The following is a 57,671-nucleotide window of genomic DNA, read 5'->3' as shown; positions in this document are numbered from 1 at the left end:
TTGGTTTGCCCGGGTTTTGTAAATACAAATGTTTCTAAAAACGCGTTAACTGGTAATGGAACACCACAGCAAAAAATGGATACTGCTACTGCTAATGGAATTGCTCCAGACCGTTTTGCAAAATTAATGGCTAAAGCAATTCTAAACAAAAAAGAGGAAGTCTATATTGCGGGTGCAAAAGAGAAATTAGGCGTGTATGTAAAACGCTTTTACCCAAAGTTGTTCTCAAAAATGATTCGTAAACTTAGTGTTACTTAATCTTCAAAATAGTCTAAAGTTTCAAAATAAGAAACAATAGCGTCTTTCATTAAAATAGTTTGTTCACCACCTTTTAAGTTTGGTAATTCTGTAAGTGTTTTAAAATGTGGCCAACCATCTTCATCAAAATAATCGAATTCATAATATCCGTAAGGCTCTAATAACTTGCAGATTGCAATATGCATTAAGTTTACTTTTTCGTCTTTTTTAAATTCTCTATGACCTTGCCCCAACTCTTGCACGCCAATTAAATAGATAATTCCGTCTAAATTTAATTCCTCACCTTCAGAAAAATCGTCAGTTAGTTTGGTTACTAAATAATTCCACTTTTCTTTTAAATTACTAACTTTTGTCATAAAACTGTTTAAAGTGTAAAGATACACTGTCCATTTTTAATTTTTAAAAAAAGGATGTAGATTTACAAAAACTATTTTGAATGAATATTTTTGACATCATTATTGGTGCATTGCTGCTTTTTGCTTTTGTAAGAGGAATTATGAAAGGATTTTTTGCAGAAGTTGCATCTTTAGTGGCAATTATTGCGGGTGTGTTTGTAGCGATTCATTATGCGCATCATTTAGAAGTTTATTTATTAAATTCTAGCTATCTAAATTGGTCTGACGAAACCAACAGAATTGTAGCATTTGCAGTAACTTTTTTAACGGTAGTACTTGTGGTAATTGTAATTGGGAAAATTTTGACAAAAATTGCAGATATAACTGCGTTAGGAATGTTAAATAAATTATTAGGAGGCGTTTTTGGTGCGCTAAAAATTACCTTAATTTTAAGTGTAATTTTCACTTTTTTTGGCAGTATAAATAGCACAATACCTTTTGTAAAACAAGAAACTTTAGATGCATCTATTTTATACAACCCAGTAAAAAAGATTGCACCCGCTTTATTTCCATCTATTATAAAAGAAGGAAAAGACGGTAAAAAAGAACTAAAATTTAATTAAACTCTGTATTATCAATCCAGCTAAAATAGTTTTTATAAACCGTTTCTTTTTCTGAAGCTACATAAGCTAAAAATGCTTTTGCCACAGGCGATAAAGTTTTCTTTTTTAAATAGATTAATTTCCACACCGATTTTAAAGGCAACCCTTTTGCCGGAATTATTTTTAACTCGTTTTGTAACAATTCGTTTTTTATACTAAGCAAAGACACAATAGAGACACCAATATTTGCAACGACAGCTTGTTTTATGGCTTCGTTAGACGTTAATTCTAATTTAATTTTTGGTGCAATTTTTTCTTGTTTAAAAAATTGCTGCATCGTGTGTCTAGTGCCAGAACCTTCTTCTCTATAAATTAAGGGAATTGTTTTAAAAATTGAGGTTCCTTTTTCGCTAATAATTTTATTTTCTTTGGATGCTACTAAAACCAAATGATTGTCCATAAGTGGCAATTCTTCAATTTCTAAATGACTAGGACTTACAGTTACCAGAGAGAAGTCGACTAAATTTTGCTCTAAATCTTTTATAACAGTTGTTTTATTAGATACATCTAAAACGAGTTCTACTTTTGGATATTTTTTTAAAAATCCGCTTAAAAAATAAGGCATTACATAATTACCTGTAGACACTACAGATATTTTTAACTTACCAGAAAGTAAGCCTCTAAACGCCTCTGTTTTGTATTGTATCGTTTCTGTTTTATTTAAAATTTCTTCTGCAATTACAAAAATTTCTCTACCAAAATCGGTTACATAAAACTGTCTTCCTATTATTTCTGATAAAGGAATATCAAACTGATCTTGAAAATTTTTTAGTTGTATAGAAGCTGCAGGCTGCGTCATGTTTAATTCGTTAGCAGCTTTGGTAATGCTTTTGTTTTCTACAATTGTGGTAAAAACTTTTAGTTGATGTAAGGTAAAGTTCATTAAAAATATTTATGTTTGGTATAACGAAATTAAATAAAAATATATGAATATTTGCTTTTAGTTTTGTCAGATTTTAAAAATCAATAAATGAATATAGATGTTTTAATAAGTAATTTAACAAACCCGGTATTATTATTTTTTGTTCTTGGTATTATCGCCACCTTGGTAAAAAGCGATTTAAAAATACCCGAATCATCCTCAAAGTTTATTTCACTGTATTTACTTTTTGCTATCGGATTTAAAGGCGGTCAAGAACTTTCGCACAGCGAATTTAATGCAGAAATTTTATACTCAATTTTATTTGCTATTTTTCTTTCTGTAATTGTACCTATCTACACATTTTATATGTTAAAAAGTAAAGTTGGTATACCAAATGCAGGTGCAATAGCTGCGGCTTATGGTTCTGTAAGTGCAGTAACTTTTGTAACGTCAGTTTCTTTTTTAGAGAATCAAGGCATCACTTTTGGAGGACATATGGTTGCAATTATGGCAATTATGGAGTCGCCTGCTATAATTGTGGGTGTTATTTTAATTATGGTGAACGACTCCACACAAAAAGAAAAAAAATCAATAGGAAGTATTATAAAACACTCATTTACAAGTGGTAGTGTTTTAATGTTAGTAGGTAGTTTGGTTATAGGTTTAATTGCGGATGCAACACAAGCCCGCGGAATAGAGCCTTTTACTACAGATATCTTTAAAGGATTTTTATCCCTTTTCTTATTAGAAATGGGAATGGTTACAGCGAGTAGAATTAAAGGATTTAAGAAATATGGATTGTTCTTATTTTTCTTTGGGATTCTCGTTCCGCTTTTTAACGGAATGATTGTAGCATATTTAAGTGGCTTTATTACAGAAAGTGCAGGTAACAGATTCTTATTTGCAATTTTAGCTGCAGGTGCATCTTATATTGCAGTTCCGGCAACTATGAAGTTAGCAGAACCAAGAGCAGATGCTGGTATTTATATACCTATGGCTTTGGGTATTACGTTTCCGTTTAACATAACAATTGGGATGCCTATTTATTTTGCAATTGTCCAATTGTTTTAAGTATGTTTTTTTCTTAAAAGTAAAAAACCATCAGAAAAATTAATTCTGATGGTTTTTTTAGTTTTAAAATTGTGTTTTAGTTTAATCTAAATCTAACGTAAAAATATCATCTAAATGTGCTGCGCTATCCATAGATACTTTTAAATCTTTAATAACACCATCATTTAAACCATACACCCAACCATGAATTTCTAGACCACTATCATCTTTCCAAGATCTTTGTACAATAGACGTCTTTGCTAAATCATATACTTGCGCTATTACATTTAATTCTACCAAGCGGTCAAAACGTTTGCGTTCGTCTGTTATTTTTTTAAGTTCGGTATAATTATCCTTATAAACTTCTTTAATATTTCTAATCCATTTATTGATTAAACCTAAAGATTTATTTTGCATCGCAGCTTCAACACCACCACAACCGTAATGGCCACAAACAATAATATGTTTTACTTTTAGGTGGTTTACAGCATAATCTAATACACTTAACATGTTCATGTCTGTATGAATAACCATATTTGCAATATTTCTATGAACAAATATTTCACCAGGAAGTGTACCAGTAATTTGATTTGCAGGCACTCTACTGTCTGCGCAACCAATCCACAAAACAGGTGGTTTTTGTCCTTCGGCTAAGCTTTTAAAATAGTTTTCATCTTTTTCTAGCATTTCACTAACCCACTTTTTGTTGTTAGTTAATAGTTGATGGTAATATTTATTTTTCATACTATACTATTTTAGTGTTTGTCTTTAAACTTTGTTTTATCCAAGCTGTGCATTCATCAAAAGATTTAAAAATATGCTCTTTTGGTATAAAATCTGGAATTATATCAATTCGTTCCATCATATATCTTGGTTGTTTTAATAAATTTACAAATAAAACTTCAATATTCTTAGTTTTTAAATCTTGTAGCATATCTTCCATTGCGTATAAACCAGTTTGATCCATGTATTGCATTCTTCCTAGACGCATGATAACAGTTTTAGCTGTGTCTGGAATTTGTTCAGAAAGCGCTTGAAAATCACTCGTTGATCCAAAGAATAAAGGTCCTTTTATATGTTTGATAAAAACTTCTTCTTTTAAACTATCAGGAAAATCTATTTCATCCGACCAAGCTTCTTCTTTTAATGTTTTAACGTTGGATCGTTCTGCTGTTAAATCTCCAATCTTTTTCATAAACATTAGTGATGCAATCACAAGACCAATCCCTACGGCATATACCAAATTCCAGAAAGTTGATAAAATTAAAACCACAATCATAATTAACACTTCAGAGCTAACTTTAAAAGGACCTATTTTCATGTCTTTAGGTAAACTCGGTATTGCTTTTAATCCTTTGTAATCCATTACGCCAATACCTACTGTAATTAAAATACCTGCTAAAACTGCCGCAGGAATTTTAGATGCAACAGGTCCTAAACCTAGCATAATAATTAGTAACATTACACCAGCAATCATTCCAGAAAGTTTGGTTTTTCCACCAGCATTAATGTTTACAACAGTTCTAATAGTTGCACCCGCACCAGGAATTCCGCCAAACAAAGCAGCGATACTATTTCCTATTCCTTGCCCCACCAATTCTTTGTTAGGTTTGTGTTTTGTTTTTGTCATGTTATCTGCAACAACGCTTGTTAAGAGCGAGTCGATGGCTCCTAAAAGTGCTAATGTTAAAGCGGTAAAAATGTAAGGTGTAAGGCTTGATAATGTAAATCCAGAAAATATTTCCCATCTAATTTCCGGAATTCCACTTGGTATTTCTTGAATAGTTCTATAATCCAAACTAAAACCAACTGCAACACCAGACATTACAACTAGGGCAACGAGCGTACTTGGTATTTTGGTCGTTATCCGTTTAAATCCGTAGATAATAATAATAGTTCCTAGTGCTAGTAAAAGTTCTAATAAGTTTATATTTTGTATTGCTCTTGGAAAAGCTTTAATCGCCCCTAAAGCTCCCGAGGTTTCTTTTGCGGCTAAAGTTTGGGATTCTGTTTCTATTTCTTCAGCAGTAATTTTACCTCCTCTAATAGTCGTTTCTTCAAAGTTTTCTAAAACCAAGATTCCTTCTTTAGCTTCATCCTTTAAGATGTTTTCTAAAATAACCTCTTGTGCTTGTGGCTTAAAGGTATTTACAAATTCTGTATCTTCTTTTGGATAATAACCTACAGAAGGTAAAATTTGAGTCAGTAAAATAATTACTCCGATTGCTGTCATAAAACCAGACACAACTGGGTAGGGAATATATCTAATGTACTTTCCAAGACCTATTAAACCTAATCCAATTTGAAAAAGTCCTGCTAATAAAAACACCGTTAAAATAGCGGGTAAAGCTTTAGAAAGATCACCGTCATTGGCGGCAACAATACCAGCAACTACCACCATACTTACAGCTGTCATGGGTGCAGTTGGTCCAGAAATCTGAGTACTTGTTCCGCCAAAAAGAGCAGCAAAAAAACTGATAAAAATAGCACCATATAAACCGGCACTTGGTCCTAAACCAGACGAAACTCCAAATGCTAATGCTAAAGGTAAAGCTACAATACCAGCTGTAATACCACCAAAAGCGTCACCTTTTATATTTGAAAAAAGTTTTTTCATAAATGATTGATTGATTTTTACGCATCACTATTAAAATGATAAGCGTATAAAGTTAAAATAAAGATTGATTTTTTTTGATTGAACCAGGATTATCCTAATCGTGGAGGTTGCGATGTAAATTCTTTAGGTAAAACCTTGTGTTTTACAACAGCGATAGAATGGTATTTTTCTTTTTGTGAAAGAGTAAACGTAAAAAAGCAGTTTAATTTTTGATAAATTTTTACAGAAGAATCCAATCTATTTTCTTCTTCTTCTTCTTCTTCTTCTTCTTCTTCTTCTTCAGATTGATCAACATCTAAAAGGGCTGAAATTTCTTCGGTAGTGGCAAGCTGCGCTATATTTTGATAAACAACAAAAGAGAGCTTTAATGAGAGCGTCATTAAAAACAATATCTTAAAAATAAATCGTTTATTAAATGTCATTAAAGTTCTTTTACCTCATCGGCAATAATCCAACCAATTTTACCATCGGCCAATTTAATCTTTTTCCAGCTATCAATTGCGTCTAAAACTAAAACTTTTGTGCCTTCGTGCAAAGTAAATACTTCTTCTGAGTTAAAAGTTGGTGCATTTCTAACTTCTGTTTCTTCTGCAAAAACAATCGCTTCTTTGTTATTTTTAGAAATTGAATACTGATTAAATGTAATTACTAAAGCGGCAATTAAAAGAATAAAACTAACCGAACTGGTTACAAAATAGAACCGTTTTATAAAAGGAGTATCCGCAAAATAAAACAGTAAAAATAGTAAACTTCCCAAAACAGAAAACACAATAACTACAATTGCCCATTGATTGTAAGTGAGTTGTTGTAGGTAATTAATATTAAATTTTTGAAATACTGTTTTTGGCAATTCTTCAATTTTATCAAGTGCTAAACGTTTTGCAAAAATTAAGTTATTTTTTACATCTTCGTTTAAAGGATTCTTTTTTAAAGCCTTTTCAAAGTAATAAATAGAAGGCCCAACTTTGTTTAGTTTATAGTAAGAATTTCCTAAATTATAGTACAATTCAGATGATGCTAAACCTTTAGATTCAATTTTTTTATAGAGTTCTATTGCTTGTTCAAACTTTTCGTTTTTATACAAATCATTTGCAGACGAAAACAAACCATCAACACTTTGTGCAGAGATTGTATTGGCAATAAATAGTATTAAAAATAAGATTTTTTTCATCCGATAAAAAAATTGTTACTCTTTTAGTGTTTACTCATTTACTTAGTAGGTAAATAATGTTTTAACTTACAATTGTTTGTCTAATTGAACTATTACTTGTTTTGCTCTTTCAAATTCTTCCTTCATTTCTGTATTTGTTATTGGTGTATAACGCGCAAAATCCGAAGCTTTTAAAACATCAATAAATTGATGAATAGTTGGCGCATCAACTTTTTTCTGTTCTAAAATTTGAGCTATATTTTCTTTGCTAATATCCGCAATTTCTATACTTAATTTTGCTTTTAAATAATTGTGTAAAGCACGTTCTAAAGCTTCATAAAAAGCTTCTTTTTTACCTAATTGTTTTTGTGCTTCGGATAAATATTTTTTAGCTAATCGTTCTGCTTTTCTTTGTTTTCTACCAATAACATCACTATTTCTTTTTTCATTATTTTTTGCAATAATAATTCCGACAGGAATAGCAAATAAAGGCAATAATAACAATAAATAAAATAAGTTAGATTTGTAAAAATCGCTACTTTCTTTGGTCTCAAAGTTACTGTTGGTAGCTATATATCTAAAGTTATTACCTGTAGAAACTACGTCTTGTTTTTGTATATAATTTCCGTTATTATTTGAGTTGGATGCCAATTCTTTTCCTTCTAAAACTTCAACATACAAATCATTGGTAGCAATCGTTTCGTATTTCTCTTTGATAGGGTTAAAATAAGAAAAAGTAGTATTTGGTATTTTATATTTGCCTTTGTATTGTGGCACAATAGTATACGTATCTGTTACAGATCCCGATATTCCGTCGGGTTCAACATTTACATTTTCTTTTCTTTCTGGTTGATATTTTTCTAGTTCTGCAGGGGTTTCTATCACCGGTAATTCAAATAATTTTAAATTTCCTTTACCAGAAACCGTTACTTTAATTTGCGAAGATTCATTTGCTTTTAAATCATTTTTACTCAAAGAAACATCAAAAGAAAAATTACCAACGGCACCGGTGAAATTTTCTGGTTTTCCATCAAAAGGAAGACTTTTAGGATTGATGACCTTTTTAGCTGATGCAAATTCTTTTCTGATATTTCTAGTAATAACATTCCCAAAAAAGTCTGCTCGTCCTGTTGGAACACCAATTACGATGTCCATTTTCATAGGATCAATAGTAAGATTACCTGTTTTTGTAGGAATTAACAATGCTTTATGAAGTACAATATATCTGTAGTTTTCATTGTTGTACTTTCCTGGTTTTACAGAAAAGCCATCAATTTTAATCTCTTGATTCCAAAAACCGTTGTACTGTGGCGCCTCTGTTACAGATGTGTCATAAACACTAACATTTTCGCTTACATACAATCTATATTCTACATAAATTCCTTCACCTACAAAAGGTTGAGATTTAGAAACTTCTGCAACTAAATGAATATTTTGCTGCGCAATATAATCTGGGTCGTTAGGGTTTTCTGGTATATCAATAGGATCTACCACAATGATTTTCATCATTTTGGAATTTAAAATTCCGCTGTTATATTTTATACTCGCAGCCTCTATAATAAGTTCCCCTTTTCTTTTAGGCTCAATAATATAGGTGTAAGATTGAGAGAAAGTTACTTTACCGTTTATCCAAGATTGACTAACAGATTGACTAGGACCTTGTATTACTTTAAATTCTCTAAAACTTGGTGGCGTAAAATTATCTGCGCCTTGTTTGTTAATAGAAAATTCGATTCGTAAACGTTGGTTTAAGCCTAGTTTATTTTTGCTAACATCTACAGATAATTCTGCGTCTTGCGCAAAAGCTGTAAATGTTAGTAAGCTTATAAAAATACATATGTAAAGTTTCAATTGCATCGCCATCTTAAAACATCAAATTTACCAATCTTTTTCTTGTTTTACTTTTTCGCCCTTCGCTTTTTCTGCATTCATTTTCTTTTGGGTCTTTTTTTCCTCATTATTTAAGCTTTCTAGTAATTGCTTAATTTGCTGAGGAGACATTTTTCCTTTTTGAGGTTTAGGCTTTTCATTTGGATCTTTTTTGTCATCATTTTTTGGATATGGTTTTTTATTTCCTTCACCATCTTTATCATCCTTTTTATCCTTGTCGTCGTTGTCTTTTTTGTCTTTATTTTTATCTTTATTTTGATCGTCTTTATCCTTTTTATCTTGGTCTTTATTATCTTTATTGTCCTTATTTTTATCGTCTTTATTATCTTGCTTCTCCTTTTCTAACAATTCTTGAGCAACGGCTAAATTATAGCGAGTTTCATCATCAGTTGGGTTGTTTCTTAATGAGTTTTTATAAGCATCTACAGCACCTTGAAAGTTTTTAGTTTCCATCATAGAGTTGCCAAGGTTATGGTAAGCTTCTGCTTTTGTAAACTTATCTGTAGCTGTTTTTGCTGTTAATTCGTATTGGGGTGCAGCTTCTTTAAAATTTTTATTTTGATACATGGCATTACCTAAATTATAACTTGCCTTGTCATAACTAGCGCTATTTTCTAATGCTTTTTTGTAAGCAACAGAAGCGTCTGTATATTGTTTTTGTGCATATAATTGATTGCCATCTCTTACTAAGCTTCTTGCTTTACGCTGCAATGCAAGAGAATCTTTTTGGGCAAGTATTTTTGTTGATGACAAAAATAGCAAGCATAAAATAAGTATGTTTTGTAATAATTTCATGGTTTATTTTTTTGCTTTTTCTTCATTAAATAAATCTACCTTTCTTAACCATTTTGTTTTCTTATCAAATAAGAAAATATCCAAGACTAAAAATAAGATTCCGATTCCTAAAAACCACTGAAATTGATCTTTATAATCAGAAAATTGTTTGGTTTCAAACTCACTTTTTTGCGCGTTTGCAATAATATCAAAAATCTCTTTTACAGGGTTTTCGGTACTATTACCATCAATATATTGCCCGTTTGCAATTTCTGCAATATCTTCTAAAACAGTTGGTACCCGTTTTGTAATTACAGTTTCGCCACTATTATCTTTTTTGTAGCCAATCATAGAACCACTTTCGCGCAAAGGTATTGGCGCCCCTTTTTCTGTACCAACACCAACGGTATAAATCTTTATCCCTTTATTAGATAAGTCTTGTGCCATTTGTTTGGTTTCTTCTTGATGATCTTCACCATCAGAAATAATAACTAAAAAACGATTGGTTTGTTCGTCGTCATTATAGTACGTTTTTGCCAATTCTAAAGCTTCATTAATGGCGGTTCCTTGACTAGAAACGATATCTGGATTTGCATTTTGCAAAAACATATTAGCTGCTGCATGATCTGTTGTTATAGGTAAAAGCGGATACGCATTACCTGCATAAACAATAATACCAACTCTATCACTACCTAATTGATCTATGATTTTTGAAATAATTTGTTTCGCTTTTTCTAATCTGTTAGGTGCAATATCTTCTGCTAACATACTTTTAGAAACATCCAATGCAAAAACGATGTCTACACCCTCTCTTTTTATCGTCTTTAGTTTAGAACCCATTTTAGGGTTTACCAAAGAAATCACCAAAAAAGCAACTCCTAACAACAACATAATCAATTTTAAGGATGATTTAAATGTTGATGAATTTGGTGCTAATTTTTTTAATAAATCTGGATTAGAAAATTTACGTTGTGTTCTCTTTTTCCACCATAAAACCAACAGAAAAACAACAATCATTGCAGGAATAATTGCTAGCAGATAAAAATAAATTGGTTCTTCTAATTTGTACATTTCTTAATTGTTGAATCGTGTATTTGTTTAAACGTGTAATTGTGCAAACATGGTTGGATACAGTTACACCTTTTTAAGTTGTGATTTTCTTAATGCATTTTGCATGTTTGATATTTTATAAATACGTTCTCTTAATTTTAAATATTCTTCATCAGAAATAAATTCTAATTCTTTGGATATGATTTAAAACTTCTAATTTGACTTATTAATCTATATTTTTCATCACTAGAAAAACTAGCTGTTACTTTATCGCTTTCTTTTGAAAGTTCAATTGCTTCTTTTCAAACCTCTAATTTTTCAAATGAAAATACAAACATCCTATAACAATTAAACGCTTAAACATTTATACAACTCATTTATATAAAACTCTTAAATAATGTATTTTTTAATATAAATTCTAGTATCAAAAAACCAAGAGCTAAAAAGACCAGATCTCTATACATTTCTTGATGGTTGTAATATTTAAATTCTTCTATTTTTGTTTTTTCGAGTTTATCAATTTCGTCATAAATTTCTTTTAATGACGTATTGTCGGTTGCTCTAAAATATTTTCCTTGCGTTTCTTTTGCAATTTCTTTTAGCAATTTCTCATCAATTTCTACCTGTTGTTTTCTAAAGTTTAATTGACCAGTTCTAGGATCTTTGCTCCATGGAAAATCTGCCATTCCGTTTGTTCCAATTCCTATTGTGTATACTTTTATGCCTAATTCTTTTGCAAGTTCTGTTGCAGTTCTTGGGTCGATATTACCAGAGTTATTTACACCATCGGTCAATAAAATAATTACTTTAGATTTTGCCTCACTTTCTTTTAATCTATTTACGCCAGAACCTAAACCCATTCCTATTGCTGTTCCGCCATCAAGCTGTCCCCATCTTAGTTCAGAAATTGTACGTTTTACAATATTTTTATCACTTGTAATTGGTGTTTGTGTAAAGCTTTCTCCTGCATACACTACAATCCCAATTCTGTCATTTGGCCTTCTATCAACAAAATCTACAGCTACTTTTTTAAGCGCTTCTAATCTATTTGGTTTTAAATCTCGCGCCAACATACTTGCAGAAACATCAATAGCCATTACAATATCGATACCTCTGTTTGTTTTTGTTTTTTTACTTACAGAAACATTTCTTGGTCTTGCCAACGCAACAATAATTGCCGCTAAAGCTAAGATTCTTAAAAGAGATAAAACTGGTTTTAATTTCGATAAAATAGAAGTTGGTGCATTAAAACCTTTTATGCTTGGTATGGTTAAAACGGCAACATCTTTTTTGCGCATAAAGAAATACCAAATGGCTAAAACAGGAATTAAAAGTAACAGCCATAAAAACTCTGGGTTTAGAAATTCAAAATTATTCCAATTCATCATCTTTCTTAATTGGTTTAGGTTTTAAATTACTAATAATGTCTAGCGCATCTTTTCTATCTTCTTCAATTTCTAAAGACAATGGTTTCGATTTTGCGAATTTTACTAAATCTGCCTCTTGCAATAACTCTTTTAGTTTTTTAATAGTTTCTTTAGATGTATTTATAGTTTGTGCTTCATTAAAATCTCTAAGCATTTCTACAATTTCATCCGTAGTTTTTTCTAAAGCAGGTACTTTTAATTCGCGTTCAATATAACCACGCACAATTTCTGTTAACTCGCTATAATATTCTTTAACTTTATTGTTTTGCCATAATAGTTTTTCATCCAATTCATTTAACTTGTAGATAGCCTCTTCGAAAGGAGGTAAAATTCTAAAAGTAGGACTGTCTTCTTCGGTTTTTCTTTTTCTGATAACAAACCAATAAATCCAAAAACCAATAATTGCCAAAGCAGCTAGTAAAATATATATGTACATTTTAAAATCATCGAACGTGTACGGTTCTGCTTTAATGGTTTTTATTGGAAATTTCTTAACCTTTGTAGTGTCTATTTTAACGGTTGCAACGTTTACAAGCAGTGAATCTGTAAGATAAGCTTGGTTTCTAATGAATATTTGTTGCTGCGGAATGTAATAGGCACCACTATCAAAACCGGTTAAAATATACTTTTGAATAAGCATGTTGTTAAGCGTGTCTATCTTAGCCGAATCAATAACTTCTAAACCTTTTAATTCTAGTTTAGGTAAAATAACGTTGTTAATTTCATTCACAGAAATTCTTAAACTAAATTGTTCACCAATTCTAATTTGCGAAGTTTCAATTTGAGCTTTTACTTTTGGATTTTGAGCAAAAGTGATTGTTGCTATGAGTAAAAAAATATGTAAAATGTATTTTTTCATTTTTTGCTTATCTTCCTTTGTGTTTAAAATAGCCTAATAATTTTTTCACGTAACCTTCATCAACTCTTGTGTTAATGGTTCCTGCGCCACTTCTTTTAAAAGTATTTATATAATAATCTGTTAAACGTAAAGCATTTGCTTTGTAATTTCTTCGGATGGATTTTGAGGATGTATTTACCATTTGAACTGCACCAGTTTCTGCATCTAACATTTGTACCATTCCTAAATTCGGAATTTCTTCATCATGTTTATCGTAAATACGGATGCCGGTTACATCGTGTTTTTTTGCAGCAATTTTTAGTGTTTTTTCATAATCATCATCAATAAAATCTGATAACATAAAAACAATCGCTCTTTTTTTCATCACACTTGATAAAAACTTTAAAGCCACAGAAATATCCGTTTTTTTACTTTTTGGTTTAAACTCAATTAATTCTCTAATAATTCGTAAAACATGACTTTTTCCTTTTTTAGGCGGAATATATAACTCAATATCATCAGAAAACAGAATTAAACCTACTTTGTCATTATTTTGAGTGGCAGAAAAAGCGAGTGTTGCCGCAATTTCTGTAATTGTATCTTTTTTAAATTGTGTAGCTGTTCCAAAAGATTCCGAGCCAGAAATATCAACCATTAATAACATGGTTAATTCTCGTTCCTCTTCAAAAACTTTTACATAAGGCTCGTTGTAACGCGCGGTTACATTCCAATCAATTGCTCTTACATCATCGCCAAATTGATATTGTCGTACTTCAGAAAAAGTCATACCACGACCTTTGAATGACGAATGGTATTCGCCTCCAAAAATATGATCAGACAAACGTCGTGTCTTGATCTCTATTTTACGAACTTTTTTAAGTATCTCTTTGGTATCCATTTTTTTAGTAAACAGTTTTCAGTCGCAGTACTAAGCAAACTGATGAGTGTTATAATTTAGTATTCAGAACAAGTAAGCAACTGCCAACAGATACTGGATACTGCCAACTCTTTTCTATGGTACTTCAACTTCGTTAATAATTGCGTTAATAATGTCTACAGAAGTTACATTTTCTGCCTCCGCTTCATAGGTAATTCCTATTCTGTGGCGTAAAACATCAAAAACTACGGCTCTAACATCTTCTGGAATTACATAGCCTCTTCGTTTTATAAAAGCATAACATTTAGCCGCTTTTGCTAAGTTGATACTTCCACGAGGAGAAGCTCCAAAACTTATTAAATCTTTTAATTTTGGTAAATTATATTTTTCTGGATAACGCGTTGCAAAAATGATATCTAAAATATATTTTTCAATTTTTTCATCCATATAAACTTCATTAACAGCGCTTCTTGCTCTTAAAATTTGTTCTACAGATATTACAGGGTTTACAGTTGCGTAGCTACCAGATAAATTTTGACGCATAATAATTTGTTCGTCTTGCAGTTTTGGATAATCAATAACTACTTTTAGCATAAATCTATCAATTTGTGCTTCTGGTAAAGGATAGGTTCCTTCTTGCTCTACAGGGTTTTGAGTTGCCATTACTAAAAAAGGCTCATCTAATTTAAAAGTAGTGTCGCCAATTGTAATTTGACGCTCTTGCATTGCTTCTAATAATGCAGATTGTACTTTTGCAGGTGCTCTGTTTATCTCGTCTGCTAATACAAAGTTTGCAAAAATGGGTCCTTTTTTAATAGAAAAATCATTTATTTTCATGTTGTAAATCATGGTTCCAACAACATCTGCGGGTAATAAATCTGGTGTAAATTGTACTCTACTAAAGCTTGCGTCTACTGCTTTAGATAGCGTATTAATTGCTAAAGTTTTTGCCAACCCAGGAACACCTTCTAGCAAAATATGACCATTACCAAGTAAGCCAATTAACAAACTTTCAATCATCTGTTTTTGACCAATAATTACTTTATTCATTTCTAAAGTAAGAATGTCTATAAAGGCACTTTCTCTTTCGATTTTTTCATTAATCGCTCTTACATCTACATCCATAATATAATTTTATTAAGTATTAACTTTCTTGACCAACAAAGCTACAATATTAGCAATATTAACAAAATTAATGTTGTTAAAAGAAGGTTAAAGATGATATGTTATTTTTTAGTACTTTTAAGGATTATTGACGATTACAATTTTACATGGAAAAATTAACAGATAAGTTTTTATGGAAAGCATTAAAAGAAGGAGATTTAAATGCTTTTTCTGTACTTTTTGAAAGTTACTATCCGCAGTTACACAGTTATGGTTTAAAAATATCGAAAAGCAATGTAGTTACAGAAGATACGCTGCAAGACTTTTTTCTTTACATTTATGAGCGTCGAGAAAATTTAAGTGATTTAGATACCATTGCTCCCTACCTTTTTACATCTTACAAACGCTTTTTATTAAAGGTGATGAAGAAAAATGAAATGTTGAAACATACAGATTTTTCTAATGAAATTTTTATTGACATACAATTTACTGCAGAAGAGGTTATCACAAACCAAGAAACAGCTATTTTTAAAAACAGAAATCTATCACTTTTACTAAATAAGTTACCAAGTAGACAAAAAGAGGCTATTTACTTAAAATATTACAGCGGATTAAAAGCCTCAGAAATATCCGAAGTAATGGGTATAAATTACCAGAGTGTTGTAAACACTTTGCACAAGGCGATAAAGAGTTTAAAAGAAGAAATTTCAATATTAAAGTTATTTAGTTAATCTTTAACATAGTATTAAGAGTATAAAAAGTAAAAAAAATACTTATATAAATACAACCGAACATAGAATTGCAATGATTAAAAAAAAATATAACAACCTAAATGATTTTCTAGAAGACGCTTCTTTTAATAATTGGGTTTTACAAAATAACGCTACAGATATACATTTTTGGGAATTTTGGATTGCGAACAACCTTGATAAGAAAGAATTAGTAGACAAAGCTAAAGAACTTATTTTAGGGTTTTCTTTTAAGACCGATTTTGTGAATAAAGAGAAAGTTGCTTTAGAGTGGCAAAAATTGGAGTCTAAAATTCTAGCTCAAAAAACAATTCCAAAAAGAAAAGTACGTTTTTTAAGACAATTTAGTGTTGCAGCATCTATACTTTTGCTTGTTTCTATCGGTTTTTATTTTTTGAATAGTACTTCTAAAGTTACGCACAAAACTAATTTCGGGGAAATTATAAACATCAAGTTGCAAGATGGAAGTGATGTTACTTTGAATTCAAACTCCAGTTTATCGTATTATAAAAATGAAAGCAGAAAAGTTTGGTTGTCTGGTGAAGCTTTTTTTCAGGTTGATAAAAAGGCCGCAACGAACGCGAAATTTTGGGTTTTAACGGATGATTTATCTGTAGAAGTTTATGGTACCTCTTTTAACGTAAATACTAAAAAGAACAAAACAGATGTTTTTTTAGAGGAAGGAAGTATTTGGTTAAAATTAAAGAATGGCGCAGACAAAAAAATGATTCCGGGTAATTATATTTCTTATTCGGCAGACAAAAATAAAATTTTAGAAGATAAAAATATTTTTAATCCTGCTACAAAAACTTCATGGAAAGATGGTTCTTTGTTTTTTGAAAACTTATCTTTGGAAGTAGCTATGGATAAGATTGAAGAAACGTATGGTTTTTCGATCATTTTTAAGGATGAGAATTGTAAAAACATATTAATAACAGGAGCTGTGCCTGCTACAAATATTGACATCTGTATAAAAGCTATAGAAAAATCTGTTGATGTAGCTATTATCAGACAAGGTGATAATTTAATTATCAGTAAGAAATAGGTGTAAATTTAAATCAGTAAATGGTTCAAAAATTACTATTCATAAAATTAACATTAATTGTTTTTGTATCTTTTGCTTTTCAAACTACAACGGCACAAGAGCGCGATAAAAAAACAATCCCTTTAGCTAGCCTATTAGATAAAATTAGTAATAAGCATAAAGTTTTCTTTACGTACAATGCAAATTTACTTACTAATAAATACATTCAAGAAGAAGGCTTTACAAACTTAACTTTAAAAGAAACCTTTTCTTTATTAAAAAAAATAACTCCTTTTCTATTTGATGACTTAGGTAACAATTACTATGTTATTTACACAAAAAAAGAAGTGGATGAAAGTAGGTTTCTTTCGAAAGAAAAATTTATTTTTTCGGGAAACTTTTCAATTGACACCACTTTTAACAGAAACAAAGTAATTGTTAGAGGTATTGTATTAAGTTCAGAAAACACACCACTTAGTGGGGCAACTTTACAAGAAAGTGAAACGCTATCGGGCACAACTACAAACAAAGACGGAACCTTTGAGTTTGAAATTCAAAAAGAAAACAGTGTTGATATTTGTTTTTTAGGACACACTTCACAAACATTAAAGTTAACACCAAATATATTTCATACAATCGTTTTGTTATCTGGCCAAGAATTAGAAGAAGTGCAAGTGGTAGGTTCTAGAAATAAAAAAAGAGTAGCAAACGATACCCCAGTTGCAATTGATTTTATAGATATAGAAAAAACAGCCTCTAAAAGCAGTCAAGTAGAAATAAATCAGTTTTTACAATATGCAATACCTTCATTTAACGCTACCAAACAATCTGGCGCAGATGGCGCAGATCATATAGATCCTGCAACTATTAGGGGTTTAGGACCAGATCAAACTCTGGTTTTAATAAATGGAAAAAGAAGGCATCAAGCATCATTAATAAATTTATACGGAACCAGAGGAAGAGGTAATTCTGGTACCGATTTAAATGCGATTCCTATATCCGCGATAAAAAGAATAGAATTATTAAGAGACGGTGCATCTGCACAATACGGTTCTGATGCAATCGCAGGTGTTTTAAACATTGTTTTAAATGATTCTGATAACGAATTAAATGTAAGTTCTACTTTAGGTTTTAATAATGCAGATAGTAATGCTGTTTTTCCTAATAGAGTTGATGGTTTTACCTATAAATTAGGCTTAAATTATGGTGCAAAAATTAGCAAAGGAGGTTTTGTAAATTTTTCTGCAGAAGTGCTATCTATAGATAATACGATAAGACCAGCAACAAAAGCAAGAGAAAAATTTGGGCAAGCTGGCGTAAAAAATGCAAGTATTTTTGTGAACTCTGAAATACCTATTTACAACAATACAAAATTGTACTTTAATGGTGGTTTTAATTATAAAAATACAGAGGCTTTTGCTTTTACCAGAAAGCTAGATAGCGAAAGAAATGTGCTTGATATTTATCCAACTGGATTTAACCCATTAATTACGTCTAATATTTTAGATAATTCATTTTCATTTGGAATGCTTACAAGTTTTAAAGAATGGAATGTTGATGTGAGTAATACTTTTGGAAGAAATAATTTTCAGTATTTTATTAAAAACACATTAAATGCAACTTTAGAAGAAAACTCACCAACAGAGTTTGATGCAGGTGGCCATCAGTTGATACAAAACACTACTAACATCGATTTTTCTAAATATTTTACAACCGAAACCTATGGTTTTAATATTGCGTTAGGCTTAGAATATAGACTTGATAAATACATTATATTTTCTGGGGAAGAAGGTTCTTATGCTTCTTATGATATAAATGGCATTATAGTAAATTCGCAAACTCCAGTGTCAGATTATAAAAGGTATAATGGAGAAATAAGACCCGGAGGTTCTCAAGGTTTTCCAGGTTATTCTCCAGAAAATGAAGTAGATAGAAATAGGTCTAATTCTAGTATTTATTTAGATACAGAAATTGATTTTTCTAAAAAATTTATGATTGGTACAGCTTTACGCTATGAGTTTTACAGCGATTTTGGAAGTACTTTAAATTATAAATTTGCGTCTAGATATAAAATAACCCAAAAACTTAATTTAAGAGGTTCTTTTAGTACAGGTTTTAGAGCACCTTCTTTGGCGCAAAGTTATTATAATTTAACTTTTACAAATTTTATTGGAGATACACCCTTTGAATCGCTTTTAATAGCAAACAACAGCCCAATTGCCAGAAGGCTTGATATTGATCGATTAAAAGAAGAAAAAGCTAGAAATTATAGTTTGGGTTTTACCGCTAAATTAAGTCCAACTTTTAATGTAACAGTAGATGGGTATCATGTATTTATTGAAGACAGAATTATTTTAAGCGGTAATTTTGATGCTTCTAATTTAGGTATAGGTATCGATAATGTTCAATTTTTTGCAAATGGGGTAGATACAGAAACTACAGGGTTGGATGTGGTTTTAAACTGGGAAAAGAAAATGGGAGACAGCGAATTATCAATAGATTTTTCTGGGAACATTAATTATATGCATATTACAAAAGTTAAAAATAAGTTATTAGATAGCGAAACTTTTTTTGGTGAGAGAGATCGCCAATTTTTATTAGCATCTGCTCCTAAAAGTAAATTTAACTTGGGTTTTAATTATAAATATAAAAAATTAAAAACAGCATTAAATTTTACTCGATTCAGTCAAATTAAATTAATTGACTGGCAAATAAACCAAGACGTAACTAATTTTAATAATTCGGCATCAGAAAGGTTAGCCGCAGCTACAGATATTTATCAGCCAAAAATAACAACAGACCTTCATTTTAGCTATCAACTAAACAGCATTATTAATCTACAACTAGGCGCCAACAATTTACTTAATATATATCCTACCAAACAAAATAGCTATACCGATAGTGGAGGATTGTGGGATGCTACACAAATGGGAACAAATGGTTCTTTTTACTACACAAAATTGAATTTAAAACTTTAATCGATAAGATTTCTTAGAGGCCATGTACAAATGCTTTTGTTTAAAATAGAACTTATATCGAAAACTCCCGCTAGGTAGTTGGTTAAGAGCGTAAATATTTTTCTCATAATTTTTTCAAAAAAAATAAGTAAATTTTTAAGGGCCTGTTTTTCATTTTATTGTCTATCTTGCAAATGGTTGTATGCTTTTTAATAGCTATAACTCCTAGACGTTCTGCCTCACCAGTCAAGAAAGAAATTTGAAAACAGTTGGTTTTTATCAAACTAAAAATAAAGTTTTTTTCTCCTTGACACTAATGCATCCCTATATCCCTACCTCGAGATAGTTCATTAAAGCAATGACCAACTATGCATATTAATTAACCAAAAATTTATTTATTTATGAAACAAAAATATTTATTAAAACTATGTACCGGGGCTTTTATTTTTTTATTGCCTCTTGGGTTTATAGCGCAAACAATTAAAGGTAAAATTACAGATTCGTCTGGTGGTACTCTGCCTTATATGAATGTAGTTGTAAAAGGAACTACAAATGGAACGGTTACAGATGATAACGGAGAATTCTCTATTACAGTTAAAAGTTTACCAACTACAATTACTGTTTCTTCAATGGGTTTTGCAACAAAATCGATAAAAGTAACCAATAGTGATTATTTAACAATTGTTGTTCAAGAAGACAACGCGTTAAATGAAATTGTTTTAGTTGGTAGTAGAGGGAAACCAAGAACTGCGTTCGATTCTCCAGTACCAATTGACAATATTAAAATATCTGAATTAACACAAACAGGTCAAGGAGTTTTAGATCAACAATTAATGTTTAAAGTACCTTCTTATAATTCTACGCAGCAACCTGTGTCTGATGCAGGGGCTCATTTTAGTCCTGCAGATCTTAGAGGTTTATTTCCAAGTAGAACACTTGTTTTGGTAAACGGAAAAAGAAAGAATGCAAGTGCATTAGTGTATAGTTATGTAACTCCTGGTCGTGGTGAAGTTGGTGTAGATATGAAATCTGTTCCTTCTGCAGCATTAGAGCGCGTTGAGATTTTAAGAGATGGCGCAGCTGCTCAATATGGTTCAGATGCCGTTGCTGGTGTTATCAATTTAGTCCTAAAAAAATCAATGGATCCATTTGTAAATACAAGTTATAGTGTAACTAGCGAAGGTGATGGAGAACAATATCAACTAGAAACAGGTTTTGGAGTTAATATTAGAGATAAAGGTTATGCAAATTTTACTTTTAATTATTTTGATGCAAAACGTACACAACGTGCAGGAACGGTTACGAGTGTAGAGGATGAAGCAGGATATTGGGGAGTTACAGATGCAACAGACTTTAATACAGCCGATTTAACTGCTTTTTTGGATAAAAACCCAAGTGCTGGTTTTCAAGTTGGTACGCCAGATATGACAATTACCAATTTCTCATATAATATGGGGTACACATTAGACGAAGAAACAGAAACAGAAGTATATTCTTTTGGTACATTAACAAATAGAAGCGGTTCTGCACCTCAGTTTGCAAGAGTTCCTTATTGGGTAACTGGTTTTGAACAGATATATCCTGGACAAGATTTTTTCTTAGCAGAAATGTCTCCTCAAATTTTAGATAATACCTTAGCAATAGGTATAAAAACAGTTTATAATGGCTGGAATTTTGATTTGAGTTCTACAACAGGTAAGAATAGAATCGATTATTATATAACAAATTCTTTTAATCAATCTTATGGGGCAAGTAGTCCGTCTGATTTTTATAACGGTGCACATCAGTTTAGTCATGTAGTTAATAACTTAGATGTTGTTAGAACTTTTGAAGGAGATGACGATAGATCTATTTCTGTAGCTTTTGGAGCAGAACATAGAACAGAACGTTTTGTAACTGAAGAAGGAGAATTGGCTTCTTACAATGATGCTACTCCAAATATAGCTGATAGAACAGGTTCTGAATCTTTTGGAGGTTTTAAACCAGAGAATGCATCTGATGATTATAGAAGTAATATAGGAATTTACACAGATATAAGTGCAGATCTTTCGGAGGCTTTCTTAGTTGGAGGAGCGTTGCGTTTTGAAAATTATTCAGATTTTGGATCCAACGTAAGTTGGAAACTAAATTCTAGATGGAAAACAGATAATGATAAACTAGCCGTAAGAGGATCTGTAAGTAGTGGTTTTAGAGCACCGTCTTTGCATCAAATGTTTTATACAGCAATAACAACTACTTTAACAGCAAACGGAATTCAACAAAACGGAATACTTAACAATTCGGATCCAGCGCTTAGAGCATTGGGTATTCCTGAATTAAAACCAGAAACGTCTAATAGTATTGGTGCAGGTATTTCTTATCGTATTACTAGAAAGCTTGGTTTTACACTAGATGTTTATCAGATAGATGTTAATGATAGAATTGCACTTTCTGGTCAAGTAACACCAACTGGAAATCCTTCAAGTCCTATTGATCAAACCTTAAGTGCTGTTAATGTTGGCGCAGCAGGGTTTTTCTTAAATGCAATTGATACCAGAACAAAAGGTATTGACCTTGTATTTAGTTATGATAATGTTAAACTAGGTTCTGGTATCTTAAGTGGTAGTATTGCTGCTAATTTTAATAAGACAGAAGTAACTGGGTTTAATTTCCCTAAATTTATAAAGGATAATAATTTACAAGATGCAATTTTTTCTAGAGAAGATATTTCTAGAGTAGAGTCTTGGAGACCAAGACAAAAAATTATTGCTTCTGCAAATTATAAAATTAATGAGTTAACGGCAGGGATCTCTTTTATGAACTATGGAGAGGTAACATATAGACATGCTTCCGATGCTTCTAACGATGCAACTTTTGGAGGTAAAACCTTAACTGATGTAAACGTTGCTTATAACTTAACAGACAAAGTAAATATTTCTGTAGGTGTTAATAATTTATTTAATGTGTATCCAGATACTTTTGCAGATGCATATAGTAGTACTGGTGGTGTGCCAAATGATAGAAATTTAGATTTTGTAGGTAGGTTTAAATACCCTTGGCAAACAACTCAATTTGGTATAGATGGAACAAGAATATTTACAAAATTAGCGTTCACGTTCTAAAATCTAGATTTAAAACAGCGCGAAGTTTTAAGCCGTTACAATTATAATTGGTTTATTAAGATTAATAAAAAATGCTACTCGAAAGAGTGGCATTTTTTTATGTTCTAATTTTTTGTGTACTAGAAAAATAAGAAGTTGCTATTAATTTTTATGTTGTAGGCAAACGTATCGTTCGTTTGCAAGAATCAAAGTGAAGCTTATAGGTACCAAAAATTATTTGTTAAGTGAGCAATAAAGTATTAACAAAAAGATTTTTAGTTTGATAAAATGCTATAAAACAGTATGTTTTAGATCTATAAACTTGATAAAGTAAACAACATTAGAAAGCTTAAATCGTAATATTAAAGCAGTATTATTATCGACTATATACCTATTTGTAAATTTCTTTAAAAAAAAATCAATTTTAAAGAGTATACTTTTTCTTTTTCTGTCTTATATAATAAACGGGTTATTTTGTATTGCCATATAAAAACGCAAAAGCTAATTAACATTTTTATTAACTAATTAATTTATTTATGAAACAAAAGTATTTTTTAAAAGCATTTACTATCGCTTTTATGTTTATGCTACCATTAGGTTTGCTAGCACAAACAGTAAAAGGAAAAATAACAGATTCATCTGGCGGGGCATTGCCATACATGAATATTGTTGAAAAAGGAAACACTTCTAACGGAATGGTTTCTGATGATAATGGAGAGTTCTCTATTACATTTAAAAGTTTACCAGCCTCAATAGTTATTTCTTCTATGGGTTTTAAAACAAAAACAGTAAAAGTAGCAGATAATTCTTTTTTAACAATTGTTGTTCAAGAAGATAATTCTTTAAATGAAGTAGTTATTACAGGTTCTAGAACACCACAAAGAAGTAATACTAAAAGTCCTTTGCCAATAGATATTGTATCTGCAAAAGATTTAGTTGCTACAGGTCAAACTACTTTTGACAAAGCATTACAATTTAAAATACCTTCATTTAATACGGTTCAAACACCAGTAAATGATGCAACGTCTTTATTAGATCCATATGAAATTAGAAACATGGGACCAAGTAGAACGTTGATTTTAATAAACGGAAAGCGTAAAAATTTATCTGCATTGCTATACACGCAAACTTCTCCAGGTAGAGGTGAAACAGGTTCTGATATTTCAGGAATTCCTATTGATGCAATTAAAGATATACAAGTATTAAGAGACGGTGCATCTGCACAATACGGTTCTGATGCAATTGCAGGTGTAATTAATATTATCTTAAAAGATAATGTAGATGGTGGTGCTGCAACTGTAAGAACAGGTATGACTTCTGCAGGTGATGGAGAAATGTTTGGTGTTTCTGTAAACAATGGTTCTTCTATTGGTGAAGACAAAGGTTTTATCAACTATACAGTAGATTTTTCTAAAACAAGTTTAGCGAATAGACCAGGTACAGTAAGTGCTGCTGGTGAAGCTGCAGATTTTGGAGCTCCTTTAGCTGATGTTCAAGAGTTTTTAAGCAGAAATCCAGATGCAAATAACATTAATGGTTCGCCAGAAACGGCTGCTGCTAAGTTTTTAGTGAATGGTGAGTTTGAATTAAGCGAAGAGTCTAAGTTATATTTTAACGCTGCTTTTATTAACAAAAAAGTAAACTCTTTTGCAAATTATAGAACTCCATACTGGAGATCTGTTACCGATTATCCTTATTTAGCAGATTTTTTCCCTGGAGATAACCCAAATACTGCAGGTGGTTATGATGGATATGTACCAACTTTTGAAGGAGATTTAAATGATTACAACGCTACTGTTGGTTTTAAATCTGTAATTAATGACTGGAATGTAGATGCGAGTTTTACAACGGGTGGAAATACTCAAACTTATAAAGTAAACCAATCTCATAACAGAAATAAAGTGTATTCTCCTTCTACCTGGGTAGATGCGAATGGTGATGGTAACGTGAATACAGTTGCTTACGATTTAGATGGAAATGGAACTATTGATTTAGGTGAAGGTGTTGAGGTTACTCAAGGAGCTCTATTATACAGAGAAAACTCTAAGCAATCTTTCGATCCAGGAGGAACAGGATTTTATAATAACATAGGAAATTTAGATATTTCTAAAATCTTATCAGACAATTTAAGTGTTGCCTTTGGTACAGAGTTTAGATATGAGATTTTTGAAGTAATTGAAGGAGAATTAGCGTCTTATGACGGTGGTGGTGCAGATTCATTTGCAGGAAACAGCCCAGAAAATTCTGGTAAATTTACCCGTTATAACTTTGGTGGATATGCGTCTTTAAACTGGAATCCAACTGAAAACTTAACTTTAGATGGTACTATTAGATCTGAAAACTATTCTGATTTTGGTAATGCTTTTGTTTGGAAAGCAAGTGGAGCATACACTATTAACGATAAATATACTTTAAGATCTTCTTTATCTACCGGTTTTAGAGCACCTACTTTACACCAAATTTATACACAAAAAGCACAATACAGCTTTATTCCTGGACAAGGAATTCAAGTTGGAGGTTTGGTAAATAATGTGTCTTCTCAAGCTAAATTGTTAGAAATTCCTGATTTAAAACAAGAAACTTCTACAAACTTTACATTAGGTTTAGGTGGTAAAGTAAACCAAAACTTAAGTTTTACAGTAGATTATTACAGCATTAATGTTAAAGATAGAATTGTATTGAGTACAGAAATTACACCACCAGCTTTACCAGCTTTTGCAGGTTTGTCTGATTTAAGTTTCTTTGTAAATGCATTAGATACAAAAACTTCTGGTATTGATGTTGTTATTGGATATAACAAGTTAAAAGCAGGAGAGGGTACTTTAGGCTTTAACTTATCTGGTAATTATGTAATAGAAAATGCAAGAGATGGCGCGGTTAAAAATCCTGCTTCTGTTGCCGCAACTGGTCAATCTGTTATAAATCAAACACAAGAAGCATTATTCTTTACGTCTAGACCAGAAATGAAGTGGATTTTAGGAACTACTTATGATATTGGTAAATTTGGATTGAATTTAAACAATACCTATTTCGGAAAAACTACATTTTTTCAACAAGGTTTAAGTACAGATGCAAACGGAATTTTTAATTTAAGAACTGAGTTTACACCAAAAGTGGTTACAGATTTAGGAATTAATTTTAATGCAACTGAAAAATTAACACTTGCTTTAAACATTAATAATTTATTTAATGTTTTACCAGAATGGGGCTTTAAGTCAGAAAATGCAGCTGGAGACGTTATTTTAGCAGATCCTGCGCAAGTTAAAGTTCAATCTGATTTAATTACTTTTAACCAACGTTATTCTCAAATGACATACGATGGTTCTCACTTTAGTCAATTAGGAACAATGTTTAATTTATCTTTAAACTATAGATTCTAATTAAAAATTTATTATTTGAATTATTAAAATGCTGCTTTTTTTAAAGCAGCATTTTTTTTATCTTTATTTTAAAAATATCACAGATATGCAGAGCTTGTATTCTAACGGATTTGAAAAAATCTATGATGAAATGTATCAAACATTTATAGACTATAAAGAAGAGTTTACTTTTTATAGTTCTATTTTAAAACAACATCAAAAGAACCAAGTTTTAGAAATTGGTTGTGGTTCTGGCAACTTAGCAAGTATTTTTATTGATAACAAGTATGTGTATAGCGGTTTAGATTATAGTTTAGACATGATTAAGCTTTGCAAATCTAAAAATCCTGAAAATAATTTTATTTTAGGTGATATGACAAGTTTTTTATTAAAAAATAAAACGGAAAGTATCTTAATTACTGGCAGAACTTCTAGCTATTTATTATCAAACAAAGACATTTCTGGCTGTTTAAAATCGATTCATCAAAATTTAAAACCAGACGGATTATTGTGTTTTGATTTCATAGATGCAAACCGATTTTTTAAAGAAATAAAAGGCGGAAAAGAAGTGAAACACACGGCATCCTTTCATCAGAAAAAGTACGAAAGAATTAGTTTTTTTAATACCAATACATCCGAAAATTTAATGTTTATTTGGGATGCAAAATATTATGAAATAAACGCAAATCAAACGAAACTAATTGCAGAAGATGCATCCGAAGTAAGAGCTTTTACCAAAAACGAGTGGGAATTATTTTTACACCTAAATAACTTTAAATTGGTAGCATTTATAGACAGAAAAAGTTATGCTTTTGATACGTATGTTGTAGTTGCTAAAAAAATATAATAATGATACAATACACAAAAGCGCAATCTAATAATGAGTTAGAGCAAATTTTAGAACTTCAGAAAAATAATTTATTCGAAAACTTATCCGAAGAAGAAAAAAAAGAACATGGTTTTGTAACGATCAAACATACCTTCGATATTTTAAAGGCAATGAATGATGTTTGTCCGCATACCATTGCAAAACACGAAGATAAAGTTGTAGGTTTTGCATTGTCAATGACTAAGGAATTTGCTGAAGATATTGAAGTTTTAAAACCAATGTTTCATGAAATTTCGAAACTAGTTTCTAACGAAAATTACATTGTTATGGGGCAAATTTGTATTCATAAAAAATATAGAAAGCAAGGTGTTTTTAAAGGTTTGTACGAGTTTATGAAAACAGTTATTTGTCTAAATACCTTTAATTCTATAATAACAGAGATAGATATTAAAAATGAACGCTCGCTTAATGCACACGAAGCCGTTGGTTTTGTGCGCCTAAAAGATTTTAAAGCGGGTGATAAAAATTGGAGAATTGTTTTATTAAAAACATAATAACAAAATTAATATGTTAATATTTTCATAATATTATTTGCTGTATTTAATAAATAAAGCAATCTTTGTTTAACATTAACAAATAATATATAATTTATGAAACAAAATAACATTTTAAAAACGTTTTTGTTTTCCATTTTGTTTTTGCTTCCATTAGTAATGGCAGCTCAAACTATTAAAGGAAAAGTAACAGACGCTTCAGGTGGTACTTTACCATATATGAACGTAGTTGTAAAAGGAACTACAAACGGAACCGTTACCGACGATAATGGTGAATTTACCATAACAGTAAAAAGTTTACCAGCAAAATTAGTAATTTCTTCTATGGGTTTTATGACCAAAGAAGTTACGGTTGCTAATACTAGTTATGTAACAATCGTTGTAAGTGAAGATAATGCGTTAGAAGAAGTTGTTGTTATTGGTTCTAGAAACCCAAACAGAACAGCAATAGACTCTCCTGTACCAATTGATATTGTAGATATTAAGGAATTAATTGCTACATCTCCACAAGTAAATTTAAATCAGATTTTAAATTTTGTAGCTCCTTCATTTACCTCAAATACACAAACTATTTCTGATGGTACAGATCATATTGATCCTGCTTCTTTAAGAGGTTTAGGGCCAGATCAAGTTTTGGTGTTAATAAATGGTAAGAGAAGACATACTTCTTCTTTAGTAAACGTAAATGGTACTTTTGGTAGAGGTTCTGTAGGTACAGATTTAAACTCAATACCAGCAGCAGCTATTAAAAGATTAGAAGTTTTACGTGATGGTGCAGCAGCACAATATGGTTCTGACGCTATTGCGGGTGTAATTAACATCGTTTTAAACGAAAGTGTAAATGAGCTAAATATGTCTGTTACTACAGGTGCACATTTTAGTAAAAACTCTAACAGCCAAACAGGTGGTGTAGATGGTGCAACTACAAATATTAGTGCAAGCTATGGTATTCCTTTAGGCGACAAAGGTGGTTTTATTAACTTTTCTGGAGATTTTGATGTTCGTGAAGATTATAATAGAATGAAAGAATGGGAAGGAAGTATTTTTAGCGGGTACAATGCTATCGAAAGGTTAGCGGATGCTCAAGGTTTAAATCTTGCAAACTTAACAGATGCAAATGTTAGAAGTTTATCTCAAAATTATTTTTCACCTTCGGATGTTTCTGTAATTAATGGTTTAACAGCTGCTGAATTACACACTCAAACAAAAAAAGACAGTAACGGTAATACTACATTTTACAATCCTTTATCTAATAACGTAACAGATTCTGAGTTAGCTGCAAGAGGTTTAAACAGAGCTGATTTTAATATGAGAGTAGGTCAATCTCAAGTTCGTGGTGGTCGTTTCTTTGCAAACTTTAAATTACCTTTAGATGATAAAGGTACAGAATTATACTCTTTTGCTGGTTTAAGTTCAAGAGATGGTAATTCTGCGGGTTTTTATAGATTACCAAACCAAGATAGAACCTATACGCCTGCTTATATTAACGGTTTTTTACCAGAAATTAACTCAACTATTTCTGATCAATCTCTAGCTGTTGGTATTAAAGGTAAAGTAGGAGATTGGAACATAGATTTTTCAAATACCTATGGTAAAAATGCTTTTGATTATACAATTGGTAATACTTATAATGCATCTCAAGGTAATGCATCGCCAACTGTTTTTGATGCTGGTGGTTTTTCTTTTGCACAAAACACAACAAATATTGATTTAAATCAATTTTTTGAAGACACTTTTGATGGATTTGGGGTTGCTTTTGGAGCAGAACACAGATTAGAAAATTATGAAATTATTGCAGGTGAAGAATCTTCTTATGCGCAATATACAGCAGCAGGCGAAAGAATTACATTATCTACGCAAACACCATTAAAAGACTTTTTTGGAAGATCTAGACCAGGTGGTTCTCAAGTGTTTCCAGGATTTGGGCCAAAAAATGAATTGGCAAGAAATAGAAGTAGTGTAGCGGGTTATATAGATTTAGACGCTAAGTTTTCGGAGGCATTCTCAGCAACTTTTGCAACACGTTATGAAAACTATTCAGATTTTGGTTCTACTTTAAATTTTAAATTAGCTGCTATTTATAAAGCTTCGGATGATTTTAGACTTAGAGGTTCTTTTAACACAGGTTTTAGAGCACCATCTTTACACCAATTAAACTTTAACTCAACTTCTACAATTTTCCAAGACGGTATTCCTGTTGAAGTAGGAACGTTTGCTAACGATAGTAAAGCAGCGCAATTATTAGGAATTCCTCAATTAAAAGAAGAAACGTCTAACAGTTTTAGTGCAGGTTTTACAGCTAAACTTCCAGAGTCTAACATTTCTTTTACAGTAGATGGATATGTTGTTAATATTAATGATAGAGTAGTGTATACAGGTCAGTTTACGCCTACGCTTATTGCTAGCGGTTTGCCTAACGCAGGTCAACCAATTGATGCTGCAAATGCTGAGTTACAAAACTTGTTAGTACAAGCAAATGCTTCTGCAGCAGGATTCTTTGCAAATGCAATTGATACGCAATCTAAAGGAGTAGATGTTGTAATTACACATAAAGCAGATTTTGGTGCAAATACAAGATTAAAAACAGATTTAGCAGGTACTTTTTCTCAAACTAGACAAGTAGGTGAAATTAAATCTTCACAACTTTTAAAAGATGCAGGTAAAGAATCTACTTATTTTCCTGAAGATAGTAGAATCTTTTTAGAAGAGGCTGTACCAAGAACTAAAGTAAATTTAACCAATAGTTTAACGTCAGGTAAATTTAATATTTTCTTAAGAAATGTGTATTTTGGTGAAGTATCTGAAGCTACAAATTCAGTAGCAAATCAACAAAATTTTTCATCTAAAGTAGTTACCGATTTGTCTTTTGGTTACAAGGCAACGAGCGATTTAACCTTAACAGTTGGTGCAAATAACTTATTAGATGTATATCCAGACAGAGCTATCGAAGCGAACCGTAGTGATGGTCGTTTTGACTGGTCTAGAAGATCTCAACAATTTGGTATTGGTGGTCGTTTCTTATTTGCAAGAGTAAGTTTTAACTTAAGATAAACCAATTTATTATATCATAAAAAGGCGGCAATTTGCCGCCTTTTTTATTGCCTATACTTTAGATTCATCAACATACTTTATTTTTAAAATAGTAGTAAACATTGCTAAAAAATGAAAAAGTAAAATAATTTATAAACCGAGGTGTAACTATTAATCATTTTGGTTTTGAGCTATCTCCTTTTCCTAGTTTATCTTTCTATTCTAGGATCACTAAAAAATGCACCAAGCATAATGATAGGTGCAGAAAGTATTAAGAAATTTATTGTTGATATTATGAACTAATCTTTAAATTCTCTTAAAATTAATTCACCTTTAGTAAGTTCTCCATATGTAAAATAGCGAATCCAATCGCCAAGGTTTACGTATTTGCTATTTTTTTGAAGTGCTATTTCTAGAGGTAAGTGTCTATGGCCAAACACAAAATAGTCGTAGTGTTTTTCTGTGAGTTTCTGTTTGCAATATAAAACGAGCCACTCATTTTCTTCGCCTAAAAACGTTGCATCTTCATCACCAGAAATCAGTTTGTTTTTAACAGACATATATTGCCCTAGTTTTACGCCCAAATCTGGATGAAGCCATTTAAACATCCATTTAAATAAAGGAAAAGTAAATACTTTTTTCATGCGTTTAAAGCCTTTGTCTCCAGGGCCTAAACCATCTCCATGACCAATTAAAAACTTTTTATTGTTGATTAAAAATTCTTGTGGTTTATGATATACAGGAATGTTTAGTTCTTTTTCAAAATAATCATTCATCCATAAATCGTGATTTCCAACAAAGAAATAAATAGGGATTCCGGAATCTTTAATTTCTGCTAATTTGCCTAAAACACGCACAAACCCTTTAGGAACAACTGTTTCATATTCGAACCAAAAATCAAACAAATCGCCCAATAAAAAAATGGCTTCTGCGTCTTTTTTAACTTCGTCTAACCAAGCAACAAACTTTTTTTCTCTTGGAAAACTTGCTGCTGCAGTTGGTGCTCCAAGATGTTGATCTGAAGCAAAATATACTTTTTTATTTTCTGATGTAGTTATTGAAATCATTATTGCAAAGAAAAGCTATTCCTTTTTACTTTCCAACTCTAAAACCTTTTGCAGCATTTTATCATCTTCATGTATAATTTTATAAAAGCCAATATCACCAAAAAGGGCACTTGCAATTGATGCTTTTAAATATTTTTTAATACTTTCTTTTGATTCAGTAGATAGATTTGCCCATTTTTTTATGTTTGTTAAATAGCTATTTAAAACAGTATTATCTTTATCAAAATCAGTAATAAAGCTATTTACATTCCATTTAGATAATTTTTTTCGATTATTGTCTACGTACTCAAAAGCAAAATTATTTATCGAATTAAAATAGAAATTAGATAGGTAAGCGGTGGTATCAATAGCAACAAAAATATCAGGAATAATGCCTCCGCCACCATATACTATTTTTCCTTTTGGCGTTTTATATAGCAAAGAATCTACTACTTTTATACTGTCTCTGCTTAACAATTCTCCGCTTGTAATTCTTTTTTGATAGTCTTTGTAATAGTTTCTTTTTTCGCCGTTTGTATATGGTTTTTGAATAGAACGCCCAGTAGGAGTGTAATATCTTGCCGTTGTTAAACGAACTGCAGAACCATCTCCTAGATCCATTTCTATTTGCACTAAACCTTTACCAAAAGAGCGTCTTCCAATAATGGTTCCTTTATCATTGTCTTGCAAAGCGCCTGCAACAATTTCGGATGCAGATGCAGAGTTTTCATCAATTAAAACATACAAACCACCTTTTTCAAAAGAGCCAATTTCTGTAGCAAAAAACTCTTCTATTTCGTCTTTATTATTTTTTGTAAAAACCATGAGTTTGTTGTCTTCTAAAAATTCATCAATAATTCTGTTGGCAATGTCTATGTAGCCGCCACCATTTCCTCGTAAATCTAATACCAAGGCTTTCATTCCTTGTTTAATTAACGAATTCATTGCAGATTTAAATTCTACAAATGTATTTCTTGCAAAACGATCTAGCTTAATATAGCCAATAGAATCGGTCATCATATAGGCTAAATCTACACTCTTAATATTTACTTTACCGCGAGTAACATTTACTTTAAATAAAGAATTAGTGCTTTTTCTATAAATTTGAAGTGATACTTTGGTTTCTGGTTTTCCTTTTAAATACTTGGGAATATTATCACTTTTAATATTTTTACCGTATAAAGTATCAGTATTTGCCATTAAAATTCGGTCACCCGCTTTAATACCTGCTTTAATACTTGGGCCGCCTCTTATAGTTTGAATAACAGTAATAGAATCTTTAATCATTCTAAATTGAATGCCGATTCCTACAAAATTACCTTGCATACTTTCTGTAACTTCTTGCAAATCTTCTTTAGGAATATACACAGAATGTGGATCTAATTCGCCCAGCATTTGAGTTATTGCACCGTCTAACAAGCTATCTGTATCTACTTTATCTACGTAATCTTGTTCAATAAAATTAATAAGTTTTTTAATTTTTAATTCTTTGGATGGTGTTTTAGAAAAGGAAAATAAATCATTTGAATTTCCGCCAAAAAAAACGCCAATTAAAATACCAATAACAATAGCAATTGAAAAATATATTGGCAAACTATTTTTATTCATAAGGTAAATGTTTAATTTCTACTCCAGCTTTTTCTAAAAAATCTAAACCGGCATCATCTCTATAAGCTTTTGCGTACACAACACGCTTTATTCCCGCTTGGTGTATTAATTTACTGCATTGTGTACATGGTGATAATGTAATGTATAAAGTGGCATTTTTAGCAGATTGTGTAGAAGATGCAACTTTTAAAATTGCGTTAGCTTCTGCATGTAAAACCTCCCATTTTGTTACTCCTTCTTCATCTTCACAACAATTATCAAAACCAGTGGGTGTTCCGTTGAAACCATCAGAAATAATCATTCTATCTTTTACAATTAAAGCGCCAACTTGTTTGCGTTTACAATGAGATAATTTACCCCATTCTAAAGCCATTTTTAAATACGCTTTATCGTATTTTAGTTGCTTTTTTTCTGTCATAAAACGAAAGTATAAAGATTTGTAGAATTAGGATGTTAATTAATAGACAAATATATTACCAAAAAACTCTATCCATCATCATTTGTATAGAGAAACCAATAACTATGGATGAAAAAACTAAAATCCAATCTCTTCTATTTACATTAAATACATTTAGAAAGAAGAAACCTAGACTTAAAATTGCGAGCACTATAATTATTTGTGCAGCTTCAATTCCTAAGGCAAACTCAAGCAACGGTAAAACTTTATCTTCTTCTTGACCAATCATCATTTTAAAGTAATTAGAAAAGCCTAAACCATGAATTAATCCAAAAAATAAGGCAAAAAGTAAGTTGATATTTTCTTTTCCTTTGGATGTTTTTTTCGCGGTAAAAAGATTAATTACGCCTGTAATAAAAATGGTCAACGGAATTAAAAATTCTATTAAATCTACGCTGATTTCCAAAACCCCAAAAGCAGCTAAAGCCAATGAAAACGAGTGCCCTAGCGTAAATAAGGTTACTAACCATAAAACTTTTTTCCATTGTTTAAAAGAAAAAACAACCGCTAAAACGATTAGAAATAAAATGTGGTCAATGGCAGAAAAATCTAACACATGATGTAAACCCATTTTAAAATACAGCATAAAATCGTCCATATAAAATCTTAATTTAGAAGTTGTCAAAGATATTAAAAACTAGTAAACATTACAATTTTGAAACGTGTACATTAGTGCTAAAAAAATGAAATAATGGAAAGTACACGTTTTGAAAAGGCAATGCTATTTATTGATCAGGAAAATTTAGAAGATATAAACACGATTATAATTGATGGCGTAAAACAATCTAAAGAAGTATTGTACTCGCAAAGAATGACCAAAAAACTTTTACAATTTGAGCCAAACGCATCTAAAGCGCTTCAAATAGCAGCAAGAGCGCAACATATTTGTCGTTGGAAAATTGCCAGAAACGAATATGCAATGGATAAAGTTGGGTATCTAAAATGGCGTGAAACTTTAAAAAAAATGCACGCGCGTATTACATCAGAAATTTTACAAAAAGTTGGTTTCGATACTCAATTTATCAAAAGAGTTGAACATATAATGCTAAAAAAATCTCTCACAAAAAACGGAGAATCTCAAACTTTAGAAGACACGATTTGCTTGGTTTTTTTAACTGATTATTTTGAGGAGTTTGCAGAAAAACACTCAGACGAAAAAGTAATCGACATTCTAAAAAAAACATGGGTAAAAATGTCTAAAAAAGGACACAATGCGGCTTTAACAATTTCTTTTTCTGATAAAAGTTTTGCTTTGGTAAAACAAGCTATTTCTTAAGCTTTACAATAAGTAAAATCCCCATTACTATAAAAATAATGAGGACTTTTAATTAAACAAATAATCAAATAATATTATTGTATCGTTAAATAAGTTCCTTTAAAACTTTGATTTAAAACCATCATTTCTAAAGGCCTGTTTTTTGTGTTTCTTTTTACTTCTATAGACGCTTTTCCGTTTGCCATTTCTATAGACTCACTTCCTGTTGGTGTTCCCAAGTTTTTCATTGTTTCGCCGCCAGATAAACATTGAAAATAGACCCTATTTTGATAATCTAAACAACGCAAACCATTTGAATCTTGCGCAATTGCGGTTACTAAATAGTTGCCGTTTTCTAAAATTTTATAAGACAGTTTTAAACCTTCCGCTTTGCTGTTTTTAGTAAATCTATAGTTAATAATAAGTTGGTCAGAAACTGTTTTTCCATCCGAAGTTTTACTAGTTGAAACCAAAACATTTTCACCTTCTTTAAATTGTAAATTCCAGTTTAAACCAGAAGCCGGAAATGCTTTTAAATCTCTCTTTTTTGAACCTAAATTTTGTCCGTTTAACGACAGCTCAACTTCCTTACAATTGCTGTAAACACTTACATCTCTTGCCAAACCTTTTGGTCCTTCTCGTTCTGTCCAAGTATGAGATTCTATGTAGGTAAAGGGTTCTTTGCTCCAGTAACTTTTAAAAACATAAAATGCATCTTTTTTGTTTCCTGCTCTGTCTACCAATCCTTTTTGATTCATATACGGAATGGCATTTTCCGGTCTTAACGGTGTTCCAAAATCTTTAAATGCCCATTGCACATTGCCTACAAAAGTGGAATCGTTTTCTGATATTCTTAAATGCCAATCAAATAAATCTACAATATAATTTTCGCTCCAATCGCCAATTTGAGCAATATTTGCAACGTCATTTTGTGTAATTGCTTCTTCCCAACCATCAGCTTGAATTTCACCTTCGCCTGTAATTGGGTTTTCTGAATGTCGTCCTAAATGACTAGAACCACCATATTCTGCATGTAAAAAAGATTTGTATTCTTTTTTATATAAATCAATTGCTTTTTCGTAATTTTTGTAACTTCCAGAATACCAACCAGACCAAATTGATGGCGAAAAAACATCTACAATCTCTGCGCCTTCATAATATTTTCTGATTGCCGTTTTTCTCGTTGGATCTAATTTGTGCGCTAAATCATTAATTTCTGATAAAAATTCAGTTATTTTTTCTTTATTTCCGCCGTCCTCAAAATCTGGTAACCAATACATTTCATTACCCAAAGACCAAATAATAACACTTGGTCTGTTGTAATTTTGATTGATAATTTCTGTCAACATATTTTTGGTATTTGGCTTCCAATTAGCAGTACCAACGCCACCTCTGCACCAAGGCAATTCGTCCCAAACCAACATGCCTAATTCGTCGCAGGCTTTGTAAATTTCTGGATCTTGCGGATAATGTGCCAAACGCACAAAATTAGTTCCCATTTCTTTGATAAGTTCCATATCTGCTCTGTGTTGTTCATTACTCATTGCAGCACCAACGCCAGCATGCTCTTCATGCCTATGCGTTCCTCTTAATAGCAAACGTTTTCCGTTTAAAAAGAAAGCGCCATGCTTTTTAAATTCAAACCATCTAAAACCAACTCGATCAGATATTTTATCATTTTCAGTATTATTTTCGTCAACCAAAGAAACTTCAATAGTATATAAATTAGGGTTTTCTGTGTCCCACAATTTTGGGTCTTTAATGTTTTTAAAACTGATTTTAGCCAAACCATTATCAACAGAAAAACTATTTTGTTTTCAGTATCTTTTAAAATTACTTTTACTTTAGATGTTTTATGTCCGTTAATAACAGCAACAGTTCCTTTTAAAGTTGCATTTTCTTCGGATACGTTTGGTGTTGTATATTTTAGATTTGCTAAGTGTGTTTTAGGTATCGTTTGCAACCAAACATCTCTTGTGATTCCGCCATAAATAAAAAAGTCAGATTTTTGTGATGGAATAATTTCTGGATCGTAACTATTATCTACTCTTACAATAATTTCGTTTTGTCCCGTTTTAAGAGCTTTAGAAATATCAATTGTAAAACCAATATAACCGCCAATATGAGTGCCAACTTTAGTGTTGTTTACATAAATTTCTGAGGTAATATTTACACCTTCAAAATACAGTTCGTAAATAGTATTTGAATTTAGAGAAACATCAATTGTTTTTTTATACCAGCTGCCGCTTCTTCTATATCCTGGTTCTAAATCTGTTGCATCTAAACTATTCCAAGAATGAGGTAAATTTATTGTTTGCCAATTTTGTGCACTTAGTGCATCAGAAATACTTTCTGTATCATTTTCTAAATACCACCAATTTTGGTTAATGTTTGTTTTTGTTCGTTCTATAGTCGATGAAGATTCCAAATTAGAATTGCAGGAAAAGAAGAAAAAAATCAAACTAAAAAAAAGCATAAAGTTTGATAGAGTTGATTGATTTAAACGTGTAAATTTCATGCTATTTTTTTTCTTGACTTTTTAAACGAATTAAAGTTTCTAAAAAATAGTAATCTCCATATACGATTGGTTCGTCCATTTCTGATCTTTTAGACCAATCTCCAGAACTGTGATTTAGTATAAAAGGTGCTTCTATATCCGAAGATAAAATGTAATTAGATGTTTGTACGTTTTTTAGAAATTTTTTACTGTAATTAATATAAGTTTCATCTTTTGTGTATGTGTAAAGTTCTATTAAAGCAGAAGCTACAATTGCCCCAGCAGAAACGTCTCTTGGTTCATTAGGAATATTTGGAGCATCAAAATCCCAATACGGGATACCATCTTCTGGTAAGTTTTTATGATTTAAGAAGAACGCAGCAGTAGCTTTTGCTTGGTTTAAATATTTTTCATCTTTTGTATATCTGTAAGCCATTGTAAAGCCATAAATTGCCCAACTTTGTCCACGAGACCACGCAGAGTCGTCACTAAAACCTTGGTGTGTAACTTTCATTCTAATTGCACCGTTTTCTGGATTGTAATCTAGTACATGAAAGCAGCTATTGTCTTTTCTAAAATGGTTTTTTAAGGTAGTATTTGCGTGTTTTACTGCAATTTTATGAAACAAACTGTCTTCAGAAATTTTTGTAGCTTCAAAAAGCAATTCTAAATTCATCATATTATCTATGATTACAGGAAAACTCCATTTTTTTTTGTTAAAATCCCAAGAACGAATGCTACCCACAGTATCGTTATAGCGAGAACTTAACGTTTGTGCGCTTTTAACAATAATATCTTTATACTCTTGATTATTTTGGTCTTGTTTTAAACCTTGGCCAAAGCTAGAAAAGACTTTAAAACCCATGTCATGTGTTTTATCATTATACTTTTCTTTTTCGATAAAAGCAGTCCATTTTTTTGCTAATTCTTTATAATCTGGGTTGTTTGTTAATTCGTAAATCTGCCAAAGATTTCCTGCGTAAAAACCGCTAGTCCAGTCTTTTGAAGGGACTTTGTTTATTTCTTTTTTAAGTATTGAAAAGCTTCTTGGAAAACCCAAAGAATCTGGTTTGTAATTTAAAAGCTTAGTATATCTACTTTCTAAATTACTTTTAGCGTCGTATGTTTTTTCTTGCTTATTACAAGATAAGAAAAAGCTAAAAGAAAAAAGGATTAGTAAGTAGTAGATTAATTTTTGAGTCATAATTTTTAGGTCAAATATGTTATTAGCATACACTAATAAAACAGTGGTAAAAAGGGTCAAGTCTTTTATCAATTAGGTTTTAATATTTAAAATTAGAATTTTAAACACTATTTTTTAACATCAAGAACAAATTTCTTTGTTTCTATATAAGTCTTTAAGTTCTTTTTTTTTGATACTTGTAACGTTTTACTTTTAATGTAAATAGTACTGGGTTTACAACTTAAAAAGTAAAATTGCAAACCCAATACTTTGAATTTAATAGTATAATCTATGGGTTTTAGTAGCCAGAATTATTAGGCATTAAGTTAGGGTTTCTCTGTAACTCATCTCCTGGTATTGGTAATAAATAATCTCTTGCCGAATTAAAGTTAGGTCTTTGCTCTAAACCACCTGCACCAAAAACGTTGTATGGAGCATCTCCCATTTTTCTTCTTGTAATATCAAACCATCTTATAAATTCAAATGCAAATTCCCATTTACGATCTTCTAAAACCATTGTTCTAAAATCACTTTGACTTAAACCAGAAACATCCGCAGGAAAACTTGAACCATTTCCGCTTCTTGCTCTCGCTCTAACTCTGTTTACATATCCATTTGCTTCGGATGATCCTGGAGACGTTTCGTTTAATGCTTCTGCAGCAATAAGCAACACTTCTGCATAGCGCATCATGGCATAATTAATACTAGACTTTCTACCGTTTCCATCAAGACTTAAACCTATATGACGTGTGTATTTAGCAATATGAGGTCTTGCAACAATTGATGGGTGTTTCCCTAAAAAATCAGTATAAGGAACAACTGCACCACGATACAACATAGTATCATCAAAACTAACCGCTTTTCTGTAGTCTAAATTATTCCAACTATTATAAACAGCTAACGTAGGAACTGCAACAGACCAGCCACCACCAGTGCTATTTCTTTCGTCATTTCTAATACCAGTTAAAGCAGGTTGGAAATCTCTACCGTAATCTCCGTCTCCAAAAGCATTATAATCTAGTACAAATAATGGCTCTTTAGAAGCGTCAACTTTATCAGCATTAAATAAATTTTGAAAATCTGGTTCTAAAGCCAATTGATACTTTCCTTCATTTTGAATAACTTCTTTAGCTTCTAAATATGCTTTGTTAAAATTAGCATTATCAAATTGACCCATTGTTAAATATACCAAAGCTAAATAAGATTGTGCGCTTGCTTTAGAAGGCATAGATCTTACTGGTTGCACATCTGGCAACCAGGTTTTTGCAAATACTAAATCTGCAATAATATTAGTGTAAACGTCTGCGGTTGCTGTCTTAGATATAGATCCAGCTTCTTCTGCATTTGTTACTGGTTTGTCTAAATAAGGAATGTCTCCATATAATCGTACTAATTGAAAATAGGTAAAAGCTCTAATAAAATAAGCCTGTGCAGTAATTTTATTTTTAATGTCGTCTGCTACATTTACAGATGCTGCACCTGCAATAGCTTGGTTTGCAGCAGCAATAACCTGGTAGCTTCTTGGCCAAGATTCAGTAATCATTCCGTTATCATCTGCCACTTCAAATGTGTCGTGATCTCTTCTTCTTTGCGCTGTATTTGGGTCGCCAATTGCTACCATATCACTTCGAAGCATAATTGGTAAAGAACCTTTTCTGCCCCACCAATTTTCGTGTGTTAAATGACCATAAGCACCATTTACCGCTGTTTGTATATCTTTTGTAGATTTAAAGAAGCCTTCAGGAGCTAATAACCCAACAGGTTCTTCTTCTAGGTTTGAACATCCTATTATTGACAATCCTATCAATAAGAATAAATATTTATATGTTTTCATATGATATGTTTTTTAAATTATTGATTAAAATTTTAAGTTCAAACTAAAGCTTACAGATTGGATATTTGGATAATTACCATAATCAAAACCTTGGTTTACGTTGCTGTTTTGGCTTCCTGAAGCTTTGTAACTTACTTCTGGATCTAAACCAGGATAGTCTGTAAAAGTTAATAAATTTTGCCCACTTACAGAGAGCCTAACATTATCCATTCCTAGTTTTTTTGTAATATCTGAAGGCAAAGTATAACCCAAAGCAATGTTTTTTAGTCTAATATAACTTCCATCATATACAAAACGAGAAGAAATATCATTTGCTCTAACTTTTGCAGAAGGCACATTTGTGTTTGTGTTGCTAGGAGTCCAAGCATTTAAAACTTCTGTAGTTGAGTTAGAGTTTCCGTTTGCTAGCTCTAAATGTGTAAGACTCATAATGTCGCCACCGTAAGCACCTTGAAAAAAGATATTTAAATCAATATTTTTATAGGTAAACGTATTGGTGATACCCATTGTCCAATCTTGGTTAGGATCTCCTATTATTTTTCTGTCATCAGACGATGTAATTTTACCGTCACCATCAATATCTGTAAATAATTCATCACCAGGAGCAGCATTTGCAGTTAAAGTTCCTGTGCCAGTTGGCAATGCGCCGCCTTGATAAACGCCTTGATAATCATAACCCCAGAACACACCAACAGCTTCACCTTCTCTTAATAGATGAGTCTCGTCTCTTAAAAAATGACCAGGAGCAGCGTTTAAAAATACATCTTCGCCACCAATTAAGGTTACCATTTTATTTCTGTTTTTAGACCAGTTAAAATCTGTTTTCCAACTAAAATTATCAGTACTAATATTTTTTGTTGATAAAGAAATCTCTAATCCTTTATTATTTATTTCACCAATATTTTTTAAACTTTGGTTGTTTAAGAATCCAAAATATTCTGGCTGACCAGTATCTCCTAGAATAACATCTTTAGTATCGATATTATAATAATCTAGAGAAAGCGATATTTTACTATTGAATAAACCTAAATCGATACCAAAATTTGATTGGTAAGAAGACTCCCATTTTAAAGTTGGATTTGCACTTTGGTTTGGTACAACTGCATTTACAGTTTGCCCGCCAACAGCTGCATAAATATTATTAAAACTGGCTAAAGATTGGTAAGGAGAAATAGAAGGATTTCCTGTAACACCATAACTTACTCTTAACTTTAAGTTAGAAATTTGTTCAATATTTTTTATAAATTCTTCGTTAGATACTTTCCATCCAAAAGCGCCAGAAGGAAAAAATGCATACTTTTCATTTGCAGCAAAGTTAGACGCGCCGTCTCGTCTTGCAGTAAGTGTTAATAAGTACTTATCATTATAGTCATAATTTAATCTACCAAATTGAGATAAAATTTCTGTTTCTGTTAATGAGGATGCTGGTGGTAATGGAGTTGCACCACCGCCTAAATTATAGTAAGAAAAGCTATCCGAAGTAAATCCTTGTGCACCTGCAGAAGATCTTTCTGTGGTGTTTTTCTGATAGGAATACCCAGCTAATAATGTTAATTTACTTTTATCAAGATCTTTTGTGTAAGTCAAATAATTTTCACTTAAAACATTGGTCATTCTTGCATTTGCTATTGCACCAATTCCGCCTTGTTGACCAGCAGTAAGCTCTAAGGTTGATGGTTTATAAGTTCCTCTTGTTTCATTAATAGTACTAAAACCAAAAGTAGTTTTAAAAGTAAGATTTTCTAGTAGATCATAATTTGCATAGAAATTTGCTCTGTAATTATCTGTTTTAGTTTCATCTATACTTTCTTTAGCTACAGCAACAGGATTGTCTATTCCGTCTCTAAGAAAATCGACTGAATTTGATCCATTAGCATTAAAAAGGCCTAAATCTGGCGAAAATCTGAAGGCGATAGAAACAACATCACCTGATCCACGACCACCAGTATCTGCTTGTGTAGAAATTCCTTGTTTTTCACTTCTGCTTCCAAAAGCATTAAAACCTAATTTTAATTTATCTGTTATTTGTGCATCTATATTTGATAAAAAAGAAGTTCTATTAAAACCAGAATTTAAAACAACACCATCTTGATCAAAATAAGTTCCAGAAGCGTAAAAATTTACTTTATCTGTTCCTCCTGAAAAAGAAAGTTGATGATTTGCAGTACTACCCGTTTTGTAGATTAAGTCTTGCCAATCTGTATTTGCAGTTCCTCTTACATAAGCAGGATTGATTGCTGTTTGATAATCGCCAAATTGATCTGCATTTAACAAATCTAATCTTTCTGAGGTTGTTTGTGCAGAATATGTGCTATTTAACTCTACAGACAAACGGCCTTTTTTACCTTTTTTAGTGGTAACTAAAATAACTCCGTTAGAACCTCTAGAACCATATATTGCAGTAGCAGAAGCATCTTTTAAAACTTCTAAAGATTCGATGTCATTTGCTTGTGGCATGTTTGCGCCTACAAAACCATCTACAACAATAAGAGCAGAACTACTTGCGCCAATAGAAGTGTTTCCACGAATTTTTACCGAAATTGGTGTACCAGGTTCTCCACCATTATTAGACTGTACAGAAACACCTGCAGCTCTTCCTTGCAGAGCTTGAGCGGCATCTAAAACAGGAAATGCATTTAATTCTTCAGATTTTACAGAAGAAACAGCACCTGTAATGTCGCTCTTTTTAACAGATCCATAACCAACTACTACAATTTCATTTAAAAGATTTTCATTTTCAGCTAAAGAAATATTAATGATGCTTCTTTTATTTATTTTTACTTCTTGCGAAGCATATCCTAAATAACTAAAAACTAAAATAGCATCAGCATTAGAGACTGTAATTGTATAGTTACCATCAAAATCTGATGTTGTACCGTTTGAGGTTCCTTTAACTTGAATGGTTACGGTTGGTAATCCAAATTTACTGTTGCCGTCTGTTACCTTACCTGTTACTTTTTGCTGAGAAAAAGCAAAAAGCGACGCCAGCAGAAATAAGCAGGTGCTAATTTTTTTAATTGAGTTGTTTTGTGACATAAAATTTAGTTTTTAATTGATTTAATTACATACTATCCAAACAGGTCTGCTAAACATTCATATATCTACAGTCTTCCATATCTATATTATTTTAACAATCATAAATGTTTTTTTATTAAAAAAAGTAAACCATTGTAAGAATCAAAACCATAATTATTGAAGCTAAAATAATTTGAGTAAAGATTCTTTTTGGATCGCTTTTCATGTTTTAAAAGTATAGTAACTACTTGAATTTGAAATCCTGAAAGGGTGTAAAATTATCCAAACTCAAGTATATGTGGGGTTTTAAGGTAAAAAAAACACACTAATTAGTGTCAGAAAATCTATTTGAATACTGAGAAGGTGTTTCGTTATATTTTTTTGAGAAGCATTTGCTAAAATATTTTGGGTTTTTAAAACCAACCTTATAACTTATTTCAGAAATATTTATTTTTCCTTGTTCTAATAATTGCGCTGCTCGCTTTATTCTTAAATGTTGAATAAAATCGTTTGGTGTAAAATTTGTCCAAGCTTTAATTTTTATAAATAACATGGTTCTACTAAGCCCTAATTCTGAGCAGAAATAAGGAATATCAAAATCTTCATTAGAGATGTTTGCTTCTACAATTTCTAAAGATCTTTTGTATAGTTTTTCATCTAAAGAAGAAATAACAACTTCGCTTTGTGCTAATAAATCATTGCTAGAAAATTTTTCTTTTAATCTATTAGTAGTTTCTAGTAGATTTTTAATTCTTATTTTAAATTCATCAACATTAAAAGGTTTACTTATATAATCGTCTGCACCACTTTCTAAACCCTCAAGTTTGTAAATTAACGACGATCTAGAAGTTAATAAAATAATAGGAATGTGGCTTGTTTTTATATTGCTCTTAATTTCTGAACACAATTCTGTACCCACCATAATTGGCATTACAACATCACTAACAATTAAATTTGGAGAATGTTTTATGGCTATTTTTAGAGCGATTTTACCGTTTTCGGCTTCTAGAATATTGTAGTCTTCTTTTAATAAACCTTTCATAAATTTACGCAGTGGTTTGTTGTCTTCAACTAAGAGTATCGTATCTTTTTCTGTATCATTTATTTTATCGGTTAACTCATCTTCTAAAATAATTATAGGCTCATTTAATTGAGTTACATATTGAGAAACATCATCGCTAAATTTAAAGTCTTTTATAATTTCATCTTCATTTAAATGATCTTTTCCAGATGGTAGCGTTACCTTAAAAATAGAGCCCGTATTATTTTTATTATTTTCAACTTTTAAGGTTCCTTTATGAAGATTTACAATGTTTTTTGCAATTGATAAACCAATTCCTGTTCCTTTATTATAGTTAGTATCTGGTTTGTTATTTGCAGTTACTTCAAAAAAGCGATCAAATATTTTTTCATGATTTTCTAAAGAAATTCCAACGCCAGTATCTTCTACAGAAATTATAATAGTGTTGTTTTCTTCTTTTATTCTGATGTTTATTGCGCCGTTTTTTGGTGTATATCTAAATGCGTTAGAAATTAAGTTATAAAAAACGCGTTCTAATTTATAACGATCATAATAAACTAGAATAACATCTTCTGTGGTATGAAAATTAAAATCGTAATCACCATCTTTTGCATATTCTGTAAACGATAAAAAGATTTCTTTTAAAAATTTTACAATATTACCTTCTGCAGCCTCTAGTTTAAAAAGATTGTTTTCTAGCTTTCTAAAATCCATCAATCTATTAATTAATTGCAATAAATGTTTGGCACTATTTTCTACCACCAACAATTTTTTATACATCTTACTGCTGCCTTTATAATCTGATAAAATATTTTGTAAGGGTCCTAAAATAAGCGTTAAAGGTGTTCTAAATTCATGAGAAATATTGGTAAAAAATTCTAGTTTTGCTTTGTTGTTTTCTTCAATTTTTTCGTTTTCTAACTGTTCTAAATCTAAGGCATGTTTTAAACGTGTTTTAGATTTTTGTATAGAAAATAAAAAATAAAGCGCAGTTGCAATTAGAAGTGTGTACAATAAAAAAGCCCACCAACTGCGCCAAGGTGCTGCGTTTACAGTTATCATTAAAGTTGTTGGTTTTAGATTCCAAACACCATCATTATTTGCTCCTTTTATTTCAAAAGTGTAATTTCCAGGATTTTGAATTGTGTACGAAGCAGAATTTTCTCTGGTAAAAATCCACTCTTTTTCTAAACCTTTTAATCGATATTGATACGAGTTGTTTTTAGAGTTTATATAATTAGGAATCGCAAATTGAATGGAAAAATTACCTTCTTCATACGTAAGTGAAATATCGTTTGTAAAGCTAATTGTGTTTTCTAAAACATTAGAATTGTCTTTGGCTCTTACAGATTTATTTTTTATTTTAAAGTCTGTAATTATAACTTGTGGTGCATAAGAATTTGTAGTAAAATTGGCAGTATTAAAGGCAGTAATGCCATCTGGACCACCAAAATAAAACTGAGAATCACCAATTTTTAAACTAGAATTATCATTAAACTCATTACCAATTAAACCATCTTTTTGATTGTAGATGCTCGTTTTTTGAGTTTTAATATTGTATCGAATAAGTCCTTCGTTTGTGCTAATCCAAAGGTTGTTTTTGTCATCCTCTAAAACACTATGAACGTTAGATATGTTTCTTGTTTTACCAAAAAGTTGGACTTTTATAAATTTTTCTCCTTCTAATTTAAACAACCCTTTTGCTTTTGTACCAATCCAGATAGTATTATTTTTATCCTCAAAAATTGCGGCAATATCATCTCCAGATTGCACATTGCTGTCATAAAAATAACGCTGCACTTTATGAGTACTTGTTATTTTATTTAAACCTCTTTGTGTACTTGCCCAAACATTATTTTTAGAATCGATGGTAATAGATCTTACCAAATTATTAGATAATGAATTGTTGTCTGCAATATTATTTTTAAAAACAGTAATCGACTTGTTTTCAGAATTGTATTTTACAACTCCTAGTCCAAAAGTACCAAACCAATAATTTTTATTGCCCTCTTTTTTTATCGAATAAACGCCTATTTTACTCAAGAATTCACGAATTTCTTTGGTCTCTTTATCCTGTTGAAAAGTATTTTTTTCTAAATCATAAATTGCAATTCCGCTATTAAAAGTACCAACCCAAAGTTTGTTTTTATCAACAAAAAGAGATTTTATGTTATCATCTAAAAGTAGAGAATTATTGTTTTTATCTAAATATTTTACATTATTTGTTTTGGTATCAAAAATATTTATTCCTTTTCCTTCTGTTCCCAAAAACAAAAGATTTTTATAATTTTCGATAGAACTAATAACGTTGTAATTAATTTTTTTAGAGTTATTGTTTTCAGAAAAATTGATAAAATTAACATTTGCAGTATCCCAAATATTTAAACCTCCATAATAAGTACCAACCCAAATTGAACCTTTTTTATCTTTTAAGATTGATTTAATACTGTTTTTACTAATGCTTTTAGAGTTGTTTACTTCATTTTTTAAATCGAGTATATCTTTACTGTTTTTTAGAATGTGTAATCCGTTGTAAGTACCAATCCAAAGTTGGTTTTTATCATCAAAAACAATTCGTCTAATATCATTAGAAACTTTTTTTTGATGTACTTCTGATAAATGATATTCTATGCTGTTTTTAGACTTATTTAAATACAACAATCCTTCATTTTTTGATGCAATGAGTAAGTTACTTTTACGGTCTTCTAGTAAATCTTGAACATAAATAGGATTCTTATTATTCTTAAAATTTGCAAAATTATTAAAAGTAAATTCGCTATTTGTTCTCTTAATTAAATGACTTAAACCTGTTGTTGTGCCTATATAAATATCTTTATTTTTAGTTTCTAAAATCGATAAAATATGGTCACCAACAAGACTTTGTTCATTGTTTGTTTTGTTAAAAATATTTGTAAATGAATCTGTTGTTTTGCTATAAATAGAAAGTCCGTCAGCAGTACCAATCCATATTTCGTTATTAGACATTTCTTTAAGCGTCCAGATAGTATTGTTACTTAAAGAGTTGCTATTATTGTTGTGAAAATAGTTGGTAAAAGTGTTTTTTTTAGGATCGTATTTGTTTAATCCATTATAGGTTCCAATCCAAATAAAACCTTCTTTATCTTCTAAAATGGATAAAATATCATTGTTACTTATAGAGGTTTTATCATCAGAAATATTTCTATAAATTGTAAATGTATTACCATCATATTTATTTAAACCATCTCTTGTGCCAAACCACATTTGTCCCAGTTTATCTTGATGGATTGCAATTACAGAACTTTGTGACAATCCTTCGGAAGTAGAAATATGATTAAATTGAATTTCTTCTGTTTGCGAAAAACATAAGAAACAATTTATTAAAAAAAGGAAGTAAAGAAAGCGATATTTTATGTTCATAAATGATTAAAATTCTTTTAGAAGTTGCCTATATGTTTTCTTTTTTACCAAAGAACTCAACTACTTTTTGTTTGTTTAGTAATTTTTTGGTGTAATCGATAATTGAGTCTGATGAGATGGTAGGGCTTTTAACTTGAAATGACCGTAACGATTTATCTTTTTGAGGAGCAATTAAAATTGTTTTTCCAAAATTTAAATCAAAAAGCCTTGTATTAATAATTGCATACGCAGCATTTTCTGCTGTTTGAAACGCAACATAATCTATTCGATTATTTTTGGTTTTAATAAATCCTTGTCCTAAATAATCTGGATGATTTCTAGAAACAGGCGTTCTTTGATTTAAATTATAATTTACAGTATCGATGGTGTCGGTTAAAATAATTAGGTGAAAAAAAACGGCATCTTTTAATTCTTTTAACCTGTTTTTATTCAATTCGTTATTCCCTACAGAAAAGCTATTCATTAAAATTTGCTTGTTTCCTAATTCAAACTCTTCGCTAATACTTCCTAAACCTTTAAAACTTTCTTTGCCAATTAGATCGTAATCAGAAACCGGAAAAGCACCAAACTCAAAAGGACCAAAGTCTGCAATTCCTATAAATTGCTTGTCATTTTTAAGCATTTCTGTATCCCAAGTTGTAGAATCATTTCTATTTTCTAAAAATTGTTCTCTTTTTTCGAGATTCCATAGCTCTTTTTGAAGCTGAACTTTAGAATCTTTTTTTGTACAATTATAAAGTAAACAAGTAAAAACAAGAAGGAATACTAATTTTTTCATGCGTTTTTATTAATTTTTCAATAGCTATAAATATACTTATTTTTTGATGCCTTTTTTATTGATATTTATATGAGGAAAGAATTTTATTTCCCAAATTGATATCCAGCGTAGCTGAAATCTGGCAAATAATTTTTTCTGATAGTTTCTTTATCAGAAATAATTTTCGCAACTTCTTGAGCATATAATAAGCTGAAGAGATTTAAAAATTAGAACAATAAAAAGAATTTATTTTTTGTAATCCATAATCGATAAATTTTTATTTATAATATGTATGCTTTGTAAAAATAGAAATAAAGAAGGTGTTTATAGTTCAAAATAGGTGCATTATCGTCTAGTTTATGCTATTTAGGATAGTTTTCGTTCTCAAATAACTTTTGATTTAAATCATGATAAATTACATTTTCTTTTATGAGAATATCAATAGGAAGGTAAATTTTTGTAGCTATTTTTTTTTTATACTTTAGTTGATCTGCAATTAAACGAATGGCTTCGTAGCCTTGCTCAAAGGGTTTTTGAGAAATTAAAAAGGCAACAGAATCGTCTTTTAGAAGTTCAATATTTTTTTCAATATTATCAAAACCAATCAATTTTAAATTTTTTAAATGTTCTTCGGATAAACATGCTACAATTTGCGATATTCTACTTGATGGCACAAAAACACCTTTTATTGTCTTGTTTTTTTCTAAAAAAGCTTCAATTATTTTTCTATTAGAACTTAGGTCCGTAAAATTATCTATGGTTAATTTTGTAACGGTATTCTTTAATTTATTTTCTATAAAATAATTTTCGTAACCTTTAATTCTAGAAGAAATTGTTTGGTTTTTTACTTGATTTTTAGTTTTAATTATTAAGGTTGATGTGTTTTCTGGAATGCTTAAATTCATTAATTTACCAGCTATAAACCCAGCGTTATAAGCATCTTGACCAATAAAACGAACATCGTCAAAACCTAAAGGTTCTATGTTTAAAAAATAACATTCTATGTTTAATGCTTTTAATTGATGTAGTATTTTTTTTGTTTTCTCAATAAAAAAAGGAACTAACAAAACAGCGCTTGGTTTTGTAGCAATTAATTTAGTAAAAGCAGCTATGTAAGAACTAGGTTCAGATTGATTAAACGAGTAGTAATCTACACGGATACCTGTATTTTTAACCTCATTGCTTGCTTTTAAAATTCCATAATATGGAGATTTCCAAAATATATCTTCGTCTGTAAATTCAGGGATTAAAACGCCAATGCTAAAATTAGTCTGCATCGCCAAAGCACTAGCAACAGGATTTTGAATAAAATTTCTTTCTTGTAAAATTTTCTTGATTTTTTCTTCCGTTTTTTTCGAAACACCGCCTCTGTTATGCAGCACTCTATCAACCGTTCCTTCAGATACATTTGCTTCTAAGGCAATATCTTTTATTCTTAACATGTTATTTATTTAATTTACTCGAAAATAATAAAGCAATAAAAATAAATAAAAATAGTGTGCGTACACTATTTTTATTTATATATTTACGTTTGCGTACACGAAATTAATAAAATAGGTATCATAATTATGAATAAAACAATCGTATTAACAGGAGCAGGAGGCGTTTTATGTAGCACTTTAGCCATGGCATTTGCAAAACAAGGCAACAAAGTTGCTGTTTTAGATTTAAGAAAAGATGCGGCAGATAAAGTTGCAGACGAAATTAATAAAGCAGGTGGGCAAGCAATTGGTGTTGCTGCAAATGTGTTAGAAAAAGATTCTTTACTCGCAGCAAAAAAAGTAATAAATGATGCTTTTGGTAAGGTTGATATTTTAGTGAATGGCGCAGGTGGAAACCATCCTTTAGGTACCACTTCCAATCCGTATTTAGAAGCTGCAGATTTAGCGAATAAAACAGAGGGTTTTAAAACTTTTTTTGATTTAGATGTTAACGGAATTCAATTTACATTCAACTTAAATTTTATAGGAACCTTATTACCAACGCAAGTTTTTGCAACGGATATGGTTGGCAGAGAAGGATGTAATATTTTAAATATTTCGTCAATGAATGCATTTACGCCATTAACAAAAATACCGGCGTATAGTGGTGCAAAAGCAGCTGTATCGAACTTTACACAATGGTTAGCCGTTCACTTTTCTAAAGTAGGAATTCGTGTAAACGCATTAGCTCCTGGTTTTTTCTTAACAGATCAAAACAGAAGTTTATTAACAAACGCAGACGGAAGTTTAACACAAAGAGGACAACAAATTATAGATCAAACGCCAATGGGACGTTATGGGAAAGCAGAAGACTTAGTAGGAACTACCTTGTTTTTATGTGGTGATGGCGCAAAATTTGTAACAGGTGTAGTAATACCAATTGATGGTGGATTCGCAGCATATAGTGGAGTTTAAAAAACAATAAATATGAAAGAAAGATTAGAACAAACTTGGCGTTGGTATGGACCAAATGATCCAGTTTCTTTGTTAGATGTTAAACAATCTGGAGCAACGGGCGTCGTTTCTGCGTTACATCATATTAAAAATGGAGAAGTTTGGACGGTTGAAGAAATCAATAAAAGAAAGGATATCATAGAAAGCGCTGGCTTAACTTGGTCTGTAGTAGAATCTGTGCCAATTCATGAAAATATTAAAACGAAATCTGGCGATTATAAAAGGTATTACGAAAATTATAAGCAAACTTTACTGAATTTAGGCGCATGCGGAATCGATATTGTATGTTATAATTTTATGCCAGTTTTAGATTGGACAAGAACAAACTTAGAGTACGAAGTTGCTGATAAATCTACTGCTTTGCGTTTCGAAGCTGCTGCTTTTGCTGCTTTTGAATTGTATTTATTAAAAAGGCCAGGAGCAGAAAATGAGTATTCTGATAGTCAAAAACAAAAAGCGGCCGAGTTTCTTAAAAATTCATCCGAAGAAGAACAAAAAAAACTAATTAGAAATATTATTGCAGGTTTACCAGGTGCAGAAGAAGGCTATTCTTTAAAAGAATTCAATGCAATTTTAGCAACGTATAAAAATGTTGGTCCAAAAGAGTTGAAAGCAAACTTGTTTTCTTTTTTATCAGAAATTATTCCATCAGCAGAAAAAGCAGGTGTTTTAATGTGTATTCATCCAGATGATCCTCCTTTTCCAATTTTAGGTTTACCAAGAGTAGTCTCTACAGAACAAGATATTGTAGATTTATATGATGCAGTAAAATCGCCAAATAATGGTTTAACTTTTTGCACAGGTTCTTTTGGGGTTAGAGTTGATAATGATTTAGCAGGAATGGTTGAACGCTTGGGCGATAGAATTCATTTTATTCATTTACGCGCTACTAAACGAGATGCTGTTGGCAATTTTCATGAAGCAGATCATTTAGAGGGCGATGTGGATATGTTTGCTGTAATGAAAGCGTTGGTTTTAGAACAACAAAAACGAATTGTAGCTGGCAGAAAAGATGTAAGAATGCCTTTTAGACCAGATCACGGTCATAAAATGTTAGACGATTTAAAGAAAAAAACAAATCCGGGGTATTCTGGAATAGGACGTTTGCGAGGTTTGGCAGAATTACGTGGTTTAGAAATAGGAATTAGAGGTTCATTGTAATTGCAATCGATTGTATTTTGCTATATTTACCAAAATTAGTAACCAAAAAAACTGTTTCAATTTTAGAAACAATATTTTAAAATCAATTTGGGATGAAAAAAAACACGCTTTTTTTAACACTCTTTTTTTTAAGTTTTTCGCTTGTATTTATTGGATGTAAATCTGATGAAACTACAAAAATTTTAAGATTAGGTCATAGTTTAGATACCAAACATCCTGTGCATCAAGCCATGGTTATTTTAGGCGAAAAGCTATCAGAAGTATCTAAAGGAAAATTAAAATTAAACATTTATCCAAGTAGCCAATTGGGCGGCGAAAGAGAATGTTTAGAGTTGTTACAAATTGGTAGTTTAGATATTACAAAGGTTTCTGCTGCAGTTTTAGAAAACTTTATTCCAGAATATAAAGTATTTAGTATTCCGTATATGTTTCGAGACAAAGCACATACTTTTAGTGTTTTTGATAGCGAAATTGGTGAAAGTTTATTGCTAAAAGGACAACAATTTAGATTGCGAGGTTTAACTTTTTATGATGCAGGAAGCAGAAGCTTTTACATGAAAGAAAACCCAATTAACGCTCCAAAAGACTTAGTTGGTAAAAAAATTAGAGTCCAAAAAAGTAACATGGCCGTTGCTATGGTTAATGATTTAGGCGGCTCGCCAACACCAATTTCTTGGGGAGAATTATATACCGCTTTGCAACAAGGGGTTGTTGATGGCGCAGAAAATAATCCGCCAAGTTTTTATACTTCTAAACATTATGAAGTGTGTAAATTCTATTCTTTAGACGAACATACAGCGGTACCAGATGTTTTATTAATCGGCACAGACACTTGGAATCGCTTGAACGAGCAAGAACGAAATTGGTTAAAAGAAGCTGTAAAAGTAAGTACAATTGAACAAAGAAAATTGTGGGGAGCATCTGAAATAGAATCATTAGAAGCGGTAAAAAAAGCAGGAGTTCAAATAATTTATCCTGATAAAGCACCTTTTGAAGAACAAACAAAAGGAATTTTAGACATGTTTAAGGATGATCAAGAAATGAAAGCGTTAATTCAATCAATTAAAAACAAACAATAATGAGAGCAAAAATTGATGTTATTTTAGAAAGGTTAGTGCTTTTTGTTTTGCTTTTAATGCTGATAAGTGTTGTGTGGCAAGTATTTTCTAGGTTTGTTTTAAGGGCACCAAGTACCATTACAGACGAAATTTCTAGCTTCTCATTAATATGGTTAGGCTTGTTAGGAGCAGCCTATGCAACTGGCAAACATTTGCATTTAGCAATTGATTTAATTCCCGAAAAAGTAGTTGCAAAAAAACAAAATTTGTATGATGGGATTGTTTATTTATCAACCTTCACTTTTGCTTTTACAGTAATGGTTATTGGCGGATTTAGATTGTGCCAATTGTGTTTTCAATTCGGACAAACATCAGCAACTTTAGAAATCCCTTTAGGGTTTATTTACTTGGTTGTTCCGCTTTCGGGATTGTTAATTTGTTATTATAGTTTGCACACATTTATCAACCAAAGAAAAATGAATAAAGCCTAAAGATATGAATTTAATAGAAGTCTTCATTTTAGTAACAAGCTTTTTGATTTTTTTGTCATTAAGAGTTCCAATTGCTTATGCAATTGGTTTAGCTGCATTATTTACCTTATTAAGTGCGATGCCCTTTTTGCCTTCTGTAACAACATTGGCACAAAGAATGGCCACTTCGTTGGATAGTTTTACGCTGTCTGCAATTCCGTTTTTTATACTCGCTGGTCAAATTATGAACAGAGGAGGAATCGCCGTAAGACTTATTAATTTTGCGAAAGCAATTGTAGGTCCGCTTCCTGGTGGTTTGGCTTTTGTAAACATTATTTCGTGTATGTTATTTGGCGCAATTTCTGGGTCGGCAGTTGCAGCAGCATCCGCAATTGGAGGTTTTATGAATCCAATGATGGAAAAAGATGGTTATGACAAATCTTTTAGTGCAGCTGTAAATATAACAAGTGCAACCACGGGTTTAATAATTCCGCCAAGTAATGTGTTGATTGTGTATTCTTTAGCGAGTGGTGGTGTTTCTATTGCTGCCTTATTTATTGCCGGTTATGTGCCTGGTTTATTATTGGGTTTGGCGTTAATGATTGTTGCGTTGATTTATTCTATTATTAAAAAATATCCGACAGATAAAGTTGTTGGGTTTAAAGAGTTTTTTAAACGATTTATAGCAGCATTTCCTAGTTTAATGCTTTTAGTGGTGGTTATTGGCGGAATTGTAGCAGGAATTTTTACAGCTACAGAAGCATCTGCAATTGCAGTAATTTATACACTCGTTTTAGGTTTTGCTTATAAGGAAATTTCTATGAAAGACATTTCCCCAATTTTATTAGAAACCGTAAAAACATCATCAATTGTGTTGTTGTTAATAGCTACTTCTATTGCAATGTCTTGGGTAATGAGTTATGAAAATATTCCGCAAGAAATTAGCAACACGCTTTTATCAATAAGCGATAATCCAATTGTAATTTTAATAATCATCAATTTAATATTGTTGTTTGTTGGTATTTTTATGGATATGACTCCTGCTGTTTTAATTTTTACACCTATATTTTTACCAATTGTAACAGAATTAGGAATGGATCCAATTCATTTCGGAATTGTTATGATTATGAATTTATGTATTGGTCTTTGTACACCACCTGTTGGCTCTGTACTTTTTGTAGGGTGTAGTGTTGCTAATTTAAAAATTCAACAAGTAATAAAACCCTTGCTACCCTTGTTTTTAGCAATGATTGCAATATTGCTTTTGATTACTTATTTTCCAGAATTAACGTTATGGTTACCAAGACAATTTGATTTAATTTAACGTACGTGGTTTTTTTAATCTGATTAAATACGAAATAGGTTAGCAAATTAGAACTATAAAACAGACGTTTTTAGCATCAATCTCTTCGGATTTAAAGTTTATTTATATTAGAACTAGTTGATTCTAAATACTTTTAAATCAATTAATTTTTAAACCCTGTAATTAGAGATTTTCTTATGGTTTTAGACTAGAATTATTTAGATTTTAGAAACTATATATTTAAACCACCTTTAGGTTTTACGCATATTTATAAAATAAAATTTAAAGGTGGTTTTTGGAAATGTATACTATCGGTTAGTTTTTTTGAGGCTAATATTACATTATTTAAGGCTTAAAAAATTTCGGCTAAAAATAATAAATGGACTAAAAATATTATTTAAAATTAAAGTAATTTTTAGCATTGTAATAGCAAATATCACTTACAATTTTGCCTAAAAATTCTTCATCGTTTGGTAGCTCTCCATTTTCAACATCAGTACCAATAATATTGCATAAAATTCTTCTAAAATATTCGTGTCTAGGAAAAGACAAAAAACTTCTAGAATCTGTTAACATACCAACAAAACAACTTAATAAACCTTGATTAGAAAGCGTTTCAATTTGTTTTTCCATTCCGTCTTTTTGGTCTAAAAACCACCAAGCAGCGCCAAACTGAACTTTACCTTTTATAGTACCATCATTAAAATTACCAACCATCGTTGCAAACATTTCATTATCTGCCGGATTTAAATTATAAACAATCGTTTTTGTTAATTGATTTTTGCTATCTAAAGTATTTAAAAATCCGCTTAAAGCCTTCGCTTGCGAGAAATCGCCAATAGAATCAAAACCAGTATCTGGCCCTAGTTCGCTTAATAAACGTTTGTTATTATTTCTGATAGCACCCAAATGCAATTGCTGTGTCCAACCTTTTTTATGATACATTTTTCCTAAAGCAATCATGGTTTTTGATTTAAAAAAAGCAACTTCATCCATCGTTAAATCTTGATGATTTTTTACTGTATCAAAAAGTGAAGAAATATCATATTTTTCAGTTTCAAAAAAGTACAATTGTTCTAAACCGTGATCCGATAATTTACAGCCATTTTCGTTAAAAAAATCGATTCTGTTTCCTAAAGCAGTCAGCAGGTCTGCGTAATTTTTAATTGATAAATTACTTGCTGTTTCAAGCTTTTTAAGATATTCATTGTAGCTTTTTACATCTTCTACTGCAAAAGATTTATCAGGTCTAAATGTTGGGTACGTTTTTACTTTAGCAGCATCTTTTTGAATGGCAATATGATACTGTAAAGAATCAACAGGATCATCAGTTGTGCATAAACTTTCTACGTTTTGCATTTTTAATAAACCATTTGCAGAATGTGTTTTTTGTTGCAATATTTTTTGAGTTTTCTCGTAAATTTTTTCTGCGTTTTTTGGTGATAAAATTTCATCAATTCCAAAATACGCTTTCAGTTCTAAATGCGTCCAATGAAATAACGGGTTTCTAATGGTAAAAGGAACCACTTCTGCCCATTTTAAAAATTTTTCTTTATCAGTTGCGGTACCCGTTATGTATTTTTCATTGATACCAAAAGCACGCATTGCACGCCATTTATAATGGTCACCAGCCAACCAAACTTGGGTAATATTTTCAAATTTAGTGTCTGCTGCAATTTGCTGCGGTGATAAATGATTGTGATAATCAATGATTGGTAAATCCTTAGCAAATTGATGATACAATTTTTTAGCAAAATCGTTTTGAAGTAGAAAGTCTTTAGTAAGAAATGTATTCATTTTTTAAGTTTAAGAAAGGAAGTTAATATTGCCATTAAGAAATTCAAATATACAAAGTTGAACTTATTTTTAACATCAAAAAACAACAATAAATGCTTAATTTTTTAAAGTTAGGTTGTATAAAATATAAAAGTGGATAATTGAAATTCAACAGTATAGTACAGGATACTTTTAATTTTTTGAAAATTTATATTTTAAAATAAAACAAACAAAATATCACGTCAACTTTAATAATAATGGATCTACAGAATAACAATAATATTAAAGAAAAAGCATTTTATTATTTTATGTTTCTTTATTTTTTATTTGGTACAACCTTAGAGATGTTTTCGCAAAAAATATTTCTAGAAAAAGCGGGTATTGTAATGATGGAGGCAGAAAATACAACGAGTCCATTAGATTTGTGGGTAACAAGTACAACTTTTTCAACATTTTCCGGAACGGGTCATTTAGAGTTTTCTGGAGGGGTTGTAACAGGTTCAGGGTCACCTTTATCGCCTTTAGTTTACAAATTTAAAATTAATGAAGCAGGCGATTATTCCTTAAATGTAAGAGGTAGGTCTAGGTTGCTTGCAGACGAGCCCCAAGATTGGGGAAATGATGCTTGGTTTAAGGTACAGGGAGATTATACTGTAGGTGTAAATGGGCCACCAGATATTAGTTGGATGAACACTGATACTAAAATATTTGTGGGTAGAGGAGGAAATGGAGATTGGGGCTGGGGTACCAATTATGATAGAAATCATTTGCAACCAAAAGCTATATTCAGTTTTAAAGCAGGAGAAATTTATACATTAACGATGTCTGGTCGTTCGCAACGTTTTAATGTTGATAGAATTTTATTAGCAAAAACTTCAATTCCAACTCATCAAGCAAGAGCAATTACTCAAGAATCTCAA

43 protein-coding genes and 1 pseudogene (2 of these 44 running past the window's edge) are annotated in these 57,671 nt (G+C 31.0%); 18 read left to right on the top strand and 26 right to left on the bottom strand.

Annotated features, from left to right (window positions below):
• Window positions 1–258: the 3' end of an SDR family oxidoreductase gene (locus BTO16_RS12205; RefSeq protein ID WP_105021958.1), read on the top strand. It extends 540 nt beyond the left edge of the window; 258 of the gene's 798 nt are visible here — the last part of the coding sequence; the start codon falls outside the window, past its left edge; the stop codon is at window positions 256–258.
• On the opposite strand, the gene BTO16_RS12200 is transcribed toward BTO16_RS12205, so the two are convergent.
• Window positions 255–614, bottom strand: a complete 360-nt coding sequence (locus BTO16_RS12200; protein ID WP_105021957.1) for a hypothetical protein — start codon at window positions 612–614, stop codon at window positions 255–257. The two genes, BTO16_RS12205 and BTO16_RS12200, sit on opposite strands and share 4 nt — an antisense overlap.
• Window positions 615–694: 80 nt before the next feature.
• Here BTO16_RS12200 and BTO16_RS12195 point away from each other — a divergent pair, with 80 nt between their 5' ends.
• Window positions 695–1,216, top strand: coding sequence for a CvpA family protein (locus tag BTO16_RS12195; RefSeq protein ID WP_105021956.1), 522 nt, complete (start codon window positions 695–697; stop codon window positions 1,214–1,216).
• On the opposite strand, the gene BTO16_RS12190 is transcribed toward BTO16_RS12195, so the two are convergent.
• The gene (locus tag BTO16_RS12190) at window positions 1,209–2,138 is read right to left on the bottom strand and encodes a LysR family transcriptional regulator (protein WP_105021955.1); all 930 of its coding nucleotides are present in this window, start codon (window positions 2,136–2,138) and stop codon (window positions 1,209–1,211) included. The two genes, BTO16_RS12195 and BTO16_RS12190, sit on opposite strands and share 8 nt — an antisense overlap.
• A gap of 87 nt (window positions 2,139–2,225) precedes the next feature.
• Between BTO16_RS12190 and BTO16_RS12185 the strand changes: the two genes are divergently transcribed.
• Window positions 2,226–3,188, top strand: a complete 963-nt coding sequence (locus BTO16_RS12185; RefSeq protein WP_105021954.1) for a sodium-dependent bicarbonate transport family permease — start codon at window positions 2,226–2,228, stop codon at window positions 3,186–3,188.
• A gap of 81 nt (window positions 3,189–3,269) precedes the next feature.
• Here BTO16_RS12185 and can read toward each other — a convergent pair whose 3' ends face one another.
• The 11 genes from can to BTO16_RS12130 all read right to left on the bottom strand — a co-directional run bounded on the left by can (window position 3,270) and on the right by BTO16_RS12130 (window position 14,915).
• Window positions 3,270–3,911: a carbonate dehydratase gene (gene can, locus BTO16_RS12180; RefSeq protein WP_105021953.1), complete on the bottom strand. Its 642-nt coding sequence runs from the start codon at window positions 3,909–3,911 to the stop codon at window positions 3,270–3,272.
• Between the two features lies 1 nt (window position 3,912).
• A complete protein-coding gene (locus BTO16_RS12175; RefSeq protein WP_211298234.1) occupies window positions 3,913–5,784 on the bottom strand; it encodes a SulP family inorganic anion transporter in 1,872 nt (623 codons plus the stop codon).
• Window positions 5,785–5,873: 89 nt separating this feature from the next.
• The gene (locus tag BTO16_RS12170) at window positions 5,874–6,206 is read right to left on the bottom strand and encodes a hypothetical protein (RefSeq protein WP_146105400.1); all 333 of its coding nucleotides are present in this window, start codon (window positions 6,204–6,206) and stop codon (window positions 5,874–5,876) included.
• Window positions 6,206–6,955, bottom strand: a complete 750-nt coding sequence (locus BTO16_RS12165; RefSeq protein ID WP_105021950.1) for a tetratricopeptide repeat protein — start codon at window positions 6,953–6,955, stop codon at window positions 6,206–6,208. The genes BTO16_RS12170 and BTO16_RS12165 overlap by 1 nt, the downstream gene beginning before the upstream one ends.
• 66 nt (window positions 6,956–7,021) lie before the next feature.
• Complete coding sequence (locus BTO16_RS12160; protein WP_105022900.1) at window positions 7,022–8,791, bottom strand: BatD family protein; 1,770 nt, start codon at window positions 8,789–8,791, stop codon at window positions 7,022–7,024.
• Window positions 8,792–8,812: 21 nt separating this feature from the next.
• Window positions 8,813–9,619 carry a tetratricopeptide repeat protein gene (locus BTO16_RS12155; protein WP_105021949.1) on the bottom strand — a complete coding sequence of 269 codons (807 nt, stop codon included), beginning with the start codon at window positions 9,617–9,619 and terminating at the stop codon, window positions 8,813–8,815.
• 3 nt (window positions 9,620–9,622) lie between these two features.
• Window positions 9,623–10,669: a vWA domain-containing protein gene (locus BTO16_RS12150; RefSeq protein ID WP_105021948.1), complete on the bottom strand. Its 1,047-nt coding sequence runs from the start codon at window positions 10,667–10,669 to the stop codon at window positions 9,623–9,625.
• A gap of 356 nt (window positions 10,670–11,025) precedes the next feature.
• The gene (locus tag BTO16_RS12145) at window positions 11,026–12,033 is read right to left on the bottom strand and encodes a vWA domain-containing protein (RefSeq protein WP_105021947.1); all 1,008 of its coding nucleotides are present in this window, start codon (window positions 12,031–12,033) and stop codon (window positions 11,026–11,028) included.
• Window positions 12,020–12,934 carry a hypothetical protein gene (locus BTO16_RS12140; RefSeq protein WP_105021946.1) on the bottom strand — a complete coding sequence of 305 codons (915 nt, stop codon included), beginning with the start codon at window positions 12,932–12,934 and terminating at the stop codon, window positions 12,020–12,022. Before BTO16_RS12140 ends, BTO16_RS12145 begins: the two co-directional genes overlap by 14 nt.
• A gap of 7 nt (window positions 12,935–12,941) precedes the next feature.
• A complete protein-coding gene (locus BTO16_RS12135) occupies window positions 12,942–13,811 on the bottom strand; it encodes a DUF58 domain-containing protein (RefSeq protein ID WP_105021945.1) in 870 nt (289 codons plus the stop codon).
• A gap of 114 nt (window positions 13,812–13,925) precedes the next feature.
• Entirely contained in the window at window positions 13,926–14,915 is a 990-nt protein-coding gene (locus BTO16_RS12130) for an AAA family ATPase (protein ID WP_105021944.1), read from the bottom strand.
• Between the two features lie 146 nt (window positions 14,916–15,061).
• On the opposite strand from BTO16_RS12130, the gene BTO16_RS12125 reads away from it, so the two are divergent.
• The 8 genes from BTO16_RS12125 (at window position 15,062) to BTO16_RS12090 (ending at window position 30,497) form a co-directional block, all read left to right on the top strand.
• Complete coding sequence (locus BTO16_RS12125; RefSeq protein WP_105021943.1) at window positions 15,062–15,625, top strand: RNA polymerase sigma factor; 564 nt, start codon at window positions 15,062–15,064, stop codon at window positions 15,623–15,625.
• Window positions 15,626–15,698: 73 nt separating this feature from the next.
• Window positions 15,699–16,688, top strand: coding sequence for a FecR family protein (locus tag BTO16_RS12120; RefSeq protein WP_105021942.1), 990 nt, complete (start codon window positions 15,699–15,701; stop codon window positions 16,686–16,688).
• Window positions 16,689–16,708: 20 nt separating this feature from the next.
• The gene (locus BTO16_RS12115) at window positions 16,709–19,645 is read left to right on the top strand and encodes a TonB-dependent receptor (RefSeq protein WP_105021941.1); all 2,937 of its coding nucleotides are present in this window, start codon (window positions 16,709–16,711) and stop codon (window positions 19,643–19,645) included.
• A gap of 380 nt (window positions 19,646–20,025) precedes the next feature.
• Complete coding sequence (locus BTO16_RS12110) at window positions 20,026–22,725, top strand: TonB-dependent receptor (protein WP_105021940.1); 2,700 nt, start codon at window positions 20,026–20,028, stop codon at window positions 22,723–22,725.
• A 515-nt stretch (window positions 22,726–23,240) separates the two neighbouring features.
• Complete coding sequence (locus BTO16_RS12105; RefSeq protein ID WP_105021939.1) at window positions 23,241–26,084, top strand: TonB-dependent receptor; 2,844 nt, start codon at window positions 23,241–23,243, stop codon at window positions 26,082–26,084.
• Window positions 26,085–26,169: 85 nt separating this feature from the next.
• Window positions 26,170–26,910 (top strand): class I SAM-dependent DNA methyltransferase, encoded by a 741-nt coding sequence (locus tag BTO16_RS12100; protein ID WP_170064466.1) that lies wholly within the window; start codon window positions 26,170–26,172, stop codon window positions 26,908–26,910.
• A gap of 2 nt (window positions 26,911–26,912) precedes the next feature.
• On the top strand, window positions 26,913–27,446 hold the full coding sequence (locus tag BTO16_RS12095; protein WP_105021937.1) for a GNAT family N-acetyltransferase: 534 nt from the start codon (window positions 26,913–26,915) through the stop codon (window positions 27,444–27,446).
• A 96-nt stretch (window positions 27,447–27,542) separates the two neighbouring features.
• Entirely contained in the window at window positions 27,543–30,497 is a 2,955-nt protein-coding gene (locus tag BTO16_RS12090; RefSeq protein ID WP_105021936.1) for a TonB-dependent receptor, read from the top strand.
• Between the two features lie 278 nt (window positions 30,498–30,775).
• Here BTO16_RS12090 and BTO16_RS12085 read toward each other — a convergent pair whose 3' ends face one another.
• From BTO16_RS12085 to BTO16_RS12070, 4 genes are read right to left on the bottom strand one after another with little or no spacing between them, the layout of a single operon-like run.
• Complete coding sequence (locus tag BTO16_RS12085) at window positions 30,776–31,543, bottom strand: UDP-2,3-diacylglucosamine diphosphatase (RefSeq protein ID WP_170064465.1); 768 nt, start codon at window positions 31,541–31,543, stop codon at window positions 30,776–30,778.
• Between the two features lie 15 nt (window positions 31,544–31,558).
• Window positions 31,559–33,130: a S41 family peptidase gene (locus BTO16_RS12080; protein ID WP_105021935.1), complete on the bottom strand. Its 1,572-nt coding sequence runs from the start codon at window positions 33,128–33,130 to the stop codon at window positions 31,559–31,561.
• Window positions 33,123–33,548 carry a deoxycytidylate deaminase gene (locus BTO16_RS12075; protein WP_104811060.1) on the bottom strand — a complete coding sequence of 142 codons (426 nt, stop codon included), beginning with the start codon at window positions 33,546–33,548 and terminating at the stop codon, window positions 33,123–33,125. Before BTO16_RS12075 ends, BTO16_RS12080 begins: the two co-directional genes overlap by 8 nt.
• A 55-nt stretch (window positions 33,549–33,603) precedes the next feature.
• Window positions 33,604–34,185, bottom strand: a complete 582-nt coding sequence (locus BTO16_RS12070) for a HupE/UreJ family protein (protein ID WP_105021934.1) — start codon at window positions 34,183–34,185, stop codon at window positions 33,604–33,606.
• Between the two features lie 93 nt (window positions 34,186–34,278).
• Between BTO16_RS12070 and BTO16_RS12065 the strand changes: the two genes are divergently transcribed.
• On the top strand, window positions 34,279–34,863 hold the full coding sequence (locus tag BTO16_RS12065) for a DUF4202 domain-containing protein (RefSeq protein WP_105021933.1): 585 nt from the start codon (window positions 34,279–34,281) through the stop codon (window positions 34,861–34,863).
• Window positions 34,864–34,937: 74 nt separating this feature from the next.
• On the opposite strand, the gene BTO16_RS12060 is transcribed toward BTO16_RS12065, so the two are convergent.
• From BTO16_RS12060 to BTO16_RS12030, 8 genes and pseudogenes are all read right to left on the bottom strand, one after another.
• Window positions 34,938–36,590, bottom strand: a complete 1,653-nt coding sequence (locus BTO16_RS12060; protein ID WP_245892108.1) for a glycoside hydrolase family 2 protein — start codon at window positions 36,588–36,590, stop codon at window positions 34,938–34,940.
• A gap of 260 nt (window positions 36,591–36,850) precedes the next feature.
• Window positions 36,851–37,318: pseudogene (locus BTO16_RS17870) on the bottom strand (sugar-binding domain-containing protein); the annotation flags it as partial.
• Between the two features lie 43 nt (window positions 37,319–37,361).
• The gene (locus tag BTO16_RS12055) at window positions 37,362–38,543 is read right to left on the bottom strand and encodes a glycoside hydrolase family 88 protein (protein ID WP_105021932.1); all 1,182 of its coding nucleotides are present in this window, start codon (window positions 38,541–38,543) and stop codon (window positions 37,362–37,364) included.
• Window positions 38,544–38,820: 277 nt separating this feature from the next.
• Window positions 38,821–40,356 (bottom strand): RagB/SusD family nutrient uptake outer membrane protein, encoded by a 1,536-nt coding sequence (locus BTO16_RS12050; protein ID WP_105021931.1) that lies wholly within the window; start codon window positions 40,354–40,356, stop codon window positions 38,821–38,823.
• Window positions 40,357–40,380: 24 nt separating this feature from the next.
• A complete protein-coding gene (locus BTO16_RS12045) occupies window positions 40,381–43,392 on the bottom strand; it encodes a SusC/RagA family TonB-linked outer membrane protein (protein WP_105021930.1) in 3,012 nt (1,003 codons plus the stop codon).
• Between the two features lie 304 nt (window positions 43,393–43,696).
• Window positions 43,697–47,791 (bottom strand): hybrid sensor histidine kinase/response regulator, encoded by a 4,095-nt coding sequence (locus tag BTO16_RS12040; protein WP_105021929.1) that lies wholly within the window; start codon window positions 47,789–47,791, stop codon window positions 43,697–43,699.
• Window positions 47,792–47,819: 28 nt separating this feature from the next.
• The gene (locus tag BTO16_RS12035; protein ID WP_105021928.1) at window positions 47,820–48,569 is read right to left on the bottom strand and encodes a hypothetical protein; all 750 of its coding nucleotides are present in this window, start codon (window positions 48,567–48,569) and stop codon (window positions 47,820–47,822) included.
• A 341-nt stretch (window positions 48,570–48,910) separates the two neighbouring features.
• The gene (locus tag BTO16_RS12030; RefSeq protein ID WP_105021927.1) at window positions 48,911–49,990 is read right to left on the bottom strand and encodes a substrate-binding domain-containing protein; all 1,080 of its coding nucleotides are present in this window, start codon (window positions 49,988–49,990) and stop codon (window positions 48,911–48,913) included.
• Window positions 49,991–50,116: 126 nt separating this feature from the next.
• On the opposite strand from BTO16_RS12030, the gene BTO16_RS12025 reads away from it, so the two are divergent.
• From BTO16_RS12025 to BTO16_RS12005, 5 genes are all read left to right on the top strand, one after another.
• On the top strand, window positions 50,117–50,944 hold the full coding sequence (locus tag BTO16_RS12025; protein WP_105021926.1) for an SDR family oxidoreductase: 828 nt from the start codon (window positions 50,117–50,119) through the stop codon (window positions 50,942–50,944).
• Between the two features lie 12 nt (window positions 50,945–50,956).
• Entirely contained in the window at window positions 50,957–52,144 is a 1,188-nt protein-coding gene (uxuA, locus tag BTO16_RS12020; protein WP_105021925.1) for a mannonate dehydratase, read from the top strand.
• Window positions 52,145–52,236: 92 nt separating this feature from the next.
• Window positions 52,237–53,223, top strand: a complete 987-nt coding sequence (locus tag BTO16_RS12015; protein WP_105021924.1) for a TRAP transporter substrate-binding protein — start codon at window positions 52,237–52,239, stop codon at window positions 53,221–53,223.
• Window positions 53,223–53,693, top strand: coding sequence for a TRAP transporter small permease (locus BTO16_RS12010; RefSeq protein ID WP_245892107.1), 471 nt, complete (start codon window positions 53,223–53,225; stop codon window positions 53,691–53,693). The genes BTO16_RS12015 and BTO16_RS12010 overlap by 1 nt, the downstream gene beginning before the upstream one ends.
• 4 nt (window positions 53,694–53,697) lie before the next feature.
• Window positions 53,698–54,996 carry a TRAP transporter large permease gene (locus BTO16_RS12005; protein ID WP_105021923.1) on the top strand — a complete coding sequence of 433 codons (1,299 nt, stop codon included), beginning with the start codon at window positions 53,698–53,700 and terminating at the stop codon, window positions 54,994–54,996.
• Window positions 54,997–55,368: 372 nt separating this feature from the next.
• On the opposite strand, the gene uxaC is transcribed toward BTO16_RS12005, so the two are convergent.
• Window positions 55,369–56,772, bottom strand: coding sequence for a glucuronate isomerase (uxaC, locus tag BTO16_RS12000; protein WP_105021922.1), 1,404 nt, complete (start codon window positions 56,770–56,772; stop codon window positions 55,369–55,371).
• Between the two features lie 236 nt (window positions 56,773–57,008).
• On the opposite strand from uxaC, the gene BTO16_RS11995 reads away from it, so the two are divergent.
• On the top strand, window positions 57,009–57,671 hold the 5' end (the start) of the coding sequence (locus BTO16_RS11995; protein WP_105021921.1) for an Ig-like domain-containing protein. Its footprint extends 2,295 nt past the window's final position; 663 of the gene's 2,958 nt are visible here — the first part of the coding sequence; it begins with the start codon at window positions 57,009–57,011; the stop codon falls past the right edge of the window.

The organism is Polaribacter glomeratus (assembly GCF_002954665.1).
Lineage (GTDB): Bacteria > Bacteroidota > Bacteroidia > Flavobacteriales > Flavobacteriaceae > Polaribacter > Polaribacter glomeratus.
Note: the sequence above shows the minus strand (reverse complement) of the source record. Positions and strands in the feature narration are given on the sequence as shown.

Excerpts from the sequence above, each read along its gene's own strand:
- BTO16_RS12015 (WP_105021924.1), top strand. The coding sequence starts at position 52,237 with ATGAAAAAAAACACGCTTTTTTTAACACTCTTTTTTTTAAGTTTTTCG.
- BTO16_RS12050 (WP_105021931.1), bottom strand. The coding sequence starts at position 40,356 with ATGAAAACATATAAATATTTATTCTTATTGATAGGATTGTCAATAATA.
- BTO16_RS12090 (WP_105021936.1), top strand. The coding sequence starts at position 27,543 with ATGAAACAAAATAACATTTTAAAAACGTTTTTGTTTTCCATTTTGTTT.
- BTO16_RS12070 (WP_105021934.1), bottom strand. The coding sequence starts at position 34,185 with ATGGACGATTTTATGCTGTATTTTAAAATGGGTTTACATCATGTGTTA.
- BTO16_RS12075 (WP_104811060.1), bottom strand. The coding sequence starts at position 33,548 with ATGACAGAAAAAAAGCAACTAAAATACGATAAAGCGTATTTAAAAATG.
- BTO16_RS12160 (WP_105022900.1), bottom strand. The coding sequence starts at position 8,791 with ATGCAATTGAAACTTTACATATGTATTTTTATAAGCTTACTAACATTT.
- BTO16_RS12115 (WP_105021941.1), top strand. The coding sequence starts at position 16,709 with ATGGTTCAAAAATTACTATTCATAAAATTAACATTAATTGTTTTTGTA.
- BTO16_RS12185 (WP_105021954.1), top strand. The coding sequence starts at position 2,226 with ATGAATATAGATGTTTTAATAAGTAATTTAACAAACCCGGTATTATTA.
- BTO16_RS12135 (WP_105021945.1), bottom strand. The coding sequence starts at position 13,811 with ATGGATACCAAAGAGATACTTAAAAAAGTTCGTAAAATAGAGATCAAG.
- BTO16_RS12120 (WP_105021942.1), top strand. The coding sequence starts at position 15,699 with ATGATTAAAAAAAAATATAACAACCTAAATGATTTTCTAGAAGACGCT.
- BTO16_RS12040 (WP_105021929.1), bottom strand. The coding sequence starts at position 47,791 with ATGAACATAAAATATCGCTTTCTTTACTTCCTTTTTTTAATAAATTGT.
- BTO16_RS12030 (WP_105021927.1), bottom strand. The coding sequence starts at position 49,990 with ATGTTAAGAATAAAAGATATTGCCTTAGAAGCAAATGTATCTGAAGGA.
- BTO16_RS12170 (WP_146105400.1), bottom strand. The coding sequence starts at position 6,206 with ATGACATTTAATAAACGATTTATTTTTAAGATATTGTTTTTAATGACG.
- BTO16_RS12080 (WP_105021935.1), bottom strand. The coding sequence starts at position 33,130 with ATGAATAAAAATAGTTTGCCAATATATTTTTCAATTGCTATTGTTATT.
- uxaC (WP_105021922.1), bottom strand. The coding sequence starts at position 56,772 with ATGAATACATTTCTTACTAAAGACTTTCTACTTCAAAACGATTTTGCT.
- uxuA (WP_105021925.1), top strand. The coding sequence starts at position 50,957 with ATGAAAGAAAGATTAGAACAAACTTGGCGTTGGTATGGACCAAATGAT.
- BTO16_RS12110 (WP_105021940.1), top strand. The coding sequence starts at position 20,026 with ATGAAACAAAAATATTTATTAAAACTATGTACCGGGGCTTTTATTTTT.
- BTO16_RS12005 (WP_105021923.1), top strand. The coding sequence starts at position 53,698 with ATGAATTTAATAGAAGTCTTCATTTTAGTAACAAGCTTTTTGATTTTT.
- BTO16_RS12190 (WP_105021955.1), bottom strand. The coding sequence starts at position 2,138 with ATGAACTTTACCTTACATCAACTAAAAGTTTTTACCACAATTGTAGAA.
- BTO16_RS12145 (WP_105021947.1), bottom strand. The coding sequence starts at position 12,033 with ATGAATTGGAATAATTTTGAATTTCTAAACCCAGAGTTTTTATGGCTG.
- BTO16_RS12195 (WP_105021956.1), top strand. The coding sequence starts at position 695 with ATGAATATTTTTGACATCATTATTGGTGCATTGCTGCTTTTTGCTTTT.
- BTO16_RS12125 (WP_105021943.1), top strand. The coding sequence starts at position 15,062 with ATGGAAAAATTAACAGATAAGTTTTTATGGAAAGCATTAAAAGAAGGA.
- BTO16_RS12150 (WP_105021948.1), bottom strand. The coding sequence starts at position 10,669 with ATGTACAAATTAGAAGAACCAATTTATTTTTATCTGCTAGCAATTATT.
- BTO16_RS12085 (WP_170064465.1), bottom strand. The coding sequence starts at position 31,543 with ATGATTTCAATAACTACATCAGAAAATAAAAAAGTATATTTTGCTTCA.
- BTO16_RS12100 (WP_170064466.1), top strand. The coding sequence starts at position 26,170 with ATGCAGAGCTTGTATTCTAACGGATTTGAAAAAATCTATGATGAAATG.
- BTO16_RS12165 (WP_105021950.1), bottom strand. The coding sequence starts at position 6,955 with ATGAAAAAAATCTTATTTTTAATACTATTTATTGCCAATACAATCTCT.
- BTO16_RS12175 (WP_211298234.1), bottom strand. The coding sequence starts at position 5,784 with ATGAAAAAACTTTTTTCAAATATAAAAGGTGACGCTTTTGGTGGTATT.
- BTO16_RS12200 (WP_105021957.1), bottom strand. The coding sequence starts at position 614 with ATGACAAAAGTTAGTAATTTAAAAGAAAAGTGGAATTATTTAGTAACC.
- BTO16_RS12025 (WP_105021926.1), top strand. The coding sequence starts at position 50,117 with ATGAATAAAACAATCGTATTAACAGGAGCAGGAGGCGTTTTATGTAGC.
- BTO16_RS12045 (WP_105021930.1), bottom strand. The coding sequence starts at position 43,392 with ATGTCACAAAACAACTCAATTAAAAAAATTAGCACCTGCTTATTTCTG.
- can (WP_105021953.1), bottom strand. The coding sequence starts at position 3,911 with ATGAAAAATAAATATTACCATCAACTATTAACTAACAACAAAAAGTGG.
- BTO16_RS12065 (WP_105021933.1), top strand. The coding sequence starts at position 34,279 with ATGGAAAGTACACGTTTTGAAAAGGCAATGCTATTTATTGATCAGGAA.
- BTO16_RS12055 (WP_105021932.1), bottom strand. The coding sequence starts at position 38,543 with ATGACTCAAAAATTAATCTACTACTTACTAATCCTTTTTTCTTTTAGC.
- BTO16_RS12140 (WP_105021946.1), bottom strand. The coding sequence starts at position 12,934 with ATGAAAAAATACATTTTACATATTTTTTTACTCATAGCAACAATCACT.
- BTO16_RS12105 (WP_105021939.1), top strand. The coding sequence starts at position 23,241 with ATGAAACAAAAGTATTTTTTAAAAGCATTTACTATCGCTTTTATGTTT.
- BTO16_RS12095 (WP_105021937.1), top strand. The coding sequence starts at position 26,913 with ATGATACAATACACAAAAGCGCAATCTAATAATGAGTTAGAGCAAATT.
- BTO16_RS12155 (WP_105021949.1), bottom strand. The coding sequence starts at position 9,619 with ATGAAATTATTACAAAACATACTTATTTTATGCTTGCTATTTTTGTCA.
- BTO16_RS12035 (WP_105021928.1), bottom strand. The coding sequence starts at position 48,569 with ATGAAAAAATTAGTATTCCTTCTTGTTTTTACTTGTTTACTTTATAAT.
- BTO16_RS12130 (WP_105021944.1), bottom strand. The coding sequence starts at position 14,915 with ATGGATGTAGATGTAAGAGCGATTAATGAAAAAATCGAAAGAGAAAGT.
- BTO16_RS12010 (WP_245892107.1), top strand. The coding sequence starts at position 53,223 with ATGAGAGCAAAAATTGATGTTATTTTAGAAAGGTTAGTGCTTTTTGTT.